This window comes from Tabrizicola sp., from assembly GCF_041913445.1.
In the GTDB taxonomy this organism is placed as follows: domain Bacteria; phylum Pseudomonadota; class Alphaproteobacteria; order Rhodobacterales; family Rhodobacteraceae; genus Tabrizicola.
Genome location: NZ_JAYSFG010000010.1, coordinates 54406 through 108770 on the forward strand (window position 1 = coordinate 54406; position 54365 = coordinate 108770).

At 66.8% G+C, this 54365-nt stretch carries 61 protein-coding genes (2 of these 61 only partly in view); 49 read left to right on the forward strand and 12 right to left on the reverse strand.

The features are described 5' to 3' along the window. The 9 genes from ACE3Q6_RS12885 to ACE3Q6_RS12925 all read left to right on the forward strand — a co-directional run. A protein-coding gene (locus tag ACE3Q6_RS12885; protein ID WP_374432872.1) for a TerC/Alx family metal homeostasis membrane protein crosses the window boundary here: on the forward strand, positions 1-346 show its end. 704 nt of this gene lie to the left of the window's left edge; 346 of the gene's 1050 nt are visible here — the last part of the coding sequence; the start codon falls outside the window, past its left edge; its stop codon occupies positions 344-346. Between the two features lie 175 nt (positions 347-521). After that, positions 522-803 (forward strand): integration host factor subunit beta, encoded by a 282-nt coding sequence (ihfB, locus tag ACE3Q6_RS12890; RefSeq protein WP_294983597.1) that lies wholly within the window; start codon positions 522-524, stop codon positions 801-803. Between the two features lie 67 nt (positions 804-870). Next, positions 871-1224 (forward strand): LapA family protein, encoded by a 354-nt coding sequence (locus ACE3Q6_RS12895; protein WP_374432877.1) that lies wholly within the window; start codon positions 871-873, stop codon positions 1222-1224. After that, positions 1224-1862 carry a phosphoribosylanthranilate isomerase gene (locus ACE3Q6_RS12900; RefSeq protein ID WP_374432879.1) on the forward strand — a complete coding sequence of 213 codons (639 nt, stop codon included), beginning with the start codon at positions 1224-1226 and terminating at the stop codon, positions 1860-1862. The genes ACE3Q6_RS12895 and ACE3Q6_RS12900 overlap by 1 nt, the downstream gene beginning before the upstream one ends. A gap of 6 nt (positions 1863-1868) precedes the next feature. Next, a complete protein-coding gene (locus ACE3Q6_RS12905) occupies positions 1869-3020 on the forward strand; it encodes an MFS transporter (protein ID WP_374432882.1) in 1152 nt (383 codons plus the stop codon). Between the two features lie 60 nt (positions 3021-3080). Then, entirely contained in the window at positions 3081-4313 is a 1233-nt protein-coding gene (gene trpB, locus ACE3Q6_RS12910; protein ID WP_374432884.1) for a tryptophan synthase subunit beta, read from the forward strand. Positions 4314-4611: 298 nt separating this feature from the next. After that, complete coding sequence (locus ACE3Q6_RS12915; RefSeq protein ID WP_374432887.1) at positions 4612-5115, forward strand: PepSY domain-containing protein; 504 nt, start codon at positions 4612-4614, stop codon at positions 5113-5115. A gap of 89 nt (positions 5116-5204) precedes the next feature. Next, complete coding sequence (locus tag ACE3Q6_RS12920) at positions 5205-5654, forward strand: hypothetical protein (RefSeq protein WP_374432888.1); 450 nt, start codon at positions 5205-5207, stop codon at positions 5652-5654. 33 nt (positions 5655-5687) lie between these two features. Then, positions 5688-6224 carry a helix-turn-helix transcriptional regulator gene (locus ACE3Q6_RS12925; protein ID WP_374432890.1) on the forward strand — a complete coding sequence of 179 codons (537 nt, stop codon included), beginning with the start codon at positions 5688-5690 and terminating at the stop codon, positions 6222-6224. Here ACE3Q6_RS12925 and ACE3Q6_RS12930 read toward each other — a convergent pair. Together ACE3Q6_RS12930 and ACE3Q6_RS12935 are read right to left on the reverse strand one after the other, a co-directional pair. Continuing rightward, positions 6213-6605 (reverse strand): group III truncated hemoglobin, encoded by a 393-nt coding sequence (locus tag ACE3Q6_RS12930; protein WP_374432893.1) that lies wholly within the window; start codon positions 6603-6605, stop codon positions 6213-6215. The two genes, ACE3Q6_RS12925 and ACE3Q6_RS12930, sit on opposite strands and share 12 nt — an antisense overlap. 39 nt (positions 6606-6644) lie before the next feature. Beyond that, entirely contained in the window at positions 6645-7013 is a 369-nt protein-coding gene (locus ACE3Q6_RS12935; protein ID WP_374432895.1) for a DUF2237 family protein, read from the reverse strand. A 500-nt stretch (positions 7014-7513) separates the two neighbouring features. Here ACE3Q6_RS12935 and ileS point away from each other — a divergent pair, with 500 nt between their 5' ends. Then, positions 7514-10432, forward strand: a complete 2919-nt coding sequence (ileS, locus tag ACE3Q6_RS12940) for an isoleucine--tRNA ligase (RefSeq protein ID WP_374432897.1) — start codon at positions 7514-7516, stop codon at positions 10430-10432. 56 nt (positions 10433-10488) lie between these two features. Here ileS and ACE3Q6_RS12945 read toward each other — a convergent pair whose 3' ends face one another. Further along, the gene (locus tag ACE3Q6_RS12945; RefSeq protein WP_374432900.1) at positions 10489-10704 is read right to left on the reverse strand and encodes a hypothetical protein; all 216 of its coding nucleotides are present in this window, start codon (positions 10702-10704) and stop codon (positions 10489-10491) included. A gap of 102 nt (positions 10705-10806) precedes the next feature. On the opposite strand from ACE3Q6_RS12945, the gene ACE3Q6_RS12950 reads away from it, so the two are divergent. From ACE3Q6_RS12950 to ACE3Q6_RS12965, 4 genes are all read left to right on the forward strand, one after another. Continuing rightward, positions 10807-11679 (forward strand): LysR family transcriptional regulator, encoded by an 873-nt coding sequence (locus ACE3Q6_RS12950; RefSeq protein WP_374432902.1) that lies wholly within the window; start codon positions 10807-10809, stop codon positions 11677-11679. Continuing rightward, the gene (locus tag ACE3Q6_RS12955; protein ID WP_374432905.1) at positions 11676-12122 is read left to right on the forward strand and encodes a methylated-DNA--[protein]-cysteine S-methyltransferase; all 447 of its coding nucleotides are present in this window, start codon (positions 11676-11678) and stop codon (positions 12120-12122) included. The genes ACE3Q6_RS12950 and ACE3Q6_RS12955 overlap by 4 nt, the downstream gene beginning before the upstream one ends. An 8-nt stretch (positions 12123-12130) precedes the next feature. Next, positions 12131-12346 (forward strand): DUF3253 domain-containing protein, encoded by a 216-nt coding sequence (locus tag ACE3Q6_RS12960; protein WP_374432907.1) that lies wholly within the window; start codon positions 12131-12133, stop codon positions 12344-12346. Between the two features lie 94 nt (positions 12347-12440). Then, complete coding sequence (locus tag ACE3Q6_RS12965; protein ID WP_374432909.1) at positions 12441-13277, forward strand: EamA family transporter; 837 nt, start codon at positions 12441-12443, stop codon at positions 13275-13277. Positions 13278-13332: 55 nt separating this feature from the next. Here the strand turns inward: ACE3Q6_RS12965 and ACE3Q6_RS12970 are convergent, their stop codons facing one another. From ACE3Q6_RS12970 to fsa, 4 genes are all read right to left on the reverse strand, one after another. Next, positions 13333-14037, reverse strand: coding sequence for a phosphatidylcholine/phosphatidylserine synthase (locus ACE3Q6_RS12970; RefSeq protein ID WP_374432912.1), 705 nt, complete (start codon positions 14035-14037; stop codon positions 13333-13335). A gap of 47 nt (positions 14038-14084) precedes the next feature. Then, on the reverse strand, positions 14085-15017 hold the full coding sequence (locus ACE3Q6_RS12975) for a tyrosine recombinase XerC (protein ID WP_374432914.1): 933 nt from the start codon (positions 15015-15017) through the stop codon (positions 14085-14087). Continuing rightward, positions 15005-15703: a DUF484 family protein gene (locus ACE3Q6_RS12980; protein ID WP_374432917.1), complete on the reverse strand. Its 699-nt coding sequence runs from the start codon at positions 15701-15703 to the stop codon at positions 15005-15007. Before ACE3Q6_RS12980 ends, ACE3Q6_RS12975 begins: the two co-directional genes overlap by 13 nt. A gap of 309 nt (positions 15704-16012) precedes the next feature. Further along, a complete protein-coding gene (gene fsa, locus ACE3Q6_RS12985) occupies positions 16013-16666 on the reverse strand; it encodes a fructose-6-phosphate aldolase (protein ID WP_374432919.1) in 654 nt (217 codons plus the stop codon). 79 nt (positions 16667-16745) lie between these two features. Here fsa and ACE3Q6_RS12990 point away from each other — a divergent pair, with 79 nt between their 5' ends. From ACE3Q6_RS12990 to ACE3Q6_RS13020, 7 genes are all read left to right on the forward strand, one after another. Continuing rightward, positions 16746-18956 carry a primosomal protein N' gene (locus ACE3Q6_RS12990; RefSeq protein ID WP_374432922.1) on the forward strand — a complete coding sequence of 737 codons (2211 nt, stop codon included), beginning with the start codon at positions 16746-16748 and terminating at the stop codon, positions 18954-18956. 51 nt (positions 18957-19007) lie between these two features. Next, positions 19008-19589: an imm11 family protein gene (locus ACE3Q6_RS12995; protein ID WP_374432924.1), complete on the forward strand. Its 582-nt coding sequence runs from the start codon at positions 19008-19010 to the stop codon at positions 19587-19589. A 283-nt stretch (positions 19590-19872) separates the two neighbouring features. Continuing rightward, positions 19873-20634: an imm11 family protein gene (locus ACE3Q6_RS13000; RefSeq protein ID WP_374432928.1), complete on the forward strand. Its 762-nt coding sequence runs from the start codon at positions 19873-19875 to the stop codon at positions 20632-20634. A gap of 159 nt (positions 20635-20793) precedes the next feature. After that, positions 20794-22026 carry an MFS transporter gene (locus tag ACE3Q6_RS13005; protein WP_374432930.1) on the forward strand — a complete coding sequence of 411 codons (1233 nt, stop codon included), beginning with the start codon at positions 20794-20796 and terminating at the stop codon, positions 22024-22026. Between the two features lie 55 nt (positions 22027-22081). Then, positions 22082-22735 carry a peptide-methionine (S)-S-oxide reductase MsrA gene (gene msrA / locus ACE3Q6_RS13010; protein ID WP_374432933.1) on the forward strand — a complete coding sequence of 218 codons (654 nt, stop codon included), beginning with the start codon at positions 22082-22084 and terminating at the stop codon, positions 22733-22735. Positions 22736-22812: 77 nt separating this feature from the next. Continuing rightward, on the forward strand, positions 22813-23700 hold the full coding sequence (locus ACE3Q6_RS13015; protein WP_374432935.1) for a 50S ribosomal protein L11 methyltransferase: 888 nt from the start codon (positions 22813-22815) through the stop codon (positions 23698-23700). Between the two features lie 106 nt (positions 23701-23806). After that, positions 23807-24154 (forward strand): hypothetical protein, encoded by a 348-nt coding sequence (locus ACE3Q6_RS13020; protein WP_374432937.1) that lies wholly within the window; start codon positions 23807-23809, stop codon positions 24152-24154. 94 nt (positions 24155-24248) lie between these two features. On the opposite strand, the gene ACE3Q6_RS13025 is transcribed toward ACE3Q6_RS13020, so the two are convergent. Then, a complete protein-coding gene (locus ACE3Q6_RS13025; protein ID WP_374432939.1) occupies positions 24249-24452 on the reverse strand; it encodes a DUF1127 domain-containing protein in 204 nt (67 codons plus the stop codon). Positions 24453-24772: 320 nt separating this feature from the next. Between ACE3Q6_RS13025 and ruvC the strand changes: the two genes are divergently transcribed. The 20 genes from ruvC (at position 24773) to folD (ending at position 43549) form a co-directional block, all read left to right on the forward strand. After that, positions 24773-25282: a crossover junction endodeoxyribonuclease RuvC gene (ruvC, locus tag ACE3Q6_RS13030; protein WP_374432941.1), complete on the forward strand. Its 510-nt coding sequence runs from the start codon at positions 24773-24775 to the stop codon at positions 25280-25282. Then, complete coding sequence (gene ruvA / locus ACE3Q6_RS13035; protein WP_374432943.1) at positions 25279-25956, forward strand: Holliday junction branch migration protein RuvA; 678 nt, start codon at positions 25279-25281, stop codon at positions 25954-25956. Before ruvC ends, ruvA begins: the two co-directional genes overlap by 4 nt. Continuing rightward, positions 25953-26978, forward strand: coding sequence for a Holliday junction branch migration DNA helicase RuvB (gene ruvB / locus ACE3Q6_RS13040; protein WP_374432946.1), 1026 nt, complete (start codon positions 25953-25955; stop codon positions 26976-26978). The genes ruvA and ruvB overlap by 4 nt, the downstream gene beginning before the upstream one ends. Positions 26979-27107: 129 nt before the next feature. After that, positions 27108-27728 (forward strand): hypothetical protein, encoded by a 621-nt coding sequence (locus tag ACE3Q6_RS13045; RefSeq protein WP_374432948.1) that lies wholly within the window; start codon positions 27108-27110, stop codon positions 27726-27728. Positions 27729-27860: 132 nt separating this feature from the next. Then, the gene (gene ybgC, locus ACE3Q6_RS13050; RefSeq protein WP_374432951.1) at positions 27861-28265 is read left to right on the forward strand and encodes a tol-pal system-associated acyl-CoA thioesterase; all 405 of its coding nucleotides are present in this window, start codon (positions 27861-27863) and stop codon (positions 28263-28265) included. Between the two features lie 316 nt (positions 28266-28581). Continuing rightward, a complete protein-coding gene (tolQ, locus tag ACE3Q6_RS13055) occupies positions 28582-29277 on the forward strand; it encodes a protein TolQ (protein ID WP_374432954.1) in 696 nt (231 codons plus the stop codon). A 3-nt stretch (positions 29278-29280) separates the two neighbouring features. Next, positions 29281-29781 (forward strand): protein TolR, encoded by a 501-nt coding sequence (tolR, locus tag ACE3Q6_RS13060; protein ID WP_374432956.1) that lies wholly within the window; start codon positions 29281-29283, stop codon positions 29779-29781. A gap of 5 nt (positions 29782-29786) precedes the next feature. Next, entirely contained in the window at positions 29787-31013 is a 1227-nt protein-coding gene (locus ACE3Q6_RS13065) for a cell envelope biogenesis protein TolA (protein ID WP_374432959.1), read from the forward strand. A 103-nt stretch (positions 31014-31116) separates the two neighbouring features. Continuing rightward, entirely contained in the window at positions 31117-32448 is a 1332-nt protein-coding gene (tolB, locus tag ACE3Q6_RS13070) for a Tol-Pal system beta propeller repeat protein TolB (RefSeq protein ID WP_374432962.1), read from the forward strand. A gap of 84 nt (positions 32449-32532) precedes the next feature. Continuing rightward, positions 32533-33066: a peptidoglycan-associated lipoprotein Pal gene (gene pal / locus ACE3Q6_RS13075; RefSeq protein WP_374432964.1), complete on the forward strand. Its 534-nt coding sequence runs from the start codon at positions 32533-32535 to the stop codon at positions 33064-33066. A gap of 4 nt (positions 33067-33070) precedes the next feature. Next, entirely contained in the window at positions 33071-33913 is an 843-nt protein-coding gene (gene ybgF / locus ACE3Q6_RS13080; protein WP_374432967.1) for a tol-pal system protein YbgF, read from the forward strand. Beyond that, positions 33904-35094: a tRNA lysidine(34) synthetase TilS gene (tilS, locus tag ACE3Q6_RS13085; RefSeq protein ID WP_374432971.1), complete on the forward strand. Its 1191-nt coding sequence runs from the start codon at positions 33904-33906 to the stop codon at positions 35092-35094. The genes ybgF and tilS overlap by 10 nt, the downstream gene beginning before the upstream one ends. Before the next feature lie 91 nt (positions 35095-35185). Then, the gene (gene ftsH, locus ACE3Q6_RS13090) at positions 35186-37111 is read left to right on the forward strand and encodes an ATP-dependent zinc metalloprotease FtsH (protein WP_374432975.1); all 1926 of its coding nucleotides are present in this window, start codon (positions 35186-35188) and stop codon (positions 37109-37111) included. A 79-nt stretch (positions 37112-37190) separates the two neighbouring features. Beyond that, positions 37191-38168 (forward strand): magnesium transporter CorA family protein, encoded by a 978-nt coding sequence (locus ACE3Q6_RS13095; RefSeq protein ID WP_374432978.1) that lies wholly within the window; start codon positions 37191-37193, stop codon positions 38166-38168. Beyond that, positions 38159-38932 (forward strand): methyltransferase domain-containing protein, encoded by a 774-nt coding sequence (locus ACE3Q6_RS13100; RefSeq protein ID WP_374432981.1) that lies wholly within the window; start codon positions 38159-38161, stop codon positions 38930-38932. Before ACE3Q6_RS13095 ends, ACE3Q6_RS13100 begins: the two co-directional genes overlap by 10 nt. Then, the gene (locus ACE3Q6_RS13105) at positions 38932-39537 is read left to right on the forward strand and encodes an MOSC domain-containing protein (protein ID WP_374432983.1); all 606 of its coding nucleotides are present in this window, start codon (positions 38932-38934) and stop codon (positions 39535-39537) included. The genes ACE3Q6_RS13100 and ACE3Q6_RS13105 overlap by 1 nt, the downstream gene beginning before the upstream one ends. A gap of 160 nt (positions 39538-39697) precedes the next feature. Further along, a complete protein-coding gene (locus ACE3Q6_RS13110; RefSeq protein WP_374432985.1) occupies positions 39698-41374 on the forward strand; it encodes a formate--tetrahydrofolate ligase in 1677 nt (558 codons plus the stop codon). Between the two features lie 65 nt (positions 41375-41439). After that, positions 41440-41751 carry a chorismate mutase gene (locus ACE3Q6_RS13115; RefSeq protein ID WP_374432987.1) on the forward strand — a complete coding sequence of 104 codons (312 nt, stop codon included), beginning with the start codon at positions 41440-41442 and terminating at the stop codon, positions 41749-41751. A gap of 13 nt (positions 41752-41764) precedes the next feature. Further along, on the forward strand, positions 41765-42643 hold the full coding sequence (locus tag ACE3Q6_RS13120; protein WP_374432989.1) for a bifunctional 5,10-methylenetetrahydrofolate dehydrogenase/5,10-methenyltetrahydrofolate cyclohydrolase: 879 nt from the start codon (positions 41765-41767) through the stop codon (positions 42641-42643). Between the two features lie 15 nt (positions 42644-42658). Next, the gene (folD, locus tag ACE3Q6_RS13125; RefSeq protein ID WP_374432992.1) at positions 42659-43549 is read left to right on the forward strand and encodes a bifunctional methylenetetrahydrofolate dehydrogenase/methenyltetrahydrofolate cyclohydrolase FolD; all 891 of its coding nucleotides are present in this window, start codon (positions 42659-42661) and stop codon (positions 43547-43549) included. Between the two features lie 41 nt (positions 43550-43590). Here the strand turns inward: folD and ACE3Q6_RS13130 are convergent, their stop codons facing one another. From ACE3Q6_RS13130 to ACE3Q6_RS13140, 3 genes are all read right to left on the reverse strand, one after another. Next, positions 43591-44148, reverse strand: coding sequence for a hypothetical protein (locus tag ACE3Q6_RS13130; RefSeq protein WP_374432994.1), 558 nt, complete (start codon positions 44146-44148; stop codon positions 43591-43593). Positions 44149-44207: 59 nt separating this feature from the next. Next, positions 44208-44855 carry a ligase-associated DNA damage response endonuclease PdeM gene (pdeM, locus tag ACE3Q6_RS13135; RefSeq protein ID WP_374432996.1) on the reverse strand — a complete coding sequence of 216 codons (648 nt, stop codon included), beginning with the start codon at positions 44853-44855 and terminating at the stop codon, positions 44208-44210. Between the two features lie 79 nt (positions 44856-44934). After that, on the reverse strand, positions 44935-47322 hold the full coding sequence (locus ACE3Q6_RS13140) for a ligase-associated DNA damage response DEXH box helicase (protein ID WP_374432998.1): 2388 nt from the start codon (positions 47320-47322) through the stop codon (positions 44935-44937). Between the two features lie 228 nt (positions 47323-47550). Here ACE3Q6_RS13140 and ACE3Q6_RS13145 point away from each other — a divergent pair, with 228 nt between their 5' ends. The 6 genes from ACE3Q6_RS13145 (at position 47551) to ACE3Q6_RS13170 (ending at position 52829) form a co-directional block, all read left to right on the forward strand. Continuing rightward, positions 47551-48363 (forward strand): YmdB family metallophosphoesterase, encoded by an 813-nt coding sequence (locus tag ACE3Q6_RS13145; RefSeq protein WP_374433001.1) that lies wholly within the window; start codon positions 47551-47553, stop codon positions 48361-48363. A 110-nt stretch (positions 48364-48473) separates the two neighbouring features. Next, positions 48474-49343 (forward strand): DMT family transporter, encoded by an 870-nt coding sequence (locus ACE3Q6_RS13150; protein WP_374433006.1) that lies wholly within the window; start codon positions 48474-48476, stop codon positions 49341-49343. Continuing rightward, positions 49343-51121: an SLC13 family permease gene (locus ACE3Q6_RS13155; protein WP_374433009.1), complete on the forward strand. Its 1779-nt coding sequence runs from the start codon at positions 49343-49345 to the stop codon at positions 51119-51121. Before ACE3Q6_RS13150 ends, ACE3Q6_RS13155 begins: the two co-directional genes overlap by 1 nt. Positions 51122-51131: 10 nt before the next feature. Continuing rightward, positions 51132-51497, forward strand: coding sequence for a hypothetical protein (locus tag ACE3Q6_RS13160; RefSeq protein WP_374433011.1), 366 nt, complete (start codon positions 51132-51134; stop codon positions 51495-51497). Between the two features lie 113 nt (positions 51498-51610). Further along, positions 51611-52351 (forward strand): YebC/PmpR family DNA-binding transcriptional regulator, encoded by a 741-nt coding sequence (locus ACE3Q6_RS13165; protein ID WP_374433013.1) that lies wholly within the window; start codon positions 51611-51613, stop codon positions 52349-52351. Positions 52352-52622: 271 nt separating this feature from the next. Beyond that, positions 52623-52829: a cold-shock protein gene (locus ACE3Q6_RS13170; protein ID WP_149588885.1), complete on the forward strand. Its 207-nt coding sequence runs from the start codon at positions 52623-52625 to the stop codon at positions 52827-52829. A 54-nt stretch (positions 52830-52883) separates the two neighbouring features. On the opposite strand, the gene ACE3Q6_RS13175 is transcribed toward ACE3Q6_RS13170, so the two are convergent. Further along, the gene (locus tag ACE3Q6_RS13175) at positions 52884-53756 is read right to left on the reverse strand and encodes a LysR family transcriptional regulator ArgP (RefSeq protein WP_374433016.1); all 873 of its coding nucleotides are present in this window, start codon (positions 53754-53756) and stop codon (positions 52884-52886) included. An 83-nt stretch (positions 53757-53839) separates the two neighbouring features. On the opposite strand from ACE3Q6_RS13175, the gene ACE3Q6_RS13180 reads away from it, so the two are divergent. Together ACE3Q6_RS13180 and ACE3Q6_RS13185 are read left to right on the forward strand one after the other, a co-directional pair. Then, positions 53840-54223, forward strand: coding sequence for an ACT domain-containing protein (locus ACE3Q6_RS13180; RefSeq protein WP_374433018.1), 384 nt, complete (start codon positions 53840-53842; stop codon positions 54221-54223). Next, on the forward strand, positions 54216-54365 hold the start of the coding sequence (locus ACE3Q6_RS13185) for a LysE/ArgO family amino acid transporter (RefSeq protein WP_374433020.1). Its footprint extends 456 nt past the window's final position; 150 of the gene's 606 nt are visible here — the first part of the coding sequence; its start codon is at positions 54216-54218; its stop codon lies beyond the right edge, outside the window. Before ACE3Q6_RS13180 ends, ACE3Q6_RS13185 begins: the two co-directional genes overlap by 8 nt.

Below are 54365 nucleotides of genomic sequence, written 5' to 3' on the forward strand. Positions count from 1 at the left end.
CCTGGTCGAGGTTGCGGACCTGGTCTTCGCCATCGACAGCGTGCCGGCGATCTTCGCCATCACGCCCGACCCGTTCATCGTCTACACCTCGAACATCTTCGCGATCCTGGGCCTGCGGGCGCTGTACTTCGCGCTGGCCGCGATGGTGCACCGGTTCCACTATCTGAAATACGCCCTGGCGATGGTGCTGGTCTTCATCGGCGCGAAGATCTTCCTGGGCGACCTGATCTGGGACGGCAAGGTGCCCGCCTCGCTGAGCCTGTCGGTGACCCTGGTGCTTCTGATGGGCGGTGTGCTCTTCTCGCTGTGGAAGACGCGCGGCGGCGCGAAGGGCGAGCATGGCTGACCCTTGGGCAGCGCAGGGTTGAAAAAGCTGGTCCCGCCCGCGGCGGGACCGGTTGCATTTGCCGGGAAGGCTTCCGGTTTTTGTTTGCCCGAACACAAATCCTGTCGCTATAGTCGTGCGAGAACAACAGCGTGGCGGTCGCCTGCCAGGGACCGAACCACAGGGGGGACTACGGATGATCCGTTCGGAACTGATCCAGAAGATCGCGGATGAGAATCCGCATTTGACCCAGCGTCACGTCGAGCGGATCGTCAACACGGTCTTCGAGGAAATCATCGAGGCCTTGGCCAAGGGCGACCGGGTCGAGTTGCGGGGCTTCGGTGCCTTCTCGGTCAAGGCCCGCGACGCGCGTGTGGGGCGCAACCCCCGCACGGGCGAGGCGGTGAAGGTCGACGACAAGAAGGTGCCGTTCTTCAAGACCGGCAAGCTTCTGCGCGACCGTCTGAACGGCAAGTAACCCCCCTTTGCCTTGCGCCCGGTCGGGATCGGACCGATAGTGCACCCGAACCCCTGGGGGCGCTGACATGATCCGTTATCTTCGCATTCTCCTGCTGGTGCTTCTGGGCCTGGCGCTGCTGACCGTCGCCTTGGCCAACCGCGCGCCGGTTTCGGTCCGGCTGCTTCCGGATGACCTGGCGGCGCTGACCGGGCTGACCTGGGCGATGGAGCTGCCGCTGTTCCTGGTGATCTTCGCGGGCATCATCGCGGGCGTGCTGATCGGCTTCGTCTGGGAATGGTTCCGCGAATACGGCCACCGCGCCACCGCCAGCCAGAAATCGCGTGAGGTCGCCCGGCTGGAGCGGGAGCTGGCGGTGCTGAAGGATTCCACCTCGGTCCCTCCGAAGGACGAGGTCCTGGCGCTGCTGGAAAAGCGTTGATGGGCGACGTCAGGGTCAAGATCTGCGGGCTGAAGACGCCCGAGGACGTCGCTGCCGTGGCCAAGGCCGGGGCCGCCTATGCCGGGTTCAACTTCTTCCTGAAGTCGCCGCGCTATGTGACGCCCGCCGAGGCGCACAAGCTTGCGCTGGCTGCACCGGACGGGTTGTGCAAGGTGGCTCTGGTGGTGGATGCCGATGACGCGACGCTGGACGCGATCGTGGCCGAAGTTCCCCTGGACATGCTGCAGTTGCACGGCCACGAGACCCCGGCCCGGGTGGCCGAGATCAAGGCACGCTACGGTCTGCCGGTGATGAAGGTGATCGGCGTGGCCGAGGAGGCGGACCTTGCATCTCTCCTCGACTATCAGCTGGTGTCGGACCAGATCCTGGTGGATGCGAAGGCCCCCAAGGGCGCAGTGCTGCCGGGGGGCAACGGGCTGACCTTCGACTGGCGGCTTCTGGTCGGGCGCAAGTGGCTGAAGCCCTGGATGCTGGCCGGGGGGCTGACGCCCGACAACGTGGCCCAGGCGATCCAGCGCACCGGCGCGCGGCAGGTCGATGTGGCCAGCGGCGTGGAAAGCGCGCCGGGGATGAAGGATGGGGGCAAGATCGCCGCCTTCGTCGCGGCGGCGGGCTGATCCATCTTGGGCTACTTCTCGAACCGCAGCTTCAACCTGGTCTATGTCCATGCCGGCCTGCAGGCCTTTGCCTCCTATGGCGGCGAGGCCTTTGCCTTCGTCTACCTGCTGAAAGAGGGGATCCCGGCGCCGCTGGTGCTTCTGGCCATCGGGGCGATGTTCGGCAGCCGGATGATCTTTCGCCAGCTTGTCCTGCCCCTGGTCCGCCGCGTCGGCCTGCGCCGCGCGCTGGTGGTGGCGATCCTGGCCGAGGCGGCGACCTACCCGATCCTGTCGCAGATCACCGGGACAGGCTGGCTTCTGTTCGCCTACCTGGCCTTGTGGGCATTCAGCAGCTCGCTTTACTGGACGACCTACCATTCCTACGTCGCGCTGATGGGCGACACCCATGCACGCGGCAAGCAGACCAGTGCGATCGAGCTGATCGGGATGGGCATGGGCATCCTGGCCCCGGCGGTGACGGGGCTTCTGCTGACCGCCTTTTCGCCCGAGGTCGCCTTCGGCACGGTCGCGGTGGCGATGGCGCTGTCGACGGTGCCGGTGCTTCTGGGGCCGGAGCTGGCGGTTGCGGACAAGGCCGAGATGCCGCGCGAGGCGCAGGTGGCGGCGCGGACGATCCTGTTCGCCGATGGGCTTCGCAGCGGGTCGTTCCACTTCACCTGGCTGATCGCGCTGTTCCTGACGCTCGGCTCGAACTACGCGGCCTTCGGAGGTGCGATGGCCTTGAGCGGGCTGGTGGGGGCCGTCGGCGGGCTGTTCCTGGGCCGGGCCATCGACCTTGGGCGTGGTCTTGGCGCGGCACAGATCGGCTTTGCGGCCCTGGGCGTCGCGGCCTTGGCGCGGCTTTTCGGCTGGCCGGTCCCAGTCCTTGCGGTCGCCGCCAATGCCGCGGCGGCGCTGGCCTGGCCGCTTTACGCCACAGCCTTCAACGCCCGCGTCTACAACCTGGCCCGCCAGTCGCCATGCCCCTTGCGGTTCCACATCGTCGCCGAGGGCGGCTGGGACCTTGGCACTTGCCTCTCGTGCCTGGCCGGGGCGGCGCTTCTGTACCTGGGCTTCGACTTCTACCTGCCCCTGGCCATTGGCGTGCTCGCCTGCGGCCTGGGCTACCTGACGATTGCCCGCACCTTCCGCGCGGCACCTCAACCGGCGCAGTGAGGCCTTTCCCAAGCAGCCTTTGGGCGCTACATCGGGGGGAACGGACAAAGGGGACGGATCATGGCCGAGGACGGGTTGAACAGCTTCATGACGGGACCGGACGAGGCGGGGCGCTTTGGCCTCTTCGGCGGGCGGTTCGTGTCGGAAACCCTGATGCCGCTGATCCTGGAGCTGGAAGAGCGCTACAACCACGCCAAGACCGACCCGACCTTCTGGGCCGAGATGGACGATCTGTGGAAGCACTACGTCGGTCGGCCCTCGCCCCTCTACTTCGCGCCGCGGCTGACCGAGCACCTGGGCGGTGCCAAGGTCTACATGAAGCGCGACGAGCTGAACCACACGGGCGCGCACAAGATCAACAACGTGCTGGGCCAGATCATCCTGGCGCGGCGGATGGGCAAGACCCGGATCATCGCGGAAACCGGCGCGGGCCAGCACGGGGTGGCGACGGCGACGGTCTGCGCGAAGTTCGGACTGAAATGCGTCGTCTACATGGGCGCGCATGACGTCGAACGCCAGGCGCCGAACGTGTTCCGCATGAAGCTCCTCGGCGCCGAGGTGATCCCGGTGACCAGCGGTCGCGGCACGCTGAAGGACGCGATGAACGACGCACTGCGGGATTGGGTGACCAACGTCCGCGACACCTTCTACTGCATCGGCACGGTGGCCGGACCGCATCCCTATCCGGCGATGGTGCGCGACTTCCAGTCGATCATCGGCAAGGAAGTCCGCTGGCAGCTGGCCGAGCAGGAAGGCGAGGGCCGCCTGCCGGACGTCGTGGTCGCGGCCATCGGCGGCGGCTCGAACGCGATGGGCCTCTTCTACCCCTTCCTCGACGACAAGTCGGTGCGGATCGTGGGCGTCGAAGCGGGCGGCAAGGGCGTCGATGACCGGATGGAGCATTGCGCCTCGCTCACCGGCGGGCGTCCGGGCGTGCTGCACGGCAACCGGACCTACCTTCTGCAGGACACGGACGGGCAGATCCTGGAAGGCTTCTCGATCAGCGCGGGCCTCGACTATCCGGGCATCGGCCCGGAACATGCCTGGCTGCATGACGTGGGCCGGGCGGAATATGTCAGCATCACGGACGCCGAGGCGCTGGAGGCCTTCCAGCTCTGCTGCAAGCTGGAGGGAATCATCCCGGCGCTCGAGCCGTCGCACGCCCTGGCGCAGGTGATGAAGCTGGCCCCGACCCTGCCCAAGGACCAGATCATCGTGATGAACATGTGTGGCCGGGGAGACAAGGACATCTTCACCGTGGCCAAGCACCTTGGCGTGCAGATGAAGGTCTGACGCGACCTAAACTTCCGGCAGAAACCGGCCCGTGGCTCCCCCGCCGCGGGCCGTTTCCTTTGCGCGATTCGGGGCCGCGTACCGCCTGCCGCTGCACCGGCCCAGGACACTCGCGCCCTTCTCCCCCGGAATTCCCCTAAACCTGGGTTTATTCCCCCAAACCGTCGGCCTAGGCCCCCTCGTCTAAACCGCCGTGCAATGGCAAGAGGGTCCGGGGTGCGGCTTCATCCTCCCCATGCTCTCGACGGTGGTCATGCGGCCCCTGGACGAGCTGGAACCGCAAACCGAGGAGACAGTGATGAAGCTGAGAACCAAACTTCTGACCTACACCGCCGCGCTGGCCCTGACCGCCGGCGCCGCCTTCGCCGCGATCGATGGCAACAAGCTTGCCGAAGATTACCTGGCCAAGGGCTTCACCTTCGTGGAGGTGAAGGTCGGCCTGACGCAGACCAAGGTCGAAGCGATCAAGAATGGTCGCCAGGTTGAAGTCATCTACAGCAATGCGACCGGCGAGATCATCAAGCAGGAAGAAGAGGCGGCCGATGCCGACGATGCGAACCGCACCGGCTCGCAGGTGCGCACGGTCAACCGCGACTTCGAGGACGGCGACGATGACGACGATCACGGGCCGGATCATGACGACGATGATGACGACGATGATGATGACGATGACTCGAGCCACGGTTCGGACCATGACGACGATGATGATGACGACGACGATGACGATGACTCGAGCCATGGCTCGGGCCATGACGACGATGATGACGACGATGACGATGATGACGACGACGATGACAACTGAGGTCGGCCTCTGACCTGCGTTGCGGGCCCCGGTCTTGCCGGGGCCCAAGCCATGTCGCATAGTCGATCTGAACCTGGATGGGGTGGAACATGAAACGCCGGGCGTTTCTTTCCGGGCTGGTGGCGGGTGTCGCGCTTGCGGGACCCGCTTTGGCGCAAGGGCTGGTGGACGATATCGTCGGCCAGTTGCGGCGGCAGGGCTTCCGCTCGGTCGTGACTGAACGCACGCTTCTGGGACGGGTGCGGATCGTCGCGTCCCGCGCGGACGGATCGCGTGAGATCATCGTCAATCCCAGGACGGGCGAGATCCTGCGCGACCTCTGGAGCCCGAAATCCGGTGGCAAGGGCAACGTCGAGATCATCGAGGACAACTCCGGCAAGGGGAGCGGCGGCAGCGGGCACGACGACGACGATGACGACGACGACGATGACCACAGTGGAAAAGGCGGCGGCGACAATAGCGGTAGTGGTGGCAGCAGTGGTAGCGGTGGCGGCGACGACAGTGACGATGACGACGACGACGATGATGATGACGACTGACCCTGAACCGGCGGAAGTTGCTAAGGCCCTGCTGTGAGGCGTGCCGCTCCCTTCATCGCGATCTTCGTGATCCAGGCGCTTTGTGCGTTCTTCTTCGTATCCGATATCCTGTCGTCCTTCTTCGGATTCCAGACCACCCCGATCAGCTGGGAGATGCGCGAGCTTCTGGAGATCGGGGCTGCCTTCGGCCTGATCCTGGGCGTCGTGATCGGCGGCATGATGCTGCGCCGCGCGCTGCGCGAACGGCACAAGGCCGAGGAACAGCTGCGTCGCGCCTCGGGGGCCTTCATGGACCTGCTCGAGGAACGGTTCGCGGAATGGGGCCTGACCCCGTCCGAGAAGGATGTGGCGCTGTTCGCGATCAAGGGGATGTCGACGTCCGAGATCGCGTCGCTCAGGTCGACGTCCGAGGGCACGGTGAAGGCGCAGACGAATGCGATCTACCGCAAGGCCGGGGTCAGCGGGCGGTCGCAGCTTCTGTCGCTGTTCATCGAGGACCTGATGCGCGACGATGGCGCCGTTCGACCGATGCCCCAGGCCGCAGCCGGGGCCGTCGTTTCAGCGAAGTGAGGGCGGCGCGCCGTCGGCGCCCTGCATCCCGAACATCAGGCCCCGACCGATCCGGTGGGCCAGGAGCGACCAGGCGCCAGCCGTTTCGGGCGGAAGTTCCAGCCGGAGCACCCTGTCGAAGAGCCCGAGCCAGACGTCGAACATGCCCATCCGGACATTCCCGGCCGCGCGGTGGACCGCCAGCGGGTTCCCCTCATAGCTGCGTTCGTGCAGGATCGCGTTCTTCCAGAAGCGGATGATCTTCGCCTCGTGCGCGGGCCAGTCCTGCACATGTGCGGCGAAGACCGGGCCAAGGCCGGGATGTTCGCGGATGCAGGCGTAGAAGGTCGCCACGACGCGCGCGATCTGGTCTTCGGTGATGGCGAAGCGGGGCGGGACCATGCGCCACGTTTGCGCTGGCGGGGGGCGGAGTCCAGCCGGTCAGTCGGTGGCGTATTGCCGCAGGATGTCGATGGGCACGATCTCGAGCGTCGCCTGGTGCGTTGCGGCAAGGCGGACCTTGGGGGCCGCGCCTTCCTCGTGCGCCTGAAGGAAGCGGGCGGCGCAGAGGCACCACTGGTCGCCGGGCTTCAGGCCCTGGAAACCGTATTCGGGCCGCGGGGTGGAGAGGTCGTTGCCGAGGTATTTCGACAGGGCAAGGAACTCGGCCGTCATGAGCGCGCAGACGGTGTGGAGGCCACGGTCGAGCGGGCCGGTGTTGCAGCAGCCGTCCCGGAAGAAGCCTGTGACCGGGTCGGTCGAGCATGACTCCAGAGGCGCGCCGAGAACGTTGAGGGACGGAAATTTCATGGGATCAGATTGGCAGGTCGGCCTGGGCCTGTCCAGCCGTGTCCACGCAGGACGAAGAGGTCCAGTTGAATGAAATCATGGGCTTGGCTGTGGCCGTTCAGGAAAGGTTTACCCTGTCGCCCCCGGGGCGGATCGCGCGCTTGGTCCAAGGGCGTTCCGGGTTGGCCAGTCCCCAGCTTCTCCTTGGCGCGGGGAGGTTTTCAGATTGAGCGCTGACGCGCGAGCCTTTTGTCTCGTCGTCGGGGCTTGACGCCCTCCTCCTCGGCGGATGGGGGCGCTTCGCCCCCCAAACCCCCCGAGGATATTTGCTGCCAGGTGAAAGGCATTTGCTCGGGCTGGACCCTTGATGGGCCTTTGTCTATAAGGCCGCCCATGCAGATGTGGTGGATTCATCCGGCGCGAATTACTTGCCCGGCGGGCTGAGGCCCGGCCGGGTTCGTCGTCTTGCCGCTGGCCCTGTCCGGGCCGACCTGCCCCTGATCCTTTGAGGTTCCCCTCCCATGTGCGCCGATACCGCCGCTCCCGTCGACTACCGTGACACCGTCTTCCTGCCCGAGACCGCCTTCCCGATGCGGGCGGGCCTGCCCCAGCGCGAGCCGGAATGGCTGGCGCGGTGGGAGCGGATCGGGGTCTATGACCGGCTGCGGGAGAACGCCAAGGGCCGGGCGCCCTTCGTGCTGCACGATGGCCCCCCGTATGCCAATGGGCACCTGCACATCGGCCATGCGCTGAACAAGGTCTTGAAGGACATGGTGGTGCGGTCGCAGCAGATGATGGGCCGCGATGCGCGGTACGTGCCGGGCTGGGACTGTCATGGCCTGCCGATCGAGTGGAAGATCGAGGAGCAATACCGCGCCAAGGGGCTGAACAAGGACGACGTGGACACGGTCGCCTTCCGTCAGGAGTGCCGCAAGTTCGCCGAGGGCTGGATCGACGTCCAGCGCGAGGAGTTCAAGCGTCTTGGGGTGACGGGGAAGTGGGACCGTCCGTACCTGACGATGGACTATCACGCGGAGGCCGTGATCGCGGACGAGTTCATGACCTTCCTGATGAACGGGACGCTCTACCAGGGGTCGAAGCCGGTGATGTGGTCTCCGGTCGAGAAGACCGCCTTGGCCGAGGCGGAGGTGGAGTATCACGACCATACCAGCCATCAGGTCTGGGTGCGGTTCCGCGTGATCCATGGGGATGCGCTGTTCACCAAGACGCCGACGGACGTGGTGATCTGGACGACGACGCCTTGGACTATCCCGCAGAACCGGGCGGTGGCCTTCGGGCCGGAGATCGCCTACGGACTCTATGAGGTCATCGGGCGGCCGGAGGACAGCAGCGCGACCATCGGGCATCGCGTGATCGTCGCCGACAAGCTGGCAGATGCGGTGTTCGGGCAGGCCAAGCTCGTCGGGCCGGAGATGGTTCGGCGTCTGGGCGATGTCTCGGCAGCTGACCTGAAGGGCATGGTCATGGCGCACCCGTTCCGGGGTGTCGAGGGTGGCGAGGGCGAGTGGGACTATGACGTCCCGATGCTGCCCGGGGATCATGTCACCGACGATGCGGGGACGGGCTTCGTGCATACGGCCCCCAGCCACGGCGATGACGACTATCAGCTGGGCGTGAAGTTCGGGCTGCCGATGACCTACAACGTCGAGGCGGATGGGTCGTATCGGGCCAACCTGCCCTTGTTCGGCGGGCAGCACATCATCACTCCGGACGGCAAGGAGGGGCCGGCGAATGTGTCGGTCATCAAGCAGCTGGCCTATTCGGGGGCGCTGTTCGCCAAGGCGAAGCTGAAGCATTCCTATCCGCATTCCTGGCGGTCCAAGGCGCCGGTCATCTACCGCAACACGCCGCAGTGGTTCGTGGCGATCGACCGGGCGCTGGACGACGGGATGTCGACCTATGGCGACACGATCCGCAAACGGGCGCTGAATTCGATCAATCAGCTGGTGGAGTGGACGCCCTCCACCGGGCGCAACCGGCTGCATTCTATGATCGAGGCACGGCCGGATTGGGTGCTGAGCCGCCAGCGCGCCTGGGGCGTGCCGCTGACCTGCTTCGTGAAGAAGGGGGCTCTGCCGACGGACGCGGACTTCCTTCTGAAGAACGCCGAGGTCAACGCGCGGATCAAGGCGGCGTTCGAGGCCGAGGGCGCGGATGTTTGGTATGTGCAAGGATTCAAGGAGCGGGTGCTCGACGGCATCGTGAATCCGCAGGATTATGAACAGGTCTATGACGTGCTGGACGTCTGGTTCGACTCTGGCTCGACCCACGCCTTCGTGTTGCGCGACCGAGAGGACGGCAGCCCGGACGGGCTGGCGGACCTCTACCTGGAAGGCACCGACCAGCATCGCGGGTGGTTCCATTCCTCGATGCTGCAGGCCTGCGGGACCAAGGGGCGGGCGCCGTACAGGGGCGTGCTGACGCACGGGTTCACGCTGGACGAGAAGGGCATGAAGATGTCCAAGTCGCTTGGCAATACCGTGGCCCCGCAGGAGGTAATCGGCGAATACGGGGCCGACATCCTGCGGCTTTGGGTGGCGCAGTCGGACTACACGGTGGACCTGCGCATCGGGAAGGAGATCCTGAAAGGGGTCGCCGACAGCTATCGCCGGCTGCGGAACACCATGCGCTACATGCTGGGTGCGCTGGCCGGGTTCACCGAGGCGGAGCGGGTGGACTATGCCGACATGCCGGAAGGCGAACGGTTCATCCTGCACCGGCTGGCCGAACTCGACGCCGAGGTGCGCGAGGGCTATGCGAAGTACGACTTCCAGGGCGTGTTCCAGAAGCTGTTCACCTTCTGCACCACGGACCTCTCGGCGGTCTATTTCGACATCCGCAAGGACAGCCTCTACTGCGACCCGGCGGACAGCCTGACCCGGCGGTCCTGCCGGACGGTGATGGACATCCTGTTCCACCGGCTGACCACCTGGCTGGCCCCGGTCCTGGTCTTCACGATGGAGGAGGTCTGGCTGGAGCGGTTCCCGGGCGAGGAAAGCTCGGTCCACCTGGTCGACTTCCCCGAGACGCCGAAGGCCTGGCTGGACCCGACGCTGGCCGCGAAGTGGGACAAGGTGCGCGAGGTTCGGCGCGTGGTGACGGGCGCACTGGAGGTGCAGCGGACGGCCAAGGTGATCGGGTCGAGCCTGGAGGCCGCGCCGACAGTCTTCGTGACGCCCGTGATGATGCAGCTTCTGGAGACGGTGAAGTTCGAGGAGCTCTGCATCACCTCGTGCATCTGGCTGTCGACCAAGCCCGCGCCGGAGGATGCCTTCCGACTGGCCGACGTGCCCGAAGTGGCGGTGCAGTTCGAACCCGCGAAGGGCCAGAAGTGCGAACGCTGCTGGAAGGTCCTGCCGGACGTGGGCACGCACAAGCACCCCGGCACCTGCCAGCGCTGCAACGACGCCCTGGGCTGAGACGGAAGAAGCCGGGAAAAATCTTCGCCGAGGGTGGGATCACCCCCGGCGAAGAGTCAGGCCAGACCGCCTACGGGGAGACCGCGGGGCGTTGGCGTCGAACGGAAGCGCATCAGCTTTTCCTGGGCATCGGTCAGGCCGAGGCCCATGTGCAGATCCTGCAGGTCTTCGCGCGAGAGCCCGATGTCGTCCAGAAGGTGATCATCGGCGCGTTCCAGCAGGAACGCGGTCGACCGGCGCAGCTGCAGAAGGGCGATGAAACGGGCGAACATTTTGACTCTCCTTGTCTTGCAACCCCAGAGATAGTTGCCGGTTTGACATTTCACAAACGAATAGGTTTCATGGGTTCTATTGATGCGGCTCATGGGTGGACCATGCCGACCCCGCTTGAAAGCGACCTGATGCGCAGTTTCCTTGCCGTGGCCGACAGCGGCTCGGTGACGGCGGCTGCGGCGCGGCTGCTGCGGACGCAATCGGCGGTAAGCCTGCAGATCAAGCGCCTGGAGGAAAGCCTGGGCCAGCCCCTGTTCGACCGCCTGGCGCGGGGCGTGGTGCTGACCCCGCGCGGCGAGCAACTGGTGCCCTATGCGCGCCGGGTGGTGGCGCTTCTGGACGAGGCGGCGGTCGCGTTGCGGGAGAAGCCGCTGGTCGGGCCGGTGCGGGTCGGCATCCCGGACGAATATTCCGGCACAGTCCTGCCACGCGTCCTTGCCGCCTTCGACGAGCGGCAGGAGGGGGTGCAGGTCTCGGTCCGGGTCGACCATTCGGCCGCACAGATCGCGGCGCTCGAGGCGGACGAGATCGACCTCGCGGTGATCTACGACTGGGAATATGTCCAGGAGGGGGAGATCCTTGGCATCGATCCCACGGTCTGGGTGACCTCGGTGACCCATGCCCAGCATTTGCGGCGGCCGGTGCCGGTGGCGCTTTACTTCCAGTCGGTCTGGAGCCGGGACTACGTCGAACTGTCGCTGAACCGGCTGGGGATCGACTGGCGCGCGGCCTGGGCCTGCGACATGGCGGGCGGCTTTCGGGTCGCGGTGATGAACGGCATGGCCATCGCGCCCCTGTCACGGAGCACGATTCCGGCGGGGTGCCGGGAGTTGACAGCGCAGGACGGCTTTCCCATCGTCGACAATGCGCGCGTGGTGCTGCGCCGGAACCCGCGAGGAAGCTCTCCGGCGGTGGAGGGGATGGCGGACATCCTGCGAACGGCCTTCGCCCCGTTGCGAGCGGGGGACCCATGATCCGGGCCGGCATGACGGGACCCTTCGGCCCTGTGACGCTGGTCGAGCAGGATGGGCGCCTGGTCGGGTTGGAATGGCGGTTGCCAGAGGAGCCGGGGCAAAGCGACCTTCTGACCGAGGCGCTGGCGCAGCTGGCGGACTATTTTGCCGGACGGCTGCGGCGGTTCGACCTGCCGCTGGACTGGGGCACGGGGCTGAACGCCGATGTGCGGCGGGCCATGGCCGCGATCCCCTGGGGGGAGACCCGCACCTATGGCGAGATCGCGAGGGCGGTTGGCGCTCCGGCCCAGGCGGTGGGGCAGGCTTGCGGGGCCAATCCCTTGCCGATCCTCATCCCGTGCCACCGCGTCACCGGGACGGGCTGGTTCGGCGGCTTCTCCGCCCCCGGCGGGGTCGAGACCAAGGCGCTGCTCTTGCGGCACGAAGGGGCGCTGCTGATATGACTGACCGGGTGCGCGCAGCGATAATGGACCTTGCGCTGCAGAGGGGGCGCGGGAAGTCGCTCTGCCCCTCGGAAGTGGCGAAGGCGCTGTCGCCCGACTGGCGGCCCCTGATGCCGGAGGTGCGCCGGGTGGCGGCGGACATCGCCGAGATCGTCGCGACGCAGAACGGCGTCGAGGTGGACCCCAGGACCGCCCGTGGCCCGATCCGCCTGCGGCTGCGCTGATGCGCGGGTAGGGTGGGCATATCGCCCACCCACCGCTTGCGCGCGGGCCGCCGGAGGCATAGGCCTGCGGTAACAGTTCCATGACAGGTGCACTTTGAGCCTTGGCATCTTCCTGGCCGTCCTTGGTGCGGCCTTCCTCCATGCGCTCTGGAATGCGCTGATCAAGATGGGGACCTCGAAGGTCGGCGGGATGGTGATCCTGTCGGTCGTCGAGGTGCCGATCGGGCTGACCGTCGTGGCCTTCTCTCCGCCCATCGACCCGGCGGCGATCCCTTGGGTGATTGCGGCGGGCTGCACGCATTTCGCCTACAAGTTCTTCCTGACCTATGCCTACGACCGGGGCGACCTTTCCCGCGTCTACCCGATCGCACGGGGCGCCGCACCGATGATCGTGGCGCTGGTCGGCGCGGCCTTCCTGGCCGATGCCGTGACCCACCAGGAATACATCGGCATCGCGGTTCTGGCGGCGGGCATCCTGTTGATGGCGCGCGGCGTCTTTACCAGCGGAGAGGACCGCAAGCTCCTGCCCTTCGCGCTGGGCTCCGCATGCGCCACGGCGACCTATACGCTGATCGACGGGCTCGGCGCGCGGGTCTCGGGGTCTCCGGCGGCCTACGTGGCCTGGGTCTTTGTCGCGGACGGGGTGTTCTTCACCCTGGGGATGCTGGCGCTGAGGGGCTGGAACGTGATCCCGCGGAACTGGCAGGCCTGGCGGGTGGGGTCTTTCGCCTCGGCGGCCAGCTACGGGGCCTATGCGGTGTCGATCTGGGCGATGACCTCGGCACCGATCGCCGTGGTGGCAGCCTTGCGCGAGACGTCGATCCTTTTCGCGGTGCTGATCGGCTGGCTGGTCTTTGGCGAACGGATGACCGCGGAAAAGGCCGTCGCGGCGGTGATCATCGTTGCCGGAGTGATGCTGACGCGGCTTTGAGGCCCAAATTTCTTAAGCAAGAAATTTGTCAAAATCCTTGCTCAAGGATTTTGGGTCACCGGACCCGGCGGATGCCTTCGGGGACGATCTGCTGCACGATCCCGGCCAGAAGCAGGTACAGCGAGGTCAGCACCAGAAGCCATTTTGCCACCGGCCCCTCGTTGAAATCCCACCAGGCGGCCCAGGCCGCAAGAGCGATCCAGGCGACGCAGACGGCGATCGAGATCTCGTACCAGCGGCTGGTGCGGACCGGGTGGATGAACTTGAGATTGGTGAACATGGTCACGGTCAGCAGGATCACGACCAGAAGGATGATGGCCTCGCCGGGCTTGGTCGCGAAGAGGACCAGGACGACCATGTTCCAGCAGGCGGGAAAGCCGGCGAAGCTTTTGTCCTTGGTCTTCATCCGCGTGTCGGCGAAGTAGATCACGGACCCGTAGCAGATCACGATGATGGCAAGCCAGCCGGTCCAGCCGGGCAAGAGGCCGGATTGGAAGAGGGCGAAGGCCGGGATGAAAACATAGGTCAGGTAGTCGACGATCAGGTCCATCAGGACCCCGTCATAGGTCGGCCAGTTCTTGTGGACCTCGAACTTGCGCGCCAGCGGGCCGTCGATCCCGTCGACGATCAGCGCCGCGACCAGCCAGAGGAACATCAGGCTCCATTCCCCCTTCACGGCGGCGAGCATCGCGAACATCGCCAGCACCGCGCCGGTGGCGGTGAGGAGATGCACGGAGAGGGCTTTCAGTCTTGGGCTCATTTGGGTTCTTGATGGCGGATTATGGCGCGGGGTGCAACAGGGCTACGTCAGGCGCGGGGGTGGGCTTTCTCGTAGACCTCCATCAGGCGGGCCGCGTCGACAGCGGTATAAGCCTGGGTGGTGGACAGCGAGGCATGGCCCAGAAGCTCCTGGATCGCGCGCAGGTCTCCGCCGGCGGACAGAAGGTGGGTGGCGAAACTGTGCCGAAGCGCATGGGGCGTGGCCGTCGCCGGCAGGCCGAGGCGCAGGCGCGCGCGCTCCATCGCGCCTTGGACCAGGCGGGGGTTGACCGGACCCCCCCGCGCGCCGCGGAAGAGGGGCTCTTCTGGCGCAAGCTCGAAGGGGCATTGGCGGACGTAGTGGGCCACGGCCTCGGCGGCGGCGGGAATGACCGGGACGGGGCGGGTCTTGCCGCCCTTGCCGGTGATGCGAAGCGTTGGCGGCAAGGGGTGGTCGGCCCCGGTCAGGGAAAGCGCCTCGCTGATCCGCAGGCCGAGGCCATAGAGCAGCGTGGCGATGGCGGTGTCGCGGGCGGCGATCCAATCCTCGCGCGCGTCCTGGCCGATCTCTGACAGGATGTCCCTGGCGCCGTCCTCGCTGAGCGGACGGGGAAGCTTGCGGCGGAACTTCGGCCCTCGGGCCGAGAGGACGATGGTGGCGTCGGTGCCGGTGCGGTCAGCGGCCCAGGCGGTGAAGCCCTTGACCGCCGACAGGGCGCGGGCGAGGGACCTTGGCGAGAGGCCGCGGGCGCGTTCGTCGGCCATCCAGGCGCGAAGGTCGGTCTGGCTGGTGCGGGCGACGGCGGCGATTCCCTCGGCCCCGCCGCGGTGGGCGGAGAGGAATTTCAGGTAGCGGGCGACGTCGCGGCGATAGGCCTCGAGCGTATTTCCTGCAGCCCCCTCAAGGGCTTGCAGCTGTGCCAGCCACTGCGCCAGCGCGGCCACGAGGGCCGGGGCAAGGAAGGGGTCTAGCCCAGCCACCGGCGCATCGACCGTTCGAAGACACCCGCGAAGAAGGCAAGGAGATCCGTGCCATGCGTGGATTTGAACTGGGTCGGATCCTCGGAGGCGAAGACCAGCATCCCGGGCAGTCGGCCCGGGCCGAGGTCGAGTTTCATAAGGGCTTCGGACTGGAGGTCCTCGGCCCTGTCGCCGTAAAGGTCAACTGCCAGCGCGGTCGTCGAGCGAAGCACGATCTGCCGGCCGGAACCGCTGCGGCCGTTGGTCAGGTAGTGTCCCACGAAGCCCGCAGGAGCCACCTGCAGCACGTCGCCGAGGCGGAGGAGGGTGGGGTCGGTCTCGCCGTCCTCCTGCAGGGTTTCAAGGACCAGGCGGACCATGTCGACGCGCAGGGTTTGCGCGACCTCGGTGGTCAAGGCCTTGATGAAGCTTTCGAAATTCGTGGGCTCAAGCAGCTGCAGCACGGCCCGGTGGACCTGGTTGGTGCCCGCCAGGTTCTCGTAGGCGGCCGCGATGACCGAGCGGTGCGTGTCCTCCAGCCGGTCGAGGCGGCTTTCCAGCCGCTGCATGGCTATGCCGCGGAGGTCGACGATGTTGGCGCCGAGGCTGCGGTCGTTGGCGGCGACGAGGGCGTTCATCACGTCGCGGTCTTCAAGGATGCGCTCGGGCTCGGCAAGGATCCGGTCGCGAAGGTCGGGTTCGATCATGGCGGGCCAGTTTCCGGAAGGATTACCGGGGACTATAGGCCGAAGCTCAGGCGGATGGCGACAGGTTTTCGCGGGCCTTGGTGGGGGATGGGGCAGGGATGCAACAGTGGGGGCTACAGGGCGTCTACTGCGCGCATTCATCCCATGCATACGCGATCCAGGGTCGGGCGTTGGGAGTGGTTCCCCGCCTGCGCAGGGATGACAGGGGGTCTGGGGTGACAGGGGTGCAGGGTGTTTGGGGCCGGTGCCCCCCACCCCCGTCCCCTCCCCACGGAGGGGGAGGGGAGCCGCTTGGGGCTGGCGGTGGTCTTACAGGATCTTCTGGCCCGTCTTCGCCCAGTCGGCGTTGAACTGGTCCAGCCCCTTGTCGGTCAGCACGTGGCTCGCCAGCGCCTTGATCACGGCCGGGGGGGCGGTGACGACGTCGGCGCCGATCATCGCGCAGTCCTTGACGTGGTTGGCGCTCCGGATCGAGGCCGCAAGGATCTGGGTCTTGAAGTCGTAGTTGTCATAGATCGTGCGGATGTCGCCGATCAGGTCGAGGCCGTCGAGGTTGATGTCGTCCAGCCGCCCGATGAAGGGCGAGATGAAGGTCGCCCCCGCCTTGGCGGCGATCAGCGCCTGGTTGGCCGAGAAGCAGAGGGTGACGTTGACCATGAAGCCCTCGCCCGAGAGGACCTTGCAGGTCTTGAGGCCGTCCCAGGTCAGCGGGACCTTGACGGCGATGTTCGGGGCGATGGCGGCGAGCTTGCGGCCCTCGGCGATCATGTCTTCGGCCTTGAGCGCCACCACTTCGGCCGAGACGGGGCCCTGGACGAAGGAGCAGATTTCCTTGGTGACTTCCAGGATGTTGCGGCCTGATTTCAGGATCAGGGACGGGTTCGTGGTGACGCCGTCGACCATGCCGAGGTCATGCAGCTCGCGGATGGCGTCGACGTCGGCGGTGTCGATGAAGAATTTCATGGGGTCCTCCGTAGGCGGTTGCGGGGGGCGCAAGCCGGGGGTTGAATGCTCTCGGGGCGCGGTTTAGCCCAAACGGCGGGTGAGCGAAAGGTTTCAGGTGGCGGACCGGGTCTATCAGGCGGGCGATCTGGTTGGCGTCCTGACGACAGAGCCGTTGGGGCGGGTCCTCGACTATCGCGCGCCGGAGGGGGGCTGCGGGGACGGGGATTTCGTCGAGGTGCCGCTGGGGCCGCGGCGCGTGTTGGGGGTCGTCTGGGGGCCGGGGGACGGGCGGTGGGACCCGGCGAAGGTGCGGTCCGTGGGGCGCGTGCTGGACGCGCGGCCGATGCGGGGGGAGCTGCGGGCGTTTCTTAGTCGCGCCGCAGAGTACACGCTGACGCCTCTGCCTGCGATGCTGCGGCTGGCGACGCGGGCGCCGGGGCTGGGGGAGCCTGCGTCGGTGCGGCGGGTGTATCGCTTGGCGGGGCCGGTGCCGAACCAGTTGACCGAGGCGCGGCATCGGGTGGTGGAGGCGTTGCGGGAGTTCCGGGGGGCTCCGGTGACGCTGGGCGAGCTGGTGGAGGCGGCGGGGTGTGGCGCCTCGGTGGTGAAGGGGCTGGTGAAGCTGGGGGTGGTGGCAGAGGAGGATGCGCCGCGGGATGTGCCCTATCCGAGGTTGCGCGCTGATGCGGGGATGCGGCTGGCGGGGGACCAGGTGGCGGCGGGGGACGCCTTGGTCGCCGACGTGGCGCGGGGGGGGTATGCGGCGACGCTCTTGAAGGGGGTGACGGGGTCGGGGAAGACCGAGGTCTACCTGGAGGCGGTGGCGGAGTGTCTTCGTGCCGGTCGCCAGGCGTTGGTCTTGTTGCCGGAGATCGCGCTGACAGCGGAGTTCCTGACGCGGGTGGAGGCGCGGTTCGGCGCAAGGCCGGCCGAGTGGCATTCGGGCGTGACGATGACCGAGCGGCGGCGGTTGTGGCGGATGGTGTCCGAAGGCGGGGCGGAACTGGTGGTGGGCGCGCGGTCGGCGCTGTTCCTGCCGTTCCAGGACCTCGGCCTGATCGTCGTCGATGAGGAGCATGACACGTCCTACAAGCAGGAGGACGGGGTTCTATACAACGCGCGGGACATGGCGGTCTTGCGGGCGGCGATCTGCGGGTGCCCGGTGGTGCTGGCCTCGGCCACGCCGTCGCTGGAGACCTGGGCCAATGTCGAGGCGGGGAAGTATCGGCGGCTGGATCTGGGGTCCCGCTTCGGCGCGGCGGAGATGCCGGAGATGCGGGCCATCGACATGCGGGCCGAGAAGCTGCCGGGAGATCGGTGGATTTCGGAGACCCTGGCCGGGAAGGTTTCCGCGGTCGTGGCGCGGGGGGAGCAGGCGCTGCTGTTCCTGAACCGCCGGGGGTTCGCTCCGGTGACCTTGTGTCGGGCCTGCGGGCATCAGGTGGGCTGCGACCAGTGCGACGCGCGGATGGTGGAGCACCGGTTCCAGAAGCGGCTCGTCTGCCACCAGTGCGGGGCAACGAAGCCGGTGCCGGTGGCGTGCCCCGCCTGTGGTGTGGAGGGCCGGATGGCCGCCGTTGGGCCGGGGGTGGAGCGGCTGGCCGAGGAGGTGGCGGCGCGGTTTCCGGACGCAAGGGTGGCGGTGCTCTCGTCGGACCTGTTCGGCTCGGCCCGCGCCTTGAAGGAGAAGATCGCCGAGATTTCCGGGGGCGGGGCGGACATCATCATCGGCACGCAGATCGTGGCGAAGGGGCACAACTTTCCCCTGCTGACGCTGGTGGGGGTGATCGACGCGGACCTCGGGCTGCAGGGGTCGGACCTGCGGGCGGCGGAGCGGACCTTCCAGCTGATGCGACAGGTCGCGGGGCGCGCGGGGCGGACGGCAGAGCGGAAGGGGGAGGCCTGGCTCCAGACCCACCAGCCGGAGCATCCGGTGATCCGCGCGATCCTTGGGGGCGATGAGGAGGCCTTCTGGCGGGCCGAGGCGGCGGAGCGTCGTGCGTCAGGGGTGCCGCCTTACGGGCGGATGGCGGGGATCATCCTGTCGTCCACGGATGTCGCGGAGGTGTTCGATTTCGGGTCCTTGCTGGCCCAGCGGTCGGAGCCCTTGCGGCGGATCGGGGCGGAGGTCTGGGGGCCTGCCCCGGCGCCGATTGCCCGGGTCCGGGGGCGGCATCGGGTGCGGCTTCTGGTGAAGGCGGAGAAGGGGGCTCCGCTTCAGGCGGCCCTGGCGGAGTGGCTGGCGGGGGTGAAGGTGCCGAGGGATTTGCGGCTGGCGGTGGATATCGATCCGCAGAGTTTTTTGTGACGAATTGCGGGCCGGTCCAGTGGGATCCATTGCAGTGGGGTAAAGAGTCGAATGCCATGGCATCTGAGCGAGCTTGGGCGGCGGGATGAGCCGAGCTGGTACTTTGAGGACGGGCAGAACCTGCCGCGTAGCCTGAGCAATCCCAAGAGTATTCCCGAACCGTCTGCCTGGCCCGTTAAGGTGCGCCTGCGCAAGCCGAGAAAGACGCTGCCGGATTACACGGTGGGTCCGTTCACCGGGATCATTGTCGTAAGCAAGACCTTCAAGGATCTGGTCGAAGCGTGGGACCCAGCAAATCACGTCTTCGTTCCGCTGGAAATCCGTCAACCCAACGGAACGCTTTGGGAGGGCGAAGACCGGTTCATTTTCAAGCTGGCAGAGTTCATTGATGGCGGCATCATTGTTGAAAAGTCCGATGTTGCAAAGGATTACCTGGATGGAGAACTGATAGGTTATGGTGCAACAAGCCAGGCCCCACGTCTCATGTGGAGTGCCGAAAGCATAAAAGGTCGGCATATCTGGGCAGACAAATTCTTTGCCAAGGGTCGAACCGTTTCTGACGAATTCTACGAAGAGCTGAAGAAGCAGAAGATCGGCAGTTTTCTTGCCATCGAAGGGCGGATTGAGGGGTGATGGACGGCACTGGGTGCGGTTGCTGGTGGCAGCGGAGAAGGGGCCCAGCTGGAGGGCGAAGTGCCCAGCCTTTGGCAAGAGCCAAGGTGGATGGGCTTTCAGCAGCCGGACCAGCGCTTTCGGGCCACGCTTCTAGCTACGGGGGATTTGCCGGTGGTGGTGGAGATTCGTCCGCAGAGTTTTTTGTGACGGGTGTTGGTTTACAGCGCCTTAGATTTGTGGATCGGTGAATTCAATGCGGCATGCTGAGACAGCGGCGGCTGTAGAAGGAAGAGGTGAGCAGTTGGTTTGGGCGATCCGCATCTCCACGGAGTTTAACGAATTCAGTCCCCAGGGTTACTACCGGGGATACAAGGAGGCTCTTGCTGCGCATTACGATGCCGAACCCAGGCCGGGGCTTACCCCGAAGCATCCGCCTGTCTTTGTCTTCAAGGACAAGCGTGAAGTGGATGGCGACGGCGTGCCGTACCGTACCTTCACGGACTATGCATATGACGTCAGTGAAAAGTTCCATGCGGAACTGGGCGTTCAGAGGCCGCATCATCCTCCGCTCGACCCGGTACAGCCGCATGAATGGCCCGCCGAGTACGTTTATAAACGCGCCTACAAGCGTGACGCTGCGATCGTGGAGTTTCCCAACCGCTCGTATGCGGTGACCGAGCCCCTGCGCGAGATCATCGAACGGCTGGAGCCGGGGGTGCACCTGTTCAACCCGATCCGCGTTCTACTGCCGAAGGGCGTTGAGCACCCGATCCAGCATCACATGATGGTGGTCGGGCGCTGGCTGAACGCGTTCCGGCTGGAAGAGAGCGATCCGTCTTGCATTCGCGACGCCGACACGGTTTCGCCGGCCGTGTACCTTGACGACAAACGGTCTTTTGCGGGTGTCGCCATGGCAGCATCCGAAATCGGCAGCGCGCATCTTTGGTGCGAAAGAGCGTTCCGCGGCGGAACCTTCTATGTCTCGGACGTGCTCAAGGCCGAGATCGACAAGGCCGGGCTGCGCTTGCCACCCACTTTCAAGATGAAGTCGGTAAACTTGTAGCCGCCGCCAGTGCAAAGCTGACAAGAAGTCCAACACCAGCCCATTATCAGTGAAAGCGCTCCGGGGACGGGCGGACCGCTACGCCAGCGATGCCGGGAGGATTGTGACCGGCACAAGCTTGGGGTTTGCCTCTGCTTCCGTTTTCGTTAAGTCCGTTCCATGTCCAGCCTCATGCCCCTGTCCGAGACCCATCGCCTGCCTGTCTGGCGGCGGCCGGAGGCGCTGCTCTATCTCATGGCGGCGGCGATGCCGCTGAGTTTTGCGACCTGGTCGGCGCTCCTCAACAACTTCGTCATCGAGGTGGCGGCGTTTACGGGGAAGGAGATCGGCTGGCTGCATACAGTGCGGGAGATTCCCGGGCTTCTGGCGGTCGTCGTCATTGCGATCCTGCTGGCGGTGCGGGAGCAGGTGCTGGCACTGGGGATGCTGGCGCTTCTGGGCGCGGCGACGATGTTCACGGGGTGGTTCACCTCGTTCAGCGGCCTTCTGGTGATGACGCTTCTGTCGTCGATCGGGTTTCACTATTTCGAGACGGTCAACCAGTCGCTGCAACTCCAGTGGATCGACAAGGGCCGCGCGCCGGTGGTGCTGGGGCGGATCGTCGCCGTGGGGGCGGGGGCGAGCCTTGCGGCCTATGGGGCGATCGTCGCGCTATGGGACAGTCTGGGCCTTGATTACAACACGGTCTACATGGCCTCGGGCGGGTTGACGATCGGGATCGTGCTGTTTGCGGCGCTTGCCTATCCGCAGTTCCAAAGCCCCCATGTGCAGCACAAGCATATGGTGCTGCGGCGGCGCTATTGGCTCTATTACGCGCTGCAATTCATGGCGGGCGCGCGGCGGCAGATCTTTGTGGTCTTTGCGGGCTTCATGATGGTGGAGCGCTTCGGGATGAAGGTCTCGGAGATGACCCTTCTCTTGCTGTGCAACTACCTGATCAACATGGCGGTGGCGCCGTGGATGGGGCGGGCGCTTGGAAAGTACGGCGAGCGCAATGTCATGGGGTTCGAGTATATCGGCCTCACGCTCGTGTTTCTTGCCTATGGCGGGCTTTACTGGTTCGGCTGGGGGATCGTGATCGCGGGGGCGCTGTATATTCTGGACCAGCTGTTCTTTGCGCTGTCGTTCAGTCTGAAGACCTATTTCCAGAAGATCGCGGATCCGAAGGATATTGCCCCCACGGCGGCGGTGGCCTTCACGATCAACCATATCGCGGCGGTGTTCCTGCCGGCGGCGCTGGGGTATCTGTGGGCGACCTCGCCCGACTATGTGTTCATGCTGGGGGCCGGGATGGCGCTGGTGGCCTTTGCGCTGGTCTGCCTGATCCCGCGGCACCCCGAGCCGGGGCTGGAGACCGTGTTCTCGCGCGGGGTGCCTCTCGCGGCAGAGTAGGTTGGCGCAGGGGGTGGGCCGCCCTATATTCAAAAGGGCAAACGGAGGTCCGCAGATGTTCTTCACCCGCAAGTCGATGGAAATGGTCCGCCCCGAGGATGCCCTGCCTGGGCGCGCGGAGCCGTTGCCGACGGCAGAAACGCACTTCCTGTCGGGGATCCCGCTGAAGTCGCCGGTGCCCGATGGCATGGCCGAGGCGATGTTCGGGATGGGCTGCTTCTGGGGCGTCGAGCGGAAGTTCTGGCAGACGCCGGGCGTCTGGCTGACCATGGTGGGCTATGCGGGGGGCTTCACGCCGAACCCGACCTACAAGGAGACCTGCACCCAGCTGACCGGGCACAACGAGGTCGTGCGGGTGATCTATGACCCGTCAGTGATCTCTTACGAGGGTCTGCTGAAGGTGTTCTGGGAGGGGCATGACCCGACGCAGGGGATGCGGCAGGGAAATGACGTGGGCTCGACCTATCGGTCCGGGATCTACACCTACACGGACGCGCAGATGGCGGCCGCGAAGGCATCGAAAGAGGTCTACGCCAAGGCGCTGAAGGCGGCGGGGATGGGACCCATCACGACCGAGATCCTGCCGGTGCCCACGTTCTACTATGCCGAGGACTATCACCAGCAGTACCTGGCCAAGAACCCCGGAGGCTATTGCGGGGTGGGCGGGACGGGCGTGACCTGTCCGATCGGGACGGGCGTCACGGCCTGAGGGAGGTGGACTCCGCGCTCCTCGCTTGTCAGGCGAAGACGGGCGGCGTAAGCGCATGGGCAAAGGAGTGTCTCCCCATGCCCACCTATTCCGCCCTGACGACGCTGCCCGGCGAGGACGCCGCGCAATCCCTGGCCGCCGCGATGGAGCGGATGAACCCGGAGCCGACCGGCGTGGGGGTCTTCGAGATCGAGGACGGCTCGGGCCTGTGGGAGGTTGGTGGCTACTTCCTCGAGCCGCCGGACGAGGTGATGCTGGAGGTCCTGGCGACGGCCTTCGGGGCAAAGCCCTTCGCGCTGTCGGAGCTGCCCGAGGTCGACTGGGTCGCCCATGTCCGGCGCGAGCTGTCGCCGGTGGACGCGGGGCGGTTCTTTGTCTTTGGCTCGCATGATGCGGACAAGGTGCCCGAAGGTCGGGTGCCCTTGCAGATCGAGGCCACGGTCGCCTTTGGCACGGGACACCACGGTACGACGCTGGGCTGCCTTTTGGCATTCGACCAGCTGCTGACCGAGGGCTGGCGTCCTGCGAAGGTCGCGGACATCGGCTGCGGGACCGCGGTGCTGGCGATGGCGGCGGCGGCGACGCTGCCGGAGGCGCTGGTCATCGCCAGCGACATCGACCGGGTGGCCGTGGACGTGGCCGAGGCGAATGTGGCCATTAACGATTTGGACGGCCGGGTCGAATGCCTGGAGGCCGCAGGGCTGGATCATGCCAGAATCAGGGCGGCCGGACCCTATGATCTGATCTTCGCGAACATCCTGAAGGGGCCCCTGATCGAGCTTGCGCCGTCCATCGCGACTCAGCTTGCAACCGGTGGGAGAGCCATCCTGTCGGGTCTTCTATCTGTGCAAGCAGATTCGGTGATCGCGGCTTACGTGGCGTCAGGTCTCGTCCTGAACAATCGAAGCGATATCGGAGAATGGTCCACGCTGGTTCTACAAAGACCCGCCGTTTCTGGACAATAGGGCCTTAAATGGGCTGTAAGATTAACCACAGATAAACGTGCCGCAATTTCGCCATATCTCTGCGGCAAAAAATTCTTATCAGGGCTGCCAACCTGGAGTGGATACGATGTGGGTTGATCCAAATCTTAACGACTTCTACAGCCGCGTTTCGCGGATCGAAAAGTCTCATGCCAAGGGCTACGGTTTCGAAGCCGCGGGCACGCTGGGGCGCAAGGGATCGCAGCGCAGCGGCTCCCGGCTCCTGAAGCTGGTCAAGCCGCTGGTGCTTGTCCTGGCCGTGGGCACGGGCATCAAGGGCGTGATCCACTACTACGTCGGCGCCCAGACCTACGAAAGCCGCGTCAGCGCGCTGGCTGCCGGAAGCGGGTTCGACCCGGTCGGTGCCTGGCTGATGCATGCCGACCCGGTGACGCTGTGGGCCTCGGCCCAGATGCAGAGCCTGCTTCCCCGTTGATCCAAGCCTAGTTGAAGACCATTCTATGAAGAAGGGCCGCATCAACTGATGCGGCCCGATTTCGCGTTTCCTGAAACCCTTGCGGGTCGGCCGATCAGCGGCCGATGAAGTCCAGGTCACCCCGGCACAGGCCGATATCGTCCAGTTCGCGGTCCGACAGCTTGGCCAGCGCATTGCGCGTGACGCGGGCGTCGTTCCAGGCCCGGAGCGCCATGACGGCGTTCGACAGGGCATTGATGGCACGGTAGGTGGTGATGGCGCCGTAGGGCGCCGGGCGGGTCGTCTCGACAGCGGCCATGGCGTTCATCCTTGTTTTCATTCTGCTCAAAATGAGGGCCTATTCCCTCACGCAGTGCCAGATAGTCTTGCTGCATGTGCAAAGCAAGGTAAGGAAAGGCAATCCCGCCATGCAGCGGCTGCATGACGTGTGTCAAAATTATGTTAAACTTTTCAGGATGTTCTGGCGGCCTGCAGCGGCTCACGTCGGATTTCATACCCGACCCGTCGCATTCTGCAAGTGCAAAATCATTGGGCGCAGCCGTCGCGTCCGCGGAAAGCCATTGGCGGATGTTCCCTTTTCGTGCTAGCCCTAGTGGCAAGAAGAAGAACGGGGGCAAGATGCGGGTCATCGGCATCGATCCTGGCTTGAGAAACCTTGGCTGGGGCGTGATCGACGTGGCGGGCTCGCGCTTGAGCCATGTAGCGAACGGCATCTGCCATTCCGATGGGGCGGACGGTGATCTGGCGGTGCGGCTTTTTAGCCTTCATTCGCAATTGACTGAAATTTTCCGCATCTGGCAGCCGGAGGCGGCGGCCGTGGAGCACACATTCGTCAACAAGGACGCGGTGGCGACGCTGAAGCTGGGCCAGGCGCGGGGGATCGCCCTGCTGGTGCCGGCGCAGTTCGGGCTGGCCGTGGGGGAATATGCGCCGAACGCGGTGAAGAAGACGGTGGTGGGCGTGGGCCATGCCGCCAAGGTGCAGGTGGATCACATGGTGAAGCTGCAGTTTCCGGGCGTGAAGGTCGCGGGGCCGGATGCGGCCGACGCGCTGGCGGTGGCGATCTGCCATGCGCATCACGTGCAGTCCTCGGGGCGTCTGGCGGCGGCGTTGAGGGCGGCGGAATGATCGGCAGGATTTCGGGGCGGCTGGACTGGCGCGGGCCGGACCATGTGCTGATCGACGTGCGCGGGGTGGGCTATATCGTCCATGTCAGCGAGCGGACGTTGCGCGCGATGCCCCCTGTGGGTGAGGCGGTCAGTCTTTATACCGACCTTCTGGTGCGTGAGGACCTTCTGCAGCTCTTCGGCTTCCCGACCATGCTGGAGAAGGAGTGGCACAAGCTTCTGATGACCGTGCAGGGCGTGGGGGCGAAGGCCAGCATGGCGATCCTGGGGACGCTGGGGGCCGAAGGCGTTGGCCGGGCGATCACTTTGGGCGATGCGCGGGCGGTGCAGTCGGCTCCGGGCGTCGGGCCGAAGCTCGCGCAGCGGGTGATCCTGGAGCTGAAGGCGAAGGCGCCGGGCGTGATGGCGCATGGCGTGGGGCTGTCGTCGGCGGCGTCTGCGGAGGACGTGGTGGTGGAGCCGGTGGAGGCTCCCGCCCCACGCAAGGCCGCGAAGGTGGATGAGGGGGCAGCGCGGCGGGCGGCGGCCTCGGCGGATGCGCTGTCGGCGCTGGTGAACCTCGGGTACGGGCAGGGCGACGCGGCGCAGGCGGTGGCGACGGTTTCCGGCGACCTACCCGAGGGTGACGCGGCGGCGCTGATCCGGGCGGCCTTGAAAGTGCTGGCGCCGAAATGACATCCGATCCCACGTTGCGCCCCGAGAAGCTGCCCGAGGACACCGACAAGGCACTGCGGCCGCAGATGCTGGCCGAGTTCATCGGGCAGGCCGAGGCGCGGGCGAACCTGGCGGTGTTCATCGAAAGCGCCCGGATGCGCGGCGAGGCGATGGACCACACGCTGTTTCACGGGCCTCCGGGCCTGGGGAAGACGACGCTGGCCCAGATCATGGCGCGGGAACTGGGCGTGGGGTTCCGGATGACCTCGGGTCCGGTGCTGGCGAAGCCGGGGGACCTGGCGGCGATCCTGACGAACCTCGAGCCGCGGGATGTGCTGTTCATCGACGAGATTCACCGGCTGAGCCCGGTGGTGGAGGAGGTGCTGTACCCGGCGTTGGAGGATTTCGCGCTGGACCTGGTGATTGGCGAGGGGCCGGCGGCGCGGACGGTGCGGATCGACTTGCAGCCGTTCACCTTGGTGGGGGCGACGACACGGCTGGGGCTGCTGACGACGCCCTTGCGCGACCGGTTCGGCATCCCGACACGGCTAGAGTTCTATTCGGAGGCGGAGCTTTACGAGATCGTCGCACGGGGGGCGCGGCTGATGGGGTTGCAGGCGGACCCGGAGGGCTGCCGGGAGATCGCGCGGCGGGCGCGGGGGACGCCTCGGATCGCGGGGCGGCTTCTGCGGCGGGTGGCGGACTTTGCGCTGGTGGAAGCCGGGGGCCGGATCAGCCGGGAGCTTGCGGACCGGGCGCTCACGCGGCTCCAGGTGGACAATCTGGGCCTTGACGGGGCGGACCGGCGGTATCTGACGCTCTTGGCCGAGAATTATGGCGGTGGGCCGGTGGGGGTAGAGACCATCGCAGCGGCGCTTTCCGAACCGAGGGACGCGATCGAGGAGGTGATCGAGCCTTACCTCTTGCAGCAGGGGCTGATATTGCGGACCCCGCGCGGGCGGATGCTGGGGGCGAAGGCCTGGCGGCATCTGGGGCTGGAGGCACCGAAGATCGCGGGCCAGGCGGACCTGTTCGGCAGTTGAAAGGAGCGCTTCGCGCAAGGCTTTCCTCTCGTCGTCGGGCTTCGCCTCCTCCTCGGTCGTTGGGGGCATTCTGCCCCCAAACCCCCTGAGGATATTTGGACCAGTATGAAAGACGGCGGCTGAGGGAACATGGAACCGGGCGAAATCGAGGCGTTGTTCACGCGAGGGGACGGGCAGTATCTGTTTGCGCGCTGGGGGCGGCCGATCGTGCCGGTGGTGTTCGGGGTCGAGGAGGAGAGCCTCCGCGTCTTCAAGGGGGCGTTCGAGGCGGTGGTGGTGCTGGCCGGGCACCGGATGGCCGAGACGGACCCGGAGTTGGGGGCGAACCTGATGGTGTTCTGCTTCCGGGATTGGGGCGAGCTTCTCGAGGTGAAGGACCTGGGTCGGCTGGTGCCGGAACTGGAGGCGCTGGTGGCGAGGCTGGAGGCGGCGGGGGCGAACCAGTACCGGATCTTCCGCTTCGACCGGGAGGGTGCGATCAAGGCGGCCTTCGTCTTCCTGAGGATGGACGCGGCGCTGGCGGCGATGGAGGCGGAGACGCTGGCGCTGGCCCAGGCGGTACAGACAGTGCTTCTGTGGTCGGACCGGGCCTTCGACGGGAGCTCTCCCCTGGCGCGGGTGGGTGACCGGGTGATCCTGCGGCCCGAGATCGGGGCGGTGATCCGAGCGGGGTATGAGCGGGTGATGCCGGCGATGGCGCGGGACCCGAGCCACGCCTTGCGGCTGGCAGCGCGGGTGCGGCTGGCTTAGGGCGTCCACCGTGGACGGGCGGTGGGGCCTGAGCATTTCCAACGGGTTACGGAGTCGCCTTCAGGGTTTCTTAACGCCTTGCGGGCCTGACGGCGACCGCCTAGCCTTCCGGGAGGCCGCACGGACATCTGCATGACCCCGCACCAGTTTCATACCCGCGTCTATTACGAGGACACCGATCTGGCCGGGATCGTCTACTATGCCAACTACCTGAAGTTCATCGAACGCGCCCGGACCGAGTGGGTCGAGGCGCTGGGGGTGGACCAGGTTGCGCTGAAGGCGCGGGAGGGGATCGTCTTTGCTGTGCGCCGGGTCGAGGCGGATTACCTGCGGCCCGCGAAGTTTGCCGATGCCCTGGTGGTCGAGACGCGACTGCAAGCGCTGGGTGGTGCGCGGATCGTGCTGGAGCAGGTCGTTACGCGCGAGGGCGAACGGCTTTTTGCCGCGGTCGTGACGCTGGTCTGCCTGACCGAGGACGGTCACGCGGCACGCCTGCCGGTCGAGGTCAGGGCGAAGCTCTCGGGGCCGTTGCACTGAGGGGCGGTTGCCGTGCGGCGTGGCCCGTGCCCGGATGTCCACGTGGCGCTTACGGACGACGGCGCTGCCTCCGGCGGGGATATTTGGGCAAAGATGAAAGGCTGGCCGTCCGTGGGGCGCAGGCCGGCGGGGGCACGAATGGGGTCCGGGGAGGCGCGGCCGCCCTGCGCGTGAAGCAGCGGCACGGATGACAAATCCCGTCATCCGCACGCGGAACCCTGCCTGCCACAGACTTGTGTTGGCATTCCCCCTGCACTCTTGATAGAATCACCTGTAACGGAGCCGAGAAACGGCCCGATCAACAAGAGCAGGCGTAATGGAAACCGAAACCCTTGCGATGGCGCAGGAGATTGATTTCTCCATGCTCGCCCTTTTTGCCAAAGCCACCCTGACGGTGAAGATCGTCATGATCATGCTGATGGTCATGTCGTTCTGGTCCTGGGCGATCATCGTCCAGAAGCACATCATGTTACGCAAGGCGCGTGCCGAAGCGGCGATCTTCGACCGGGCCTTCTGGTCGGGCGAGCCCCTGGACGAGCTGTTCGAAAAGATCGGACCGGACCCGCAGGGGGCGTCGGAAAAGATCTTCGCGGCCGGGATGCTGGAGTGGCGGCGGAGCCACAAGCAGGATGGCGGTCTGATCGCAGGGGCGCAAAGCCGGATCGACCGGGCGATGAACGTGGCCATCGCGCGCGAGAGCGAGTTCATGAACCGTGGCTTGAGCTTCCTGGCCACCACGGGGTCGACCGCGACCTTCATCGGGCTGTTCGGCACGGTCTGGGGGATCAAGCACAGTTTCGAGCAGATCGCCATCAGCCAGAACACGAGCCTTGCCGTCGTGGCCCCCGGCATCGCCGAGGCGCTTCTTGCCACCGGAATCGGCCTGATCGCAGCTATCCCGGCGGCGGTCTTCTACAACAAGCTGTCGGCGGACAATGATCGGGTGATCGGCGGCTACGAGGCCTTTGCCGACGAATTCGCGACGATCCTGTCGCGCCAGCTGGATTCCTGACCGATGGGCGCGAGTGTCGGAAACGGGGGCGGTGGCGGCGGACGGCGCGGCCGTCGCCGGGGGGGCCGGTCTGCGGCGATGAGCGAGATCAACATCACGCCGATGGTGGACGTGATGCTGGTGCTTCTGATCATCTTCATGGTGGCGGCACCGATGCTGACGGTGGGTGTGCCGGTGGAACTGCCGAAGACGGCGGCCGCGGCCCTGCCGACGGAACAGGAAGAGCCGCTGACGGTTACGATCACCTCGGACGGGCGGCTGGCGATCCAGACCACGGAAGTCTCGGACGCCGAGATGATTCCGAAGCTGACCGCCATCGCGGCAGAGCGGACGTCGAAGAAGATCTTCCTGCGGGCCGATGGCGCGATCCCCTATGAGCGTGTGGCGCAGGTCATGGGTGCCTTGAACGCGGGCGGGTTCAACGAGATCGGCCTTGTCACCGACGGCGAGGGGCCAAGCTTCGGCGCCGGGGCTGCGTCGAATGACGGAAACGACGGCGGCTGAGGCGGATGGAGACGCGGTTCCAGACGGGGACGGTTGTATCGGCGATCGGGCACATAGGGGTCATCCTGTGGGTCGTGGTCGGCGACTGGCTGTTCACGGATGCGCCGCCCGAGGAGGTCATGGTGACCTCGGTCTCGATGATCAGTTCCGAGGAATTTGCGGCGCTGCAGGCGGGGGCGACTCCGACGCCGGCGGAGGAACCCGCGCCGGTGCGCCCGCAGGCGCGGCCCGAAGAGGTGGTGGAACCGGAGCCGGCCCCGGAGCCGGAGCCTGTGCCGGAGCCCGAACCCGTTCCGGAGCCTGAACCTGAGCCCGAACCCGAACCTGCGCCGGAGCCGGAGCCTGTCCCGGAACCCGAGCCCGAGCCGGTCCCGGTCGAGGAGCCGCCGCCTTCGGATGTGCCGCAGGCCGAGGAGGAGCAGGCGATCCAGTCGGAATCGACCGAGATCCAGCCCGCTCCCGAGGCCGAGGAGATCATCGCGCCCGATCCGGTTCAGCCGGAGACGGAAGCCGAGACCTCGGACACGCCGGAGCCTGCGGTGAGCGAGGATCCGGTGGCCGAGGAGGTGATCCAGGAGGAGCCGACCGAGGCGACGGCGCCCGAGGATACCGGGGACGTCACCCAGACCGAGGCCAACGAGGAGCAGGATGCCGAGACGGGGATGACCACCTCGGTCCGCCCGCGGTCACGGCCCGAGCGCGCGCCGGAACCGGAGCCGGATCCGGAGACCGAAGTGGCCGCCGAGGAGGCACCTGTCGAGGAGCCGGCGGAGGAGCCCTCGGACTCGGCTGAGCTGAACGCGCAGCCGGTGGACGACGCGGCGACGCAGGATGCCATCGACGCGCTTCTGGGCGAGGCGACCGAGGAGCCGGTGGAGGAGGCCTCGGGCGGGCAGGACCTGCCGCAGGGACCGCCGCTGACCGGGGGCGAAGCGGGGGACATCTCCAGCGCCATCGCGCGGCGGTGGAACCTGGGGGCGGCGTCCACGGACGTGCTGAGCTCGATGGTGGTGGTGCGGGTCAGCTTCGACGAAAGCGGGCGGCCGGTGGATTTCGAGCTGGTAGAGTCCAGCGGTCCCACACAGTCCGCCATCGACAACCTGTTCAGCATCGCCAAGCGCGCGGTGAACCGGACGCACCAGGAAGGCGGAATTCCGCTGCCTCCGGGCAAGTTCGAGACCTGGCGCGTGCTTGACTTCGTCTTCGATGCGAATGGCATGAGGGTGCGCTGATGGGTGCCCGTGGAACCAAACCGGGGAAATTCCCCTTCTCTCCTGCGGCCGACGCGGGCAATGACATAGAAAAGAACGGAGCATGAGGCCGATGATCAGACCCATGAGACAAACCTTCCGGACGCTTCTGGCGCTGGCCCTTGGGGTTGCGACCCTGGCGGCCGCCCCGGTGCTGGCGCAATCGAGCCCGCCCCGGATCGTCATCGGCCAGGGCGTGATCGAACCGATGCCCATCGCGGTGCCGACCTTCATCGATGAGGGCGGGGCGGGCGACTATGCGCGCGAGATCAGCAATGTGGTGATCTCGGACCTGGAAGGCACCGGCTTCTTCCGCAACATCGGGGAAGAGGCGCATATCAGCCGGATCACCAGCTTCGACGGCGGCGTGGCCTTCGAGGACTGGAAGGCGATCAACGCCCAGGTGCTGGTCACCGGGGCCGTCAGCGTGGCGGGCGACCGGATCACCGTGAAGTTCCGCGCCTACGACGTGTTCAACGGCACGACGCTGGAAGGCGCGGCGCTGCAGTTCGCGGGCACGACCCAGGGCTGGCGGCGGATGGCGCACAAGGTGGCGGATGTGATCTACTCCTCGATCACCGGCGAGGGCGGCTATTTCGACAGCCGGGTGGTTTTCGTCAGCGAAAGCGGGCCAAAGAACCAGCGGCTGAAGCGGCTTGCGGTGATGGATTACGACGGCGCGAACGTGGCCTACCTCACGGACAGCGCGTCCATCGTCCTGGCGCCGCGGTTCTCGCCGCAGGGGGACCGGATCATCTACACGAGCTACGAGACGGGCTTCCCGCGGATCACGCTTCTGGACGTGGGCAGCCTGCAGCGGCAGACGCTGGAGGAACAGCCCGGCACGATGACCTTCGCGCCGCGCTTTTCGCCTGATGGCGGGACCATCGTCTTCAGCCTGGAGCGCGGCGGGAACACCGACATCTATGCGCTGTCGCTGGGCGGTGGCGGCTTGCGCCAGTTGACGAATGCTCCGTCGATCGAGACCGCGCCGTCCTTCAGCCCGGATGGCAGCCAGATCGTCTTTGAAAGCGACCGGACCGGCACGCCGCAGATCTACGTGATGCCGGCAGGCGGTGGCGAGGGGACGCGGATCTCGGGCGGGAAGGGGCGCTATGGCACCCCGGTCTGGTCGCCGCGTGGTGACTATATTGCCTTCACCAAGCAGAACGAGGGCCGCTTCCACATCGGCGTGATGCGCACCGACGGGTCGGAAGAGCGCCTTTTGACGGCCAGCTTCCTGGATGAAGGCCCGACCTGGGCGCCGAACGGGCGGGTGCTGATGTTCACCCGCGAAACCAGTGGCGGGGGCGGTCAGGCGAGCCTTTGGTCGGTGGACATCACCGGGCGGAACCTGAAGCAGATCCCGACCGATGGTCCGGCTTCGGACCCGGCCTGGTCGCCGCTTTTGCCGTGAATTGTGACGCGCCGCCGGATTCCCCTGGCGGCGCAAAGCTGTTAATCTGCCCGAAATCGAGCAAACAAGAAGGATGCCCCTCCCATGAGCCTTGCTGCGAAGTCGCTGCTTCTGATCGCTGTCCTGGGCCTTGCGGCCTGCAACAACCCTGACCGTTACGGCGCGGGCGCTGGCGGCGCTGGCGGCGCTGGTGGTGCTGGTGGCGCGGGCGGGATCGACACCACGGGGCTGGGCGATCCGAACAACCCGACCTCCATCGCCTATTTCAACCAGACGGTCGGAGACCGGGTGCTGTTCGCGGTGGACCAGTCGACGCTGTCGCCCGAGGCGCGCGGCATCCTGACCGCTCAGGCCAACTGGCTGAACCAGAACCCCGGTTACGCCGCGATCATCGAAGGCCACGCCGACGAACAGGGCACGCGGGAATACAACCTTGCCCTCGGCGCGCGCCGTGCGGCAGCGGTGCAGAACTTCCTGATTAGCCAGGGCGTGGCCGCGAACCGGCTGCGCACGATTTCCTACGGGAAAGAGCGCCCGCTGGAGGTTTGCTCGGAAGAGGCCTGCTATGCCAAGAACCGCCGTGCGGTGACCGTGCTCTCGGCAGGCGCCGGGGTCTGACCTGATGCGCCGCCTTGGTCTTGCCGTGGCCTTGTGCCTGCTGCCGGTTCTGGGTCATGCCCAGGACCGCGCTCAGACGCTGGCCGATATCCGGGCCGAGCTTTCCGCACTCGCGGCCGAGTTCAACGCGCTGAAGGCCGAGCTTGTCTCGACCGGGGCGGCGACGAGCGGGGCCGCGGGGGCGGATGCGCTGACCCGGATGGACACGATCGAGGCGACGCTTGCACGGCTGACGGCGCGGACCGAGGAGGTCGAGCTGAAGCTGAACCGGGTGGTCGCGGACGGGACCAACCGGATCGGCGACATCGAATACCGCCTGTGCGAGGTGACCGAGGGCTGCGACCCGGCCAACCTGGGCGCGACGCCGACGCTGGGCGGCGATACGGGCGGGGCTGCCGCACCGGCTCCGGTGGCCGACGCGGGCGCGGCGCCTGCGACCGACACGACCGGCGGGGCGGAACTGGCCGTCGCAGAACAGCAGGACTTTGACCGGGCCAAGGAGGTGCTCGGTTCAGGTGACTTTCGCGGTGCTGCAGAGCTCTTTGCGACCTATGCCCAATCCTATCCTGGCGGACCGCTAGTCCCCGAGGCGCATTTCCTGCGCGGCGAGGCGCTGACCAACCAGGGCGACACGGCCAATGCGGCGCGGGCCTATCTGGACGCCTTCTCGGCCAAGCCCGACGGCCCCATCGCGCCGGATGCTTTGCTGAAACTGGGCGAGGGGCTGGGGGCCCTGGGCCAGGTGCCCGAGGCCTGCGTGACGCTGGCCGAGGTCGGCACGCGGTTCCCGGGCAGCATGGCTGCGACTCAGGCGACCGTGGCGATGCAGGGATTCGGGTGCCAGTAAGCCCGGGGGAGCGGCTGGTCGGGCTGATCCGCGACCGCGTTCCCGAAGGCCAGACCGTCGGAGTTGCGCTTTCGGGCGGTGGGGATTCCACCGCCCTTTTGCATCTGTGCTTGCGGGCGGGCTTCCGGGTCGAGGCGATGACGGTGGATCACGGCCTGCGCCCCGAAAGTGCAGCAGAGGCGGCGATGGTGGGTGACCAGTGCCGGTCTCTCGGCGTGCGGCATGAGGTTCGGCTTTGGGAGCACGGGCCGGTCGCGGGCAACCTGATGGACGCGGCACGCCGGGCGCGGGTCCGGCTGATCCGGGATTGGGCGGGTTCCCGTGGGATCGGAGTCGTCGTGCTGGGCCATACCCGGGACGATGTGGCCGAAACCGTGCTGATGGGGCTGGGCCGGTCGGCCGGTCTGCCGGGCCTGTCCGGGATGCGCGCGGCCTGGGAGGACGGGGGCATCCGCTTCCTTCGGCCGCTTCTCGGCGCGGGGCGGCAGGAGTTGCGCGAGTGGTTGCGGGCCGAGGGCATTTCCTGGGTCGATGATCCGACCAACGAGAACGAGCGGTTCACCCGGGCCCGGGCGCGAAAGGTGCTGGCAGCGCTGGCTCCGCTTGGCATCACGGCAGAGGGGCTGGCAGAGGTCGCCGCGAACCTTGCGCGGGCGCAGGAGGCCTTGGACGTCCAGGTCCACGCCGCGGGGCGCTGGGTCGAGGAGCGGGCCGGCGCGCTGCGGTTCGACCAGGGCCTTTGGGCCGAGCCGGGCGAGGTGCAGCGGCAGGTCGTGGGCGCGGCGCTTCTGTGGCTGTCCGGGGCCGACTATGCGCCAAGGGCCTCCGAGGTCGAGCGGCTGGCGCGGGCGCTGCGCGAGGGGGGCGATGCGACGCTGGCGGGCTGTCGGGCGCGGGGCGGGTGGCTGATGCGCGAACCCCGGGCCGCCGGTGGTGCGGTCCGCGTGGGCGAGTTATGGGACGGACGCTGGCGGGTCGAGGGACCCGACGGAGAGGTCCGCGCGCTTGGGGCCGAGGGGCTGCGGCAGGTGCCGGATTGGCGCGGGACTGGGCTTCCGCGCGAGGTTCTGGCGGTAACTCCCGCCATCTGGAGGGGTGATCTGCTGCTGGCGGCACCCGCAGCGGGGGTTTCCGCCGACTGGCAGGCACGGCTGGAGCGTAGGTTCACACTTCGCCGTTAGTGGATTGAACCCCGGCCCTAAAGGTTTATCTTAAGCTGAAAGTCGCCGCGCCCCGCCACGGGGTTTACGGCGCATTGAGGAGATCCCTGCATTGGGCAATGCACGCAATATCGCCTTCTGGGTCGTGCTGCTGATCCTTGTGATGGCGCTGTTCCAGCTGTTCTCGGGCAACCAGACGACAATGTCGTCGCGCTCGCTGTCCTATTCCGACTTCATCGAGCGGGTGGACGCGGGGCAGGTCAGCAAGGTCGTGCTGGATGGCGAAAGGATCGTGGTCGTCGGCAAGGACGGCAATTCCTACGTCACGATCAAGCCGCCGGGCGACATGGTTACCGAGAACCTCTCGCGCGAGCTGATCGGCAAGGGTGTCGAGGTCGAGGCCGAGCCGCAGGCGCAGTCGGGGTTCGTGTCGGTGCTGCTGTCCTTCCTGCCCTTCCTGCTGCTGATCGGCGTCTGGATCTACTTCATGAACCGGATGCAGGGCGGCGGGCGTGGTGGCGCGATGGGGTTCGGCAAGAGCCGCGCGAAGCTGCTGACGGAAAAGCAGGGCCGCGTGACCTTTGACGACGTCGCGGGCATCGACGAGGCCAAGGAAGAGCTTGAGGAGATCGTCGAGTTCCTCCGCAACCCGCAGAAGTTCTCGCGCCTCGGCGGCAAGATCCCCAAGGGGGCGCTGCTGGTTGGCCCGCCCGGCACCGGTAAGACGCTGTTGGCCCGCGCCATTGCGGGTGAGGCGGGCGTGCCGTTCTTCACCATCTCGGGCTCGGACTTCGTGGAGATGTTCGTGGGCGTGGGTGCGTCCCGCGTCCGCGACATGTTCGAGCAGGCGAAGAAGAACGCGCCGTGCATCGTCTTCATCGACGAAATCGACGCCGTGGGCCGTGCCCGTGGCGTGGGCATCGGCGGCGGCAATGACGAACGCGAGCAGACGCTGAACCAGCTTCTGGTGGAAATGGACGGGTTCGAGGCGAACGAGGGTGTGATCATCATCGCCGCCACGAACCGCAAGGACGTGCTGGACCCGGCGCTGCTGCGTCCCGGCCGTTTCGACCGCCAGATCCACGTACCGAACCCGGACATCAAGGGCCGCGAGAAGATCCTGTCGGTCCATGCCCGAAAGGTGCCGCTGGGACCGGATGTGGACCTTCGGACGATCGCTCGGGGATCGCCCGGGTTCTCGGGCGCCGACCTGATGAACCTGGTGAACGAGGCGGCGCTGATGGCGGCCCGCGCGGGGCGGCGGTTCGTGACCATGGTCGACTTCGAGAATGCCAAGGACAAGGTCATGATGGGCGCGGAACGCCGCAGCATGGTTCTGACGCCGGAACAGAAGGAGATGACCGCCTATCACGAGGCCGGCCACGCCATCGTGGGCATGGAACTCCCGAAATGCGACCCGGTCTACAAGGCGACGATCATCCCGCGCGGCGGTGCTTTGGGCATGGTGATGAGCCTGCCCGAAATCGACCGGCTGAACTGGCACCGCGACCAGTGCGAACAGCGCATCGCGATGACCATGGCCGGCAAGGCGGCCGAGATCATTAAGTACGGCGAGGATGCGGTGTCGAACGGTCCCTCGGGCGATATCCAGCAGGCCAGCGCTCTGGCCCGCGCGATGGTGCTGCGTTGGGGCATGTCGGACGTGGTCGGCAACATCGACTATGCCGAGGCCGCCGAGGGCTATCAGGGCAACACCGGCGGGTTCTCGGTTTCGGCCGAGACCAAGAAGCTGATCGAACAGGAAGTGAAGCGCTTCATCGACGAGGGCTACCAGACCGCCCGCCGCATCCTGCTTGAGAAGAACGAGGAATGGGAGCGCCTGGCCAAGGGGCTTCTGGAGTACGAGACGCTGACCGGTGACGAGATCCGCAAGGTGATCGCGGGCGAGCCGCTTGGCGGGGACGACAGCGCCGACAAGCCCTCGTCGGGCGGCGGCACGGCCTCGGTCGCGGCGATCCCGAAGACCCGGGCGCGGCCAAAGAAGCCGGGACCCGAGCCGGAACCGGCACCGCTTTGATCTCAAGGCCTCGCTTCGGCGGGGCCTTTTGCTTTTCTGCGCCTGCCGATACCCTGCGGCCAAGCGGTGGAGGCGGCGGATGATCACGGCATATGCAACCCGGGGGGCTCGGCTGGAAAGGCTGGACCTTGGCCAGCGCCACCTGGGCGAGGCGCTTTGGATCGACCTCGAGGCGCCGACGGATGCCGAGGAGGATGCGGTCGAAGCCGCCATCGGCATCGACATCCCCACGCGTGAGGACATGCAGGAGATCGAGGTCTCGTCCCGCATCTACCGCGAGGGGGGCGTCTTGTTCTTGACCGCCCAGGTCATCGCCAGCCCCGAAGCGCGCGAGGCCGAGATCGGGCCGGTGACCTTTGCCGTGCTGCCGGATCGGCTGGTGACGGTGCATTACCACCACCCCCGGTCGCTGGGCTATTTCGCCGATTGGGCCGCGCGGCATGACACGGCGCTGGAGGGCGGTCTTGATACGCTGATGGGGCTGCTAGAGGCCGTGGTTGACCGCCTGGCCGACATTTTGGAAGCCGAGGCGCGGAATCATGAGGCGCTGTCGCGGGCGATCTTCGCGGCGCACAGGCCCTCGGGCAAGGCCGACACGTTGCAGGCGGTCCTGCAGCGGATCGGCCGGGCCGAGGCGATGAATGGCAAGGTCAACGAAAGCCTGGCGACGATCCTGCGCCTGCTCACCTACCTCACCTCGACCCCCGAGGCGGCGGACGGCCCCTGCCTGCACGCGCGCCAGCTGCACGTGGCCCTGGCGCAGCTGCAGGACCTGAAGTCCCTGCGTGAAGTGGCGCAGGCGCAATCGAACAAGGTGCGCTTCCTCTTGGATGCGACGCTGGGCGTCATCAACATCCGGCAATCCGACGTGATCAAGATCTTCTCCGTGGTGGCCTTCGTCTTCCTGCCGCCCACGCTGATCGCCAGCATCTACGGCATGAACTTCAAGCACATGCCGGAACTGGAGTGGCCCTGGGGCTATCCGATGGCTCTGGGCCTGATGGTCGTCTCGGCGCTGGTGCCCTACCTTCTGTTCCGGTGGAAGAAGTGGCTGTAGCCGACTGGGACCCCGCGGGCTATGGCGCGTTCCGCGACCTGCGGCTGCGCCCGGCACTGGACCTCTTGGCGCAGGTGCCGGACCTGCCGTCGGGCGATGTGGTCGATCTTGGCTGTGGCGACGGGGCAGTGGCTCCTGCCCTGGTGGCACGCTATCCGACGCGAACGCTGGTGGGCGTCGATGGGTCCGAGGCGATGCTGGCCAATGCGGCCCTGCGGCGGGCCTACGAGCGGGTCACGCTGGCCGACATCGCCGACTGGAGGCCCGAGCGGCCTCTGGCGCTGATCTTCTCCAACGCCGCTCTGAACTGGCTGCCCGACCATGCGGCGCTGATGCCCCGGCTGGCGGGGATGCTGGCCAAGGGTGGCGTGCTGGCGGTGCAGATGCCGCGGCAGGGCGAGGCGCCGTCGCACCGGCTGCTGCGCGAGGTCTCCGCCCGGCTTTTTCCAGCCCGTGCGCTGCCGGCAGAGTCGCCCGTCCTGGAGGCGGGGGACTATGTGCAGCTCTTGCTGCCCCATGGCGAAGTGCGGGCCTGGACGACGGATTACCTGCAGATGCTGGACCCGGTGACCAGGGGCCACCCGGTCCGCGCCTTTACTGAGACCACCGCGATGCGCCCCTTTGTCGAGGGGTTGACCCCGGCGGAGCGGGCAGCATTTGTCGCGGCCTATGACCTTGAACTGGCCAGGGCCTATCCGGCGCTGCCCGACGGCCGGGTCATCTTTCCGTTTACCCGCGTCTTCTTCATCCTGGAGCGTTCCTGATGCCTGCGCTGATCCCGACCGACCACACCGCCCGCGTCGTCTGGCTGGGCTACCAGCCGGTGCCGGTCGAAAAGCTGGTGATCACCTCGGTCCCGTTGGAGGAGATGCCGCTCAGCTTCGCGGGCTTCGACGGCGAGGTCCATGCTGGCCTGACGCGGCCGTCCTGCAGCCGGGTCCTGAAGCAGTATCCCCGCAACACCGAGATCCGGAATGTCCGCCAGCTTTGCGTCGTCAGCGCCGAGGAGATGACCGAAGTGGCGCAGAAGATGGGTCTTGCGGCGATGGACTACGCCTGGGTGGGGGCAAGTCTGGTGCTGGAGGGGATCCCCGACCTGACGCATCTGCCTCCGTCCAGTCGGCTGCAGGGGCCGGACGGGGTGACGCTGGTCGTGGACATGGAGAACCTGCCCTGCCAGGAGCCCGCGGTGACGATCGAGAAGGCGCGGCCGGGCGAGGGCAAGGGTTTCAAGCGCGCCGCCGAGGGCAAGCGCGGGGTGACCGCCTGGGTGGAACGCGAAGGCGTCCTGCGGTTGGGCGACGTGGTCCGTCTGCACGTCCCGGCGCAGCGGGGCTGGCAGCCGAACCGCGACGCTGCGGAAAAATAGTTAAATCGGGTGAAAATTTCGTTTTCGCGGGGGTGGGTTTCTTATCGGAAACGCGGGCTGGCGAATTTGGCGGTGTTTAGGTCGCAAAACACCTTCGGCAAGTGCGACTTGCCCGGTATCACGTCGCAAACGGCACATTCTTGCCCCGTGGGAGACGCACATGGCCTTCAAGACCGACATCGAGATTGCACGCGAAGCGAAGAAGAAACCGATCATGGAGATCGGTGCCAAGCTTGGCATCCCGTCGGAGCACCTGCTGCCCTACGGCCATGACAAGGCCAAGGTGAGCCAGGAGTTCATCAAGTCGCTGGCCGGCAAGCCCGACGGCAAGCTGGTCCTGGTCACCGCGATCAACCCGACCCCGGCGGGCGAGGGCAAGACCACGACCACCGTGGGTCTGGGCGACGGTCTGAACCGCATCGGCAAGAAGGCGGTCATCTGCATCCGCGAAGCCTCGCTTGGCCCGAACTTCGGGATGAAGGGCGGCGCGGCTGGCGGCGGGATGGCTCAGGTCGTCCCGATGGAGGAGATGAACCTTCACTTCACCGGCGACTTCCACGCGATCACCTCGGCCCACAACCTGCTGTCGGCGATGATCGACAACCACATCTACTGGGGCAACGAGCTGAACATCGACGCCCGCCGCGTGGTGTGGCGTCGGGTCATGGACATGAACGACCGCGCGCTGCGCGATATCGTCGTCAACCTCGGCGGCGTGTCGAACGGCTTCCCGCGCCAGACCGGCTTTGACATCACCGTGGCCTCGGAAGTCATGGCGATCCTCTGCCTGTCGAACGACCTGGAAGACCTGCAGAAGCGACTGGGCGACATCGTCGTCGCCTATACCCGCGACAAGAAGCCGGTCTACTGCCGCGACATCAAGGCCGACGGTGCGATGACGGTGCTCCTCAAGGACGCGATGCAGCCGAACCTGGTGCAGACGCTGGAAAACAACCCGGCCTTCGTCCACGGCGGCCCGTTCGCCAACATCGCCCACGGTTGCAACAGCGTCATCGCGACCAAGACCGCGCTGAAGCTGGGTGAGTATGTGGTGACCGAAGCCGGCTTCGGCGCTGACCTTGGTGCCGAGAAGTTCTTCGACATCAAGTGCCGCAAGGCGGGGCTGAAGCCCTCGGCCGCGGTGATCGTCGCCACGGTCCGCGCGATGAAGATGAACGGCGGGGTGGCGAAGGCCGACCTTGGCGCGGAAAACGTCGATGCGGTCAAGAAGGGCTGCCCGAACCTGGGCCGTCACATTGCCAACGTGAAGTCGTTCGGCGTGCCGGTCGTCGTGGCGATCAACCACTTCTATTCGGACACCGATGCCGAGATCGCGGCGGTGAAGGCCTATGTCGCGGAGCAGGGCGCGGAAGCGGTCCTGTGCAAGCACTGGGCGAACGGCTCGGCCGGGATCGAGGACCTGGCGAATGCGGTGGTCAAGCTGGCCGAAAGCGGCTCGTCGACTTTCGCGCCGCTCTATCCGGATGAGATGCCGCTCTTCCAGAAGGTCGAGACCATCGCCAAGCGCATCTACCACGCTGACGAGGTGCTGGCCGACAAGTCGATCCGCGACCAGCTGAAGGCCTGGGAAGCGGCGGGCTACGGCAACCTGCCGATCTGCATGGCGAAGACCCAGTACAGCTTCACCACCGACCCGAACGTCCGCGGCGCGCCGACCGGGCACTCGGTCCCGGTGCGGGAAGTGCGGCTGAGCGCCGGGGCAGGCTTCATCGTGGTGATCTGCGGTGAGATCATGACCATGCCGGGCCTGCCCAAGGTCCCGTCGGCCGAAGTGATCCGCCTGAACGACCAGGGCCATGTCGAGGGCCTGTTCTAAGCGGTCGCATTGCCCTTTCCGGGCTGTCCCCTTATCTCGGGGGCAGCCTGCAAGAGGGGATGAAGATGCGAAAGCCCGCCGACTGCACCACGATGGCCGAGATCCGGGCCGAGATCGACCGGCTGGACGAAGACCTCGTCCGGCTGTTCGCGGAACGGGCGGGCTACATCGACCGCGCGGCCGAGATCAAGGCCGAGGTCGATCTGCCGGCACGGATCGGGTCTCGGGTGGAGGAAGTGGTGCAGAACGTGCGCCGACATGCGGCGACCCACGGACTGCCACCCGACCTGGTGGAAAAACTGTGGCGGCGGCTGATCGACTGGTCCATCGCCCGCGAGGAAAGCAGGCTTGGGCCGGACAGTCTGCGAAAGGGATGAAAGCAGGGGCGCGATGACTGCCACACTCATTGACGGCAAGGCCATCGCGGCCCGGATGCGTGACGAGACGAAGGCCGAGGCCGAGCGCTTGACGGCCCTTGGCTGGGCCCCGCGTCTGGTGTCGATCTCGGTCGGCGACGTGGCGGCGGCGGAGCTTTACGTCCGCAACCAGCAGAAGTCGGCGGAAGCCGCGGGCGTCGGCTTCGAGGCGCGGAACTACCCGGAAAGCATCAGCCTGGAGCAGTTGCAGGGCGTGCTCGCGGGCCTGAACGCGGACCCCCGGGTCAACGGGATCATCATCCAGCGGCCGCTCCCGTCGCATATCCCGGTGAAGGCCCTGCAGAAGGCGGTGCATCCGATGAAGGACGTGGAGGGGATGCACCCTTCGTCCATCGGCAACATCGTCTACAACGACCTGACGCTGGGCCCCTGCACGGCCGTGGCGGCGGTGGAGATCCTGAAGACGCTGCCGCTGAAGATGGAAGGGCTGGACGTCTGCGTGATCGGGCATTCGGAAATCGTGGGCAAACCCATCGCCTTCCTGATGATGGGCCTCGGCGCGACGGTGACGGTCTGCCACCACATGACCCGGCAGGTCGCGGTGCACTCCCGCGCGGCGGATGCGGTCTTCGTGGCGGTGGGGAAGCCGGGTCTGGTGCGCGGAGAGATGCTGAAGCCAGGGGCGGCGCTGATCGATATCGGCATCAACCGGGTTGATGGGAAAACGGTGGGCGATGCGGAGTTCGCCAGCTGCGCCGAGGTGGCGGGCTGGATCACTCCGGTCCCCGGAGGGGTCGGGCCGGTGACGGTGGCGATCCTGATGAAGAACGCGGTGCTGGCGACGCGCCTGCAGATGGACCATTACCGCTCGGCCTTCGCGGCGGCGGTTTGAACAAGGGGATACGGGATGACGGCCAAGGTGATCGACGGCAAGGCCTTTGCGGCGAATGTGCGGGCGCAGGTCGCCGAGCATGTGACGCGGCTGAAGGATGAACACGGGCTGACCCCCGGCCTCGCGGTGGTGCTGGTGGGCGAGGACCCGGCGTCGAAGGTCTACGTCAAGAACAAGCACGCCTCGACCATCGAGGTCGGAATGGCATCCTTCGAACATCGCCTGCCGGCAGAGACGTCGGAGGCAGAGCTTCTGGCGCTGGTCGACAAGCTGAACGCGGACCCGAAGGTGCACGGGATTCTCGTGCAATTGCCGCTGCCGGGGCATCTGAACAGCGAGCTGGTGATCAACCGGATCGACCCGGCGAAGGATGTGGACGGATTCCACATTTCGAACGTCGGCCTCCTCGGCACCGGGCAGAAGTCGATGGTCCCCTGCACGCCCTTGGGCTGCCTGATGATGCTGCGGGATCATCATGGGAAGCTTGCAGGCCTGAATGCCGTCGTCGTAGGGCGATCGAACATCGTCGGCAAACCGATGGCTCAGCTTCTGTTGGGCGACAGCTGCACGGTCACGATCGCGCACAGCCGCACCAAGGACCTGGCCGAGGTCTGCAAGCGGGCGGATATCCTGGTGGCAGCCGTCGGGCGGCCGGAGATGATTACCGGCGACATGGTGAAGCCGGGGGCCACGGTGATCGACGTCGGCATCAACCGGATCGAGCGCGACGGCAAGGGCAAGCTGGTGGGCGACGTCCATTATGAGAGCGCCGCCGAAGTGGCCGGGGCGATCACGCCGGTGCCGGGCGGGGTCGGACCGATGACCATCGCCTGCCTCTTGGCGAACACGCTGACGGCCTGCTGCCGCGCGAACGGGCTGGCCGAGCCGAAGGGTCTGACCGCCTAGACGCAAGGGAAGGTGGGCGACACGCCCACCCTACGTCCGCGTCACGCCGGGCAACGTGCGAGCACGTCCGCCGGGGCTTGCGGGGCCTGCATGTAGATCAGGTCCTCGCCCACCGGGATCAGCGTCAGCGTCCCGTTCCAGGCGGTCTGCGTCAGCGTCGAGACCATGACCTGGGGCGGAATGTTCTCCAGATTGTCGCCGAAGACCCGGGCCAGCCAACCGGCCTCGTCATAGCGCGAGACATAGCTGGTGCCGCCAACCCAACGCAGGTGGAGCGTGAAGGGCGTGGTCTTGCCGGGCATCTCCAGCTCAAAGCTCACCATCCCCGCGGGCGTCGCGGCAAGACCGACCTTTTCGCAGGCGCTCGCCAGCACATCGGCCTCGGGAAACTGGCCATTAAGGTTCGCCATCAGCGGGCCGACCTGGACCCACTTTCCCGTCATCCCAGCGACGAAGGCCTTGGCTTGGGTCAGCTGCGCCTCGGCATCACTGTCGAAGCCGAGTGTCGGAAAGGTCTCGGTCAGGCGCTGGAAATCCGCGGCTGGGTCGGCGTGGGCCGGCAGCGCGGCAAGGCAGGCAGCAAGCAGGATGGGGCGCATCTTCGGGTCCTCGGTAACGGCACTATTCGGAGACGCTAACACCCAAGGATGCGAACTGCCTAGCGGGGCATGGGGATGGGTATGGCTTTCCGACCGGTAAGGATGGCCAGCGCGTCTTTTGCCATCAGCGTGGCAAGGGCCGGGTCCTCGCAGCGGAGACCCCCGGTGTAGGCGCCGTAGGCGGGAAGGATCAGGCGGGCGGCGTCGGCGAGGAAGCAGGGCCGGCTTTGTCCCGCGAGGCGGGCCTTGGGGTGGTAGTGGCCGGAGATCTCGGCGCGCTCGGTGGGCTCAGCGATGTGGCGGAAGGTGAAGGGCTGGAGTTTCAGCTCTGCCCGGTGCGTGCCGCCAAGGTCGATGGGGCCGGGGTCGTGGTTGCCGGTGATCCAGGTCCAGCTTTTCCCGGCCATGAGGCGGGTGAGCCAGAGACGGGAGGATTCCTCGATCCCGTTCAGCGCCGCGAGGTCGTCGAAGCTGTCGCCGAGGCAGACGACGGTCTCGGCCCTTGTGTGTTCAAGGTCGCGGTCGAGTTTCTCCAGCGTCGCCTGCGTCTCGTAAGGGGGCAGGAGCGAGCCGCCGCGGCGGGCGAGGCGTTCGGATTTGCCGAGGTGGAGGTCGGAGACGGCGAGCGTCCGCCGCGCGGGCCAGTAGAGCGCGCCGGAGGGCATCAGGTGCAGCGTTTCGCCGTGGAAGAAGAGCTCGTGGTGCATGGTTTGTTCTATGCTTGGCGGCGCGCGGGTGGCAAGGGGCGGAGCCTCCGGCGGGGATATTTGGGCAAAGATGAAAGGGTCAGGCGAGGCCTGCGGCTTCCATCAGCTGTTGAGCCTGCGTCATGGCAAGGCGGTCGCGGCCCTCGCCCTGCACGGGGATGCGGCTCGGCTCGAAGAAGAGGGGCGCGGCGAGGGGGGTGACGCGGGAGAGGCGGCGGAGGTCGATGTTGGGGCCGACGCGCGCGAGCATGGTCTCGATCCGGGAGAAGTCGATGAGGCCGCGGAGCGCCTCTTCGCGGGTGATCTGCAGAAGGAGGTGGTCTGGGTCGTAGCGGCGGAGCGTGTCGTAGAGGATGTCGGAGGAGAAGGTGGCCTGGCGCCCGGTCTTGCGGCGGCCCTGGTGGCTGCGTTCGATGAGGCCCGCGATGATCGCGGTGTCGCGGAAGGTGCGCTTCATGACCGCGTTCCCGGAGAGCCATTGTTCGAGCCCGTCGCGGAGGGTTTCGAGGTCGAAGAGGGGTCTGGGGTCGGTGACCGGGTCGAGGCCCCAGATGAGCGTGGCGTAGTCGGTGGCGACGAAGCCCAGGGGGGCAAGGCCCTGGAATTCCATCTGTTTCGTGACGAGGAGGCCCAGGGTCTGCTGGGCGTTGCGGCCGGCGAAGCCGTAGATCACCAGGTGTTCGCGGCCGTCGTGGGGGAAGGATTCCAGGAGAAGCGAGTGTGGATCGGGGAGGCGTGAGACCTCGCGCTGGAGGGAGAGCCACCAGGCGGTATGGGCGGGGAGGTCGGGCCAGGTTTCCTGCTGGAAGATGCCCAGGATGCGGTCGGTGAGGAGGGTGGAGGTGGCGAACTTGGTGCCGTTGAAGACGGCGACCTTGGGGTCGCGACCGGGGGTCTTGGAGACCTCCACCGTCATTTCGCGCAAGGATTCGTAGCGGACGATCTGGCCGGCGATCAGGAAGGTGTCGCCGGGGGTGAGGGAGGCGGCGAAGCCTTCCTCCACCTCGCCCAGGGGGGCGCCGTGGCCGCGGAGGCGGACCTTCAGGTTTTCGGTGTCGATGATGGTGCCCAAGTTCTGGCGGATGAGGGCGGCTGCACGGGGGTCGCGGAGGTGCCATTTGCCGTGGGTCTGCTTCAGGCGCTGCCAGCGGTCGTAGGCTTTCAGCGCGTAGCCGCCGGTGGCGGTGAAGTCGAGGCAGGCGTCGAATTCGGGGCGGGTGAGGTGCGCGTAGGGGCCGGCGGTGATGACTTCGGCGTAAAGCTGGTCTGCGTCGAAGGGACCGGCGCAGGCGGTGGCGAGGATGTGCTGGCAGAGGACGTCCCTTGGACCCGGCCCTCGGGGTTCGCCGTCGAGGGTATGGGCGCGGACGGCGTCGAGGGCGGCCTGGCATTCGACGACCTCGAAGCGGTTCGCGGGGACGAGAAGCGCCTTGGAGGGCGCGTTGTAGCGGTGGTTGGCGCGGCCGATCCGCTGGACGAGGCGTTTGACGTTCTTCGGGGCGCCGACCTGGATCACGAGGTCCACGTCGCCCCAGTCGATGCCGAGGTCGAGGGATCCGGTGCAGACGACGGCGCGCAAGGCCCCGGCGGACATGGCTTTTTCCACCCGTTCGCGCTGTTCGCGGGAGAGGCTCCCGTGGTGGATGCCGATGGGCAGGTCCTGAGTGTTCTGCAGCCAGAGGTCGTGGAAGAAGAGCTCGGCCTGGGCGCGGGTGTTGTGGAAGATGAGCGTGGTCTTGTGACGCGTGATCTCGTTCAGGATCGCCGGGATGGCATAGCGGCCGCCGCCGCCGGACCAGGGGGGCGGGGCCTCGGTTTCCAGCATGGAGATGTCGGGGTCGGGGCCGGGGTCGGCTTCGAGGATCGCGGTGTCGGGCGCGAGGAAGCGGGCGAGGGCGGGCGGGTTCTCCACCGTGGCGGAGAGGCCAACGCGGCGGAGGCTGGGGTTCAACGATTGCAGGCGGGCGATCTGGAGGACGAGCTGGTCGCCGCGTTTCGATTCCGCCAGCGCATGGATCTCGTCGACGATGACCCGCTGGAGGCCCGCGAAAATGCGGGGGGCGTCTTCGTAGCTGAGGAGGAGGGCGAGGCTTTCCGGCGTGGTCAGCAGGATATGCGGCGGGTCGGCGCGCTGGCGGCGGCGCTGGGTGTAGGAGGTGTCGCCGGTTCGGTCCTCGACCCGGATCTTCAGACCCGCGCCTTCGATGGGGGTGCCGAGGTTCCTGCGGATGTCGGCGGTCAGCGCCTTGAGGGGGGAGACGTAGAGGGTGTGGAGGCCCGCTGGGGGAGTGGGGCCAAGCTCGGCAAGGGTGGGGAGGAAGCCGGCGAGGGTCTTGCCGCCTCCGGTCGGGGCGATGAGGAGGGTGGCGGGGTCGTTTGCCTTGGCCAGCATCTCCTCCTGGTGCGGATGCAGGGTCCAGCCCTTGGCGGCGAACCAGGTCGAGAGGGCTGGGGGGAGCGTGGTCATGGGCAACAGATAATGCGGCGGGGCGGGCAGGGAAACGGGGCGCGGTGAAATCGGCTCGATTCGGAGCGGAGGAGAAGGATTTGCCCCGGCGGAGGATTTCCACAGAACAATCTTCCCCTTGGGCGGTTGTTCCGGCTTCCGCTTTGCCGCCGGAATAGCGGCGCTTTTTCCGGGGGCCGGGTGTCATTCCGCTTGCCGGAACCCCGGCCCCCGCCTAATCGGGGGGGCATGAGACTGCTTTTCCTTGGCGATGTCGTGGGCCGGTCGGGCCGGACGGCGGTGATCGAGCGGTTGCCCGGATTGCGGGCGGCCTGGGGTTTGGATTTCGTCGTGGTGAACGGCGAGAACGCCAGCCAGGGCGCGGGGATCACCGGGGACCATGCCAAGGAACTGCTTGCGGCGGGGGCCGACTGCCTGACGCTGGGCGACCATGCCTTCGACCAGAAGGACATGCTGTCGTTCATCGAGCAGGAGCCGCGGATCGTACGGCCGCTGAATTTCTCCAAGGTGGCTCCAGGCCGGGGCGCGCGGGTGTTCGAGGCGACGCAGGGGCGCAAGGTCCTGGTGACGCAGGCGCTGGGCCAGGTGTTCATGAAGCGGCCCTTCGATGACCCGTTCAGCGCCTTGGAGACGGTGCTGAAGAGCCACACGCTGGGCGGCGTGGTTCAGGCGGCGATCGTGGATTTCCATGCCGAGGCGACGTCCGAGAAGATGGGGATGGGGCATTGGTGCGACGGGATGGCGAGCCTCGTGGTGGGCACGCATACCCATGTGCCGACGTCCGACACGATGATCCTGGGCAAGGGCACGGCCTACCAGTCCGACGCGGGCATGTGCGGCGACTATGACAGCGTCATCGGGATGGAGAAGCTGGAGCCGCTGCGCCGCTTCCTGACCGGGATGGCCAAGGGGCGGTTCGAGCCTGCGGGCGGCGAGGCCACGCTCTCGGGCGTCTATGTGGAGACGGATGACAGGACGGGACTGGCAACGAAGGTCCGGATGATCCGGGTTGGCGGCAAGCTGCAGGAGTCGGTGCCGTGACGGATGTAGCAGCGGTCCCCCCACCCCCTTCCCCTCCCCACGGGGGGGAGGGGAGGCACCTGGCTGCGACGGCTGGCTCCTGGAAGCCGGGGCGGTGGTTCTTCGTTGCGGTGCTGGTCTGGCTGGGGGTCGGCTGGGGATCCACGCATCCGCTGGGGAAGATCGCCACCGAGACGGGACATGGGCCTTTCGGGCTGATCTTCTGGCAGCAGGCGGTGATGGTCGCGGTGCTGGGCGCGATTGCGCTTGTGCGGCGCAAGGGGATGAAGCTGACGGGGCCGGCGCTGCGGTTCTACGTGATCGTGGCGGTGCTGGGCACGATCATCCCCAACGGGACCTTCTACGCCTCGGTCGCGCATCTGCCGTCGGGGATCATGTCGATCATCATCGCGATGATCCCGATGCTGGCGTTCCCGATGGCGCTGGCGCTGGGGATGGACCGGTTTTCGGAGCTGCGGCTGGTCGGGCTCGCGATGGGACTTCTGGGTGTCGGGCTTCTGGCCGCCCCCGGCGCGGCCCTGCCGGATGCGGCGATGCTGGGCTGGCTGCCGGTGGCGCTGGTCGGGCCACTCTTCTACGCGATGGAGGCGACCTATGTGGCCCATCGCGGGACGCTGGGGATGGATGCGTTGCAGGCGATGCTGGGGGCCAGCCTGATGGGGCTGATCCTCTGTGCGCCGGTGATGCTGATCCTGGACCAGGGCTATTCGCCGTGGCCCCTGGGCCGGGATGACGCGGCGCTGGCGCTGTCCTCGGCACTGCACGCGCTGCTTTACGCAAGCTACGTGTGGCTGGCGGCCACTGCGGGGGCGGTCTTTGCCGCGCAGTCGAGCTATCTGGTGACGGCGGCGGGCATGATCTGGGCGATGGTCCTGCTGGGCGAGCGTCCCAGTGCAACGGTGTGGCTGGCGCTGGCGGTGATGCTTGCGGGCGTCGCTCTGGTGCAGCCGCGCACGCGGTCGAAGGCGGAGAGGGTCTGATGTTCGGGCTTTCTGTCCCCATCGAGTACCAGCCCTGGGTCGCCCTGGTGATCCTGGCGGTGATGTTCGTCCTTTTCGTGCTGGAGCGGACACCGGTCGAGGTCACGGCCATCGGCGCGGCGGCTGCGATGCTGGTGCTGGGGATCCTGCCGGTGAAAGAGGCGACCTCGGTCCTGGCGAACCCCGCGCCATGGACCATTGCGCTGATGTTCCTGGTGATGGGCGGGCTGGTGCGGACCGGAGCGGTGGAATCCGTCGTTTCGATCGTCACGCGCCATGCCGGGGACCGGCCGAAGACCGTGGTCGTGGTCCTGATCGGGTCGATTGCGGTCGCCTCGGCCTTCATGAACAACACGCCGCTTGTCGCGGTGATGATCCCCGTGGTGATGCAATTGGCGGTGAAGATCGGCTGGGCGCCGTCCAAGCTGCTGATCCCGCTCAGCTACATGACGGTCCTGGGTGGCATGATCACGCTGATCGGCACCTCGACCAACATCCTGGTCGACGGAGTGGCGGCGGACCGGGGGCTGGAGCATTTCAGCCTGTTCGAGATCGCCCCCATCGGTATCGCAGTGACCATCGCGGGCGGGATCTTCCTGCTGCTTTTCGGCGACCGGCTTCTGCCGGTGCGGCAGTCGATGGGGGTCCTGCTGAATGACCGGCGGAAGATGAAGTTCTTCACCGAAGTCGCGGTGCCCGAGGACAGCCAGCTGATCGGCCAGCCGGTCCTGGACATCGACCTTTTCAAGCGCGACGGGGTGCGGGTGATCGACGTGTTGCGGGGCGACGCGTCGTTGCGGCGCGACCTGGGGCCGGTGACCTTGCAGGCGGGGGACCGGGTGGTCCTGCGGACCGAGATGACCGAGCTCATGGGCCTGCACGAACGCAAGGACGTGCACCTGGTCGACAAGCTCTCTTCGGTCAACACCGAGACCGTCGAGGTGCTGATCGGCCCCGGCTGCCGGATGGAGGGCAACCGGCTGGGCGACCTGCGGCTGCGGCGGCGCTACGGGGTCTACGTGCTGGCGGTACACCGGCGGAACCAGAACATCGGTCGGCAGCTCGATGACCTGATCGTGCGGGTGGGGGACACGCTGCTTCTGGAAGGCACGGTCGAGGACATCCAGCGGCTGGCGGCGGACATGGACCTTGTCGACGTGAACCGGCCGCGGGTGATGGCATTCCGGCGGGCCAAGGCGCCCATCGCTTTGGCGGCGCTGGCGGGGATCGTGCTGTTGTCGGCCATCGACCTGGCTCCGATCCTTGCGCTGGCCCTGGTGGCGGTGGCAGTGATCCTGGTCACCCAATGCGTGGACAGCGACGAGGCGTTCAGCTTCGTGGACGGGCGCCTGCTGGCGATGATCTTCGCCATGCTCGCCGTGGGCGAGGGGCTGGACCAGTCCGGTGCCGTGGGGATGATCGTGACCGCGGTCGCGCCCTGGCTGGAGGGGCTGGGGCCTTTCGCCCTGATCCTGGCGGTCTATTTCATCGGGTTGGTGCTGACCGAGTTCCTGTCGAACAACGCGGTGGCGGTGATCTACACGCCCATCGCCATCGAGCTGGCGGAAAAGCTGGGCCATGACCCGCGGCCCTTCGTGGTGGCGGTGATGTTCTCGGCCACGCTCGCCTTTGCGACGCCGGTGGGCTATCAGACGAACATGATGGTCTATGGGCCGGGCGGTTACCGCTTCAGCGACTTCACCAAGGTGGGGTTGCCCTTGAACATCATCGTGATGCTGGTGGCCTGCACGCTGATCCCGCTGGTCTGGCCGCTGTAGGAGGACTGACATGCGCAAGCTTCTGGTTGTACTGGCCCTCGGGGGGTGTGCCTCGATGGCAGGCAGCCCGGTGCCGCAAGCGGCGCGGCTGTCGGCGGACGTGCTGACGCTGACCCTGTCGGACGGAACGACCTGCAGGGCGCGCTGGGCCGAGGCCGGGGGCGCGGGGCGGTTCGACAATTGCGGGCCGGGCTTCGGCTATGCGGTGGACGTGGTCGAGAACCCGAACCTCCTCCACCAGCTTTTCACCGGGCTGACCCAGGCGCTGGGGGCCGAGGGCGCGGTGCCGCCCATGGCCGAGGTGGTGATCACAGACGCGACGGGGCGCGACCATGTGTTCGTCTCGCCCCCTCCGGCGGACCTCTCGGACGACTGAGGGGCGGCCCTGCGCGCGGCGGACGACGGCGACCCCGGGGCGCGGGGGTTGCTTCCCGCCGTGGCGGCGGTGTAGAGGACGCCATCACCGAAATGGGACCGAGGTAAGGCCAAATGGCAGGCCATTCGAAATGGGCGAACATCCAGCATCGCAAGGGCAAGCAGGACAAGCTGCGCTCGAAGATGTTTTCCAAGCTGTCGAAGGAAATCACCGTCGCGGCCAAGATGGGGATGCCTGACCCCGACATGAACCCCCGCCTGCGGCTGGCCGTGAAGGCGGCGAAGGCGCAGTCCATGCCGAAGGACGTGATCGACCGCGCGATCAAGAAGTCCCAGATGGGCGATGGGGCGGATTACACCGAGATCCGGTACGAGGGCTACGGCGTCAACGGGATCGCGATCATCGTCGAGGCGATGACCGACAACCTGAACCGCACCGCGTCGAACGTGCGGTCCTATTTCACCAAGTGCGGCGGGAACCTCGGCACCACCGGCTCGGTCGCCCACAGCTTTGACCGGGTGGGCGAGATCTCTTATCCTGCCAGCGTCGGGTCGGCAGACGACGTGATGATGGCGGCGCTGGAGGCCGGGGCCGACGACGTCGAAAGCGACGAGGACGGCCACTGGATCTATTGCAAGGTCGAGAACCTGTCGGAAGTCTCGGACGCGCTGGAGAAGGCGCTGGGCGAGTCCACGGAATCGAAACTGGTCTGGAAGCCGCAGACCCGCACCGAGGTCGACCTTGAGACCGCGCAGAAGCTGATGCGCCTGATCGACCTTCTGGAAGAGGACGACGACGTCCAGACCGTGACGCACAATTTCGACGTCCCCGAGGACGTGGCCGCCCAACTCTAGCCGCTGATTGTCCCGGGCGCGGCTGAAAATCGCGCCGCGGGCAGAGTTTTCGCAAACTCCGCGTCGGAGCCTTCCAAGGCTCCGGCCGATTTCTTTCAAGAAAGCGGTCCACTTGGCCTTGCTTTGTGCCCGGCAAAGGCGCATGTGGGTGGGGCGTAGCTTCTTCTCTTTCGTTCTGCTGTCTGCTTCGGCCCTCAGTCATTCGATCGCGACGACACTGGGCCAGGCCACCGCAAGCTCGCGGGTGGCAGACATGACAGGAGACATCACGATGGCCAATGGCACCGTGAAATGGTTCAACGCCACCAAGGGTTTCGGCTTCATCGCCCCCGCAGGCGGTTCGAAGGACGTGTTCGTCCACATCACCGCTCTGGAACGCGCGGGCATCCGCTCGCTGCCCGATGGGCAGGCCGTGACCTATGACATCGAGCAGGACCGCAACGGCCGTGAATCGGCTGTGAACCTGGCTCTGGCGTAAGCCTTATCCCTTCGGGGGTTAGGGAACGGGGGTGGCGAAAGCCGCCCCCGTTTTCTATTGCACGAGGGCCTGTTTCGCGGCCCGCCGGACCGCCTCGGTCACCGGGGCCAGAGCCGGGGCGGCAAGGCGGGTGAATTGCCAGTGGAGGGCGACGTCGAGCGGTGTGTCCGGGACAAGTTCGACCAGGCGACCCTGGGCCAGGTGGCCCGCCACCAGGAGGTCGGGGTTCATCCCCCAGGCGAGGCCCGCAAGGCAGGCATCGACGAAGGCCTGCGACGACGCGATCCGGTGCGTCGGCAGCGCGGCGCGGGCAAGGCCGCGGGCGGCGGCCCAGCGGGCCTGGAGCTGGTCCTCGTCCGAGAAGGTCAGCGCGGGCGCCTTCCCAAGGCTCTCGGGCGTGACGCCCTGCGGGAACCACCTGCGCAGATACTCCGGTGATGCGGTGGCGCGGTAGCGGAGCCGCCCGAGCGGCAGGGTGTCGCAGCCCGGCAGCGGGCCGGGATGGGCGGTGATGGCGGCCACCACGTCCCCGCGCCGCAGCCAGTCCTGGCTCACGTCCTGGTCGTCGATGACGAGGTCGAAGAGGAAGCCTTCGGTGGCCGCAAGGGCGGGGATGACCCAGGTGGCCAAGCTGTCGGCATTGACCGCGATGCGCAGCGTGGCGGGGCCGGCTGCAAGGCCGAGGTCCTGCGCGAGCGTTCGTTCCAGAAGCGCGATCTCGTCATGGTGGCGGATGAGGCGGAGGCCGGTCTCGGTCGCCTGGCACGGCGTGCCGCGGCGGATGAGGAGGGCCCCGGTCGCCTCTTCCAGCGCCTTGATCCGCTGCGAGATGGCCGAGGGAGTGACATGCAGCTCTGCCGCCGCAAGGTCGAAGGCGCCGCGGCGGTGGACGGCGGCGAGGGCGGCGAGCTGGGCGGGATCGTGCATTAGTAGTGCTTAATCAAGGAGAGGACGATTAACTGGAGTTTCCCGTCTGCGGGCCGTAGGTCAATCGAAAAGGGGAGGGTGCCGTGGCGGAAAGCGATCTGAAGGTATTGTTGGCGACGATGGAGCCGGTCCTGCATCCCGAGCCCTATGGCTATGCGGTCTGGACCGGAGGCGTGGTGCCGGTCGCCCCCTTCGCCACGGTGGCCGAGGCCGAGGGCCTGACGGTGATCGCGCCCCTGGCCGGGATGCGGGCGGCGGGGATGGCGTCGGAGCCCTGGGCGCGGATCAGCCTGACGGTGCACAGCGACCTCGCGGCGGTGGGGCTGACGGCGGCCTTCGCGGGGGCGCTGGGCCGGGTGGGGATCAGCTGCAACGTGGTGGCGGGGTATCACCATGACCACCTCTTCGTGCAGTGGGACCGGCAGGACGACGCGATGGCGGCGCTGTGGGAGCTGTCGCGTGCTTGAGGCGGCGGTGCAGGGCTATTTCGTGGCGCTGTCGCTGATCCTGGCGATCGGGGCGCAGAATGCCTTCGTGCTGCGGCAGGGGCTGCGGCGGGAACATGTGGGGCCGGTGGTGGCGGTCTGCGCGGTCTCGGACGCGGTGCTG

Coding starts and splice junctions, on each gene's coding strand:
- ACE3Q6_RS13020 (WP_374432937.1), top strand. CDS start 23,807: ATGTGGGTTGATCCAAATCTTAACGACTTCTACAGCCGCGTTTCGCGG.
- ihfB (WP_294983597.1), top strand. CDS start 522: ATGATCCGTTCGGAACTGATCCAGAAGATCGCGGATGAGAATCCGCAT.
- ACE3Q6_RS12935 (WP_374432895.1), bottom strand. CDS start 7,013: ATGAAATTTCCGTCCCTCAACGTTCTCGGCGCGCCTCTGGAGTCATGC.
- ACE3Q6_RS13170 (WP_149588885.1), top strand. CDS start 52,623: ATGGCCAATGGCACCGTGAAATGGTTCAACGCCACCAAGGGTTTCGGC.
- ACE3Q6_RS13005 (WP_374432930.1), top strand. CDS start 20,794: ATGTCCAGCCTCATGCCCCTGTCCGAGACCCATCGCCTGCCTGTCTGG.
- ACE3Q6_RS13155 (WP_374433009.1), top strand. CDS start 49,343: ATGTTCGGGCTTTCTGTCCCCATCGAGTACCAGCCCTGGGTCGCCCTG.
- ACE3Q6_RS13175 (WP_374433016.1), bottom strand. CDS start 53,756: ATGCACGATCCCGCCCAGCTCGCCGCCCTCGCCGCCGTCCACCGCCGC.
- ACE3Q6_RS12955 (WP_374432905.1), top strand. CDS start 11,676: ATGATCCGGGCCGGCATGACGGGACCCTTCGGCCCTGTGACGCTGGTC.
- ACE3Q6_RS13045 (WP_374432948.1), top strand. CDS start 27,108: ATGGAACCGGGCGAAATCGAGGCGTTGTTCACGCGAGGGGACGGGCAG.
- ACE3Q6_RS12930 (WP_374432893.1), bottom strand. CDS start 6,605: ATGGTCCCGCCCCGCTTCGCCATCACCGAAGACCAGATCGCGCGCGTC.
- ACE3Q6_RS13165 (WP_374433013.1), top strand. CDS start 51,611: ATGGCAGGCCATTCGAAATGGGCGAACATCCAGCATCGCAAGGGCAAG.
- ruvA (WP_374432943.1), top strand. CDS start 25,279: ATGATCGGCAGGATTTCGGGGCGGCTGGACTGGCGCGGGCCGGACCAT.
- ACE3Q6_RS13140 (WP_374432998.1), bottom strand. CDS start 47,322: ATGACCACGCTCCCCCCAGCCCTCTCGACCTGGTTCGCCGCCAAGGGC.
- ACE3Q6_RS12945 (WP_374432900.1), bottom strand. CDS start 10,704: ATGTTCGCCCGTTTCATCGCCCTTCTGCAGCTGCGCCGGTCGACCGCG.
- ACE3Q6_RS12900 (WP_374432879.1), top strand. CDS start 1,224: ATGGGCGACGTCAGGGTCAAGATCTGCGGGCTGAAGACGCCCGAGGAC.
- msrA (WP_374432933.1), top strand. CDS start 22,082: ATGTTCTTCACCCGCAAGTCGATGGAAATGGTCCGCCCCGAGGATGCC.
- ACE3Q6_RS13065 (WP_374432959.1), top strand. CDS start 29,787: ATGGAGACGCGGTTCCAGACGGGGACGGTTGTATCGGCGATCGGGCAC.
- ruvB (WP_374432946.1), top strand. CDS start 25,953: ATGACATCCGATCCCACGTTGCGCCCCGAGAAGCTGCCCGAGGACACC.
- ACE3Q6_RS13110 (WP_374432985.1), top strand. CDS start 39,698: ATGGCCTTCAAGACCGACATCGAGATTGCACGCGAAGCGAAGAAGAAA.
- ACE3Q6_RS13095 (WP_374432978.1), top strand. CDS start 37,191: ATGATCACGGCATATGCAACCCGGGGGGCTCGGCTGGAAAGGCTGGAC.
- ACE3Q6_RS12895 (WP_374432877.1), top strand. CDS start 871: ATGATCCGTTATCTTCGCATTCTCCTGCTGGTGCTTCTGGGCCTGGCG.
- folD (WP_374432992.1), top strand. CDS start 42,659: ATGACGGCCAAGGTGATCGACGGCAAGGCCTTTGCGGCGAATGTGCGG.
- ACE3Q6_RS12980 (WP_374432917.1), bottom strand. CDS start 15,703: ATGATCGAACCCGACCTTCGCGACCGGATCCTTGCCGAGCCCGAGCGC.
- ACE3Q6_RS13115 (WP_374432987.1), top strand. CDS start 41,440: ATGCGAAAGCCCGCCGACTGCACCACGATGGCCGAGATCCGGGCCGAG.
- tolQ (WP_374432954.1), top strand. CDS start 28,582: ATGGAAACCGAAACCCTTGCGATGGCGCAGGAGATTGATTTCTCCATG.
- tolR (WP_374432956.1), top strand. CDS start 29,281: ATGGGCGCGAGTGTCGGAAACGGGGGCGGTGGCGGCGGACGGCGCGGC.
- ACE3Q6_RS13160 (WP_374433011.1), top strand. CDS start 51,132: ATGCGCAAGCTTCTGGTTGTACTGGCCCTCGGGGGGTGTGCCTCGATG.
- ACE3Q6_RS13015 (WP_374432935.1), top strand. CDS start 22,813: ATGCCCACCTATTCCGCCCTGACGACGCTGCCCGGCGAGGACGCCGCG.
- ACE3Q6_RS12915 (WP_374432887.1), top strand. CDS start 4,612: ATGAAGCTGAGAACCAAACTTCTGACCTACACCGCCGCGCTGGCCCTG.
- ACE3Q6_RS12950 (WP_374432902.1), top strand. CDS start 10,807: ATGCCGACCCCGCTTGAAAGCGACCTGATGCGCAGTTTCCTTGCCGTG.
- ACE3Q6_RS12995 (WP_374432924.1), top strand. CDS start 19,008: ATGCCATGGCATCTGAGCGAGCTTGGGCGGCGGGATGAGCCGAGCTGG.
- ACE3Q6_RS13105 (WP_374432983.1), top strand. CDS start 38,932: ATGCCTGCGCTGATCCCGACCGACCACACCGCCCGCGTCGTCTGGCTG.
- pal (WP_374432964.1), top strand. CDS start 32,533: ATGAGCCTTGCTGCGAAGTCGCTGCTTCTGATCGCTGTCCTGGGCCTT.
- ACE3Q6_RS13130 (WP_374432994.1), bottom strand. CDS start 44,148: ATGCGCCCCATCCTGCTTGCTGCCTGCCTTGCCGCGCTGCCGGCCCAC.
- ACE3Q6_RS13145 (WP_374433001.1), top strand. CDS start 47,551: ATGAGACTGCTTTTCCTTGGCGATGTCGTGGGCCGGTCGGGCCGGACG.
- ACE3Q6_RS12970 (WP_374432912.1), bottom strand. CDS start 14,037: ATGAGCCCAAGACTGAAAGCCCTCTCCGTGCATCTCCTCACCGCCACC.
- ACE3Q6_RS13025 (WP_374432939.1), bottom strand. CDS start 24,452: ATGGCCGCTGTCGAGACGACCCGCCCGGCGCCCTACGGCGCCATCACC.
- ruvC (WP_374432941.1), top strand. CDS start 24,773: ATGCGGGTCATCGGCATCGATCCTGGCTTGAGAAACCTTGGCTGGGGC.
- ileS (WP_374432897.1), top strand. CDS start 7,514: ATGTGCGCCGATACCGCCGCTCCCGTCGACTACCGTGACACCGTCTTC.
- fsa (WP_374432919.1), bottom strand. CDS start 16,666: ATGAAATTCTTCATCGACACCGCCGACGTCGACGCCATCCGCGAGCTG.
- trpB (WP_374432884.1), top strand. CDS start 3,081: ATGGCCGAGGACGGGTTGAACAGCTTCATGACGGGACCGGACGAGGCG.
- ybgF (WP_374432967.1), top strand. CDS start 33,071: ATGCGCCGCCTTGGTCTTGCCGTGGCCTTGTGCCTGCTGCCGGTTCTG.
- ACE3Q6_RS13120 (WP_374432989.1), top strand. CDS start 41,765: ATGACTGCCACACTCATTGACGGCAAGGCCATCGCGGCCCGGATGCGT.
- ybgC (WP_374432951.1), top strand. CDS start 27,861: ATGACCCCGCACCAGTTTCATACCCGCGTCTATTACGAGGACACCGAT.
- tolB (WP_374432962.1), top strand. CDS start 31,117: ATGAGACAAACCTTCCGGACGCTTCTGGCGCTGGCCCTTGGGGTTGCG.
- pdeM (WP_374432996.1), bottom strand. CDS start 44,855: ATGCACCACGAGCTCTTCTTCCACGGCGAAACGCTGCACCTGATGCCC.
- ACE3Q6_RS12920 (WP_374432888.1), top strand. CDS start 5,205: ATGAAACGCCGGGCGTTTCTTTCCGGGCTGGTGGCGGGTGTCGCGCTT.